The following is a 55,326-nucleotide window of genomic DNA, read 5'->3' as shown; positions in this document are numbered from 1 at the left end:
GCGACGTTGGACGAAGTCGAGCTCGGTGACCACGTCTGCTGGCGGGTGGACCCGGCTGACGCGTTCGCCGAAGCGCGTTCCTATGTGGCCGATGGAGCTCTGTACGGGGACAAGCTCGTGATCGTCGGGTCGCTCGGCACCGTTGCTGTTCAGCGCGACCGCCTCCCCACGACCTCGGTGGTCCTTGATCTTCCGGACCTGGCCGATCCCGACGTGATGCTGGCCGCGGTGCGCCGGGAGGCCAGCGCGGCGGTGCGAGAGGGCTTCCGATCCGTACGTGTCCTTACCGGGCAGACCCCCTTGGCGGAGCCGGGCGGCGCGGAGGAGCTGCTGGCTCGGGAGCTGAAGCTCGAGGAGTTCGCCTCGGAGAGCGGGGCGATCGTGGTGTGCGCGTTCAGGGCCGCGCAGTGGGAGGCGTCCACGCTGGAGCAGGCGGCGTGTGTACATCCGCAGGAGACGGGCACACGGGCTGCGCGTCCGGCTTTCCGGATGTTCAGCACAGGTACCGACAGCTGGGGTGTGGATGGAGTGGTCGACTCGGAGTGCGCGGCGGCTTTCAACGCAGCGGTCCGCGCGGCGATGCGGCGCACGCCCATGGTGAAGCTGAGGTTCGACGCCGTGGAGATGATCGATGCCGCCGGCATGCACGCTCTCGTCGACGCGGCCCGTCACCTGCCGGAGCGTCGGATCGTCGTCGAAGGCGCCAACGAGATCGTGCGGCTGTGCTGGGACCTCGCGGGCTACGCCATCGCAGACGTGCCGGTGGTGATGGCGGCATGACCGAGACCATGCCCTCGACGCCGGCCCGTCCCGACGGAGGCCCGTTCCGCCACGAGCTGTACCCCTACCGCGGGGAGGACCAGTTCCTGACCGGGACCCTGGACTACATCCACGAGGCACTGGAAGCCGACGAGGCAGTGGTCGTCGCGGTCCCCGAGGACAAGACCTCGCTCCTGCGCGGCGAACTCGCCGACGAACCCGCCGTCACCTTCGTCAACGCCACGACGGCCGGCCCGAACCCCGGCCGGCACATCGCCGCCTGGTCGGCATGGATGAACCAGCGCGGCGAAGGCGGCAGGCCCGTACGGGGCATCGGCGAAACCGCCTGGCGCCAAGCGCGCAGCGCCGCGCACCTCTCTGAGCTCCGCTACCACGAATGGCTGATGAACCGGGCCTTCGCGCACAGCTCCACCTGGTCGATGCTGTGCCCCTACGACGCCGCCGACGAGGACCAGAACGCCCTGCGGTCATTGTCCCGCTGCCACCCGCAGATCCGCCGAGACGGCCAGTACGCGCCCAACGAGGACTACCTCATCGGCGGGGAGTACGCCTTCGACGCCCTGGCCGACCCGTGCGACCCGTTCCAGGAGCTGAGCTACACGCACGGCGACCTGGGTGCGATCCGCTCGAAGGTCTCCCAGTGCGCCGCCGACGCCGGAGTCCCCGAGGACCGGCTGCCGAAGCTCGCCGTCTCCGTGACCGAGATCGCCACGAACAGCATCCGCCACGGCGGCGGGCGCGGCACCCTGCGCACCTGGGCCCAGGATGCGACGTTCCTCTGCGAATTCCGCGACGCCGGCTACATCCCCGACGCGATGACGGGTCGCAGCCGCCCCGAAGCGAGCCAGATCGGCGGCCGCGGCCTGTGGCTCGCACACCAGCTCTGCGACCTCGTCGAAATCCGCTCCACCCCTGACCGGGGAACCGTTATCCGCCTGCACATGGACGCCCCTCAGCGGTAGAAGCTGCCATCTGCCATCCTGCCCCGGCGTACACGGGGCGGGCGGGGGCATCAGGCATGCGGGAACCCGCTCTGACATCTGGGCGTTTCCGCAGGTCAGCGGCGTGACGCCGGGGCGGAGGCCTGTGCCGGGCCGCGGGACCTGCCGGAAAGTCCGTCCGGTACGGGCACACCTCGGCGCAGACGCCCATGTCTTCGTCGGGATCCGGTTGCGACGAGTCAGTTTGCGAGACGCTGTTCGATCAGGGTGAGGCCCGAACGCAGGCCCGTCAGACGCCTGGTGCCGGCTTGAGGGACGGAGTTCCAGCCGGGCCCGGCCACCAGCAGTGTGGAGTGGGACCTCGCCCCCCTGACCCCCCACCTCACTCCCTCGACCGCGCTCACCAGTGCCGCCCCAGCGGCGGGACGGGCCTGGGCCCACACCACCACCAGCGAAGGGCCCACCCGTCGTACTGCCTCGATCAAGGCTTCCACCGGAAAGGCCGGACCGAACATCTTCACCGGCAGTCCGCGCTCAGTGAGGGCCGCCCACAGCGCTTCCAGCGGAAGGCTGTGGAGTTCATCCGGCGCGCAGGCCAGTACGATCGGCCGGACCCCCTCGCGGGTGGGCGGCCGAGGCTCGTACCGGCGCCGCAGCGTCGAGGAGACCAGCCAGGACAGCAGGTGCTCGACCTCGATGTAACGTTTGCCGGCAGACGCCCACTTACGTCCGGCCGCGTGGAGCGTCGGGGCGATGATCTCCTCCCACGCCACCACGCAGCCGTGGTCCTCGATCGCCCGGTCCAGGAGGGCCTCCACCGCATCCCCGTCCAGTCTCACCGCCGCCCGTGCGAGACCGCGGCACTCGGCACGGACCGGCCCCAGGGGCAGCGCCGCGGATCCTCCAGGAGCCCGCCCCCCGGTCGCGGGTGCATCGTCCTCGAACCCGAACGCTCCTGCGGCCTTCACCCGGGCAGCTCGCGCGGCCTCCGCGGGGGGTACCCCCTGCCCGGTCAGATGGCACATCTCCTCCAGACGTGCGATGTCTTCCGGGAGCCAGCGCCGATGCTTGCCCGCGACGCGGACAGCGGGCCCGATCGCATAACGCCGCTCCCACGAGCGCAGCGTTCCCGCCGCCACTCCGAGACGCTGCGCCACGGCTCCCGTACTCATGCCGACCACAGGCGGTGTCAGGGGCTGCTCCTCGACCTTCACGGGTTCAGCTGCCAGATGGACGCGTTGAGGACCGTTGCGAAGGCCACCCACAACAGGTACGGGACGAGCAGGAGCGCAGCGGTGCGGCTCAGCCGCCGGAACAGAACGACCGTGGTGGCGAGCGCGGCCAGCAGCAGGACGATGTCCAGAAGGGCGAGCCCGAACTGGCGGGCCCCGAAGAACAGCGGGGTCCAGGCCAGATTGAGGGCGAGCTGCACCGACCACCACATGTGGGCCCGCCGCACGCGCAGACGATCCGGTTGGCGCCCGACCAGCCAGGCCGCGACCGCCATCATCCCGTGCAGCACGGTCCAGACGGGCCCGAACAGCCAGGCGGGCGGGGCCCAGCCGGGCCGGACCAGCGCCGAGTAGACCTCACCCGCATCGGCGGAGGCAAGTGCTCCCAGTGCCGCGACGCCGTAACTCACGGCGAGCAAGCCCGCGAGGGCCCACCACTGCCTCGATCCGTGCGGGCGGGCCGGGGACGGCATCGGTGCTGGTGTCGCGGAATGTGCCACGGCTGTCTCCCGGTGTACTCGATGACTTCTGTCGCGCAGCGCGACCTGGGGTCTGCCGCGGCCCGGCATCTCTTCCGCCCGGACGCAGCTTCGTTGCTGCCTGCCTCTTCTCCCGCCGCGCTGCTGCCGGATGCGCGGGCCGGGCGCATCCGCCCAGCGGCGCGGTGGGGCCTCACCACCCCCGCGTACCCGGCGGGCCCTTGAAAGGCCCGTTGATCTCGGAGGTGATCCAGCCCCCGTAGAAGTCACCCGGCTGCGCGACCACCTCCTCGTCCCCGACTCGGCAGTGATCCACCCGGGACGGGTAGAAGGCAAGGAACCCGGCGATGGCGGCGAATCCGGGGGAGGGGTCCTCGTAGCTCCACGCCACGTCCGGGACCCCGGTCCTGCCTTCGATGCGCAGGTCCCAGTACGTGGCGGCGCCTTTCCACTCGCACCACGTTCGGGTACCGGATTCCCGGAACAGCTCTTGGCGCGTGTCCTGGGGCGGAACGTAGAAGACCGGGGGGTGGCTCGTTTCCAGCATCCGGACCGAGCGGCGGGTGTCGGCTATGCGGACCCCGGCGAAGACGACGACCACGCGACGGCTGTCCGCCTCGAAGCGCGGCGGTCGGGGGTAGTCCCACACGGACTCGGCGGGTCGCCCCGATGTCCCGGTCGCGTTCACGGCCACCTCCCGTGGTCACCGCGCGGCGGGAGCCGCGCCCTCGAGCTGGTCGACCAGGGCCCGTACGGCCGCGGCCGGGTCGCCGCCCCGAGGCAGGGCGGGAGGCCGCCCGGCCACGGGCCGGTCCGAGAAGCCCGTCTCCAGGTGCGGGAGCCGGAAGTCGAACACGCGCAGCCGCCGGGCCGGCCCCTCGCGGGCCACGACACCGAGCCAGCAGCTCAGGGCCGTTTTGGCCGCCGCGTAATCGGCCGTACCCAGCATCGGCCGGTCCACGATGGCTCCCGTCACGGCGGCCAGGAACCCGCCGTCCACCACGCGGGCGACCGCGCCGCGCAGCACTGCGGCCGGACACAGCACATTGACAGCGAACAGATGCTCGACGACCGCATCGGGCACCTCCTCCACCCGCCCGAATCCAGCCACCCCCACCGTCACCAGGACACCGTCCAGACCCCCGAGCTCCCGCACCGCCCACGCGGCGAGGGCTGCACAGTCGTCCAGGTCATACGCATCGAGCCCCCGGACCGGAGCCCCGCCGAGTCCGCCGGCCACGTCGGCCAGCCGGTCCGGATGCCTTCCGGCGAGGGCGACCATGGAGCCGCGGGCCTGCAGCTCATGGGCCGCGAGCCCGCCGAGGACACCGCTGGCTCCCGCGACGAGTACCCGTGCCCCGCTCAGACCCGGACCGGATGCGGTCACACCGTCGTCCATGTCGATCCTCCCCCTACAGGCCGGCGACCCGTGCCACGAAGAAGCCCGCCACGAGGACGGCGCCGACCACGATCAGCCCCAGGAAGAACCACGGGTGCTCCCAGATGCCGCCGTCAGGTCGTTCCTGGTGCGCTTCGGCCGTGGAACCCTCCACCGAGGGGGTTTCCTCCGGCATTACAGGACGGGCGCTCATGGTGCCTCCTCCGCCAGACGAGGTCGTACCTTCTCCTCAACCGTCCGGCGCCGGCCACCCGGCCGCACCTCGCACCGTTCGTGCACCGTTTGAACCCCTCCCCGCGGGTCGGGCCATCAGGGCGGTCAGTCGCTGAGCGGCTCGTCGGGGGCCGTGCAGGCGTACGTGCCGGCGCAGTTCTTCGAGGCCGCGCCCGGGGGCGTCCAGAAGTGCGGAGACCGCCTGGCCTGCCCTCTCGGGGTCCAGCCGGTGCGGGTCGAGGCACAGGCCCGCTCCGGACCTTTCGGCGTCGTGGGCGACGGAGAACTGATCGCTGGAGAAGGGCAGCACGAGGGCGGGCACGCCGGCCGCCAGGCATTCGGTGAAGGAGTTGTTGCCTCCGTGGTGGACCATGGCGTCCACCTGCCGGAGCAGTGCCTGCTGCGGTACGGTCGCGGCCACCGCGACCCGGGGGCCTGCCAGACCCGCCAGTGCCTCGGCCTGGTCCCCGGCGGCGACGATCACCGAAGTGTCGGGGCGCCCGGCGAGAATGCCCCGTGTCACCGACTCCAGCACGTCCCGCCGGGCCGAGAGGCACGTCCCCAGTGCGACCAGCACCAGACACCGGCCGGCCTGGCGCAGGCGGCTCACTTCGGAGTTCCAGAAGGGGCCCGGGTCGAGAGTGCCGGTGGGGGTGAGGTGCCCGGTGAATACGTAGACCGGGCCTTCGGGGCGTGGGGGCAGCCAGTTCAACCGGGGATAGTTCAGCACGACGGCATGCGGAGAGCACAGAGTGAACGCCCGGCTCGGTACGGGTCGGTGTGGCGCGTGGCGGGCGATGAACCGTGCGAACAGCGCGGTGAAGGAGACGTCGTTCGCCTGTGCCTCACCGTGCAACGTCTGCAGGTCCGCGGCGGTCGGCCGCACCGCCTGGGGCCATGCGTAGGGAACTCCGAACAGGGCGCCCGGTGCGGCCGGCAGATAGCTGGGATGCCCTGGACAGAAGGTCACGTACGGCAGGTCCAGGCAGTGCAGGGCCAGTGTCACGGCGTAGCTCAGCTGGTCGACGACATACCAGTCCGCCGGGTGCCGCGCATGCATCGCCCGTAGCTGCGCCAGGACCCGTTCAGGTTCGGCCAGCATGTCTGCCCTGCGGTGCCGAGCCTGGACCAACAGGGCTGGAACGGCGCCGGCCCGAGTCGCCTCCAAGAACTCCTCCAGGCGTCCGGTCTCACCTGCGGCCTGGACCGTGCGCCGCGCGATGCCCGTGTTCGCGTTGCGGCCGACCCTCAACGGTGTGAATTCCACCCCTGCGGTCTCGGCCAGGGGTGCGAAACCTTCCGCGCAGGCGAACGTGACCTCGGCACCCGCCGCACGAAGCTCGCCGGCCAACACGGACAAGGGAGCAGCGTGCGAGTGGAACGGCGGAGCGATCACGGTGACTCGCGGCATGAGGGACCTACTTCCGGCAGACGGCTGTCGGGTCTGCTTCTGCATCGGCCCCCCATGCGGAGGCAGCGGTCGGACGGGCATGTGTCCGCATCCGAAGCCGTGGGCCTGAGGGAACGGGAGGTGACCATCCGCACGAGCGAGAGCAGCGCCCCATGGACGCACACACCCCGCGGGACGGAACCGACCCCTTCGTAGCAGCCCGCCAGAGCTTTTGGGCTCCCGAGGCAGCACCGCGGATTCCCTTCACCCCGGGCATCCTGGCGTCCTTCCTGCACGCCGAGTACCTCCCGGGGCACCACGAGCATCCGGCCCGCCTTCTTGCCGATCCCATCGACCAGAGCATTGCTTCGCTGCGCCGCGACCTGAGGCTCCGAAGGGGGCTTGCACCCGAAGACCTCTTGGCTGCGGCGCTGCGCGGGGACCACCGGCTGCGGAGTACGGTCACGGAGGCTTGGCCCCTGTCGCTTTCCCTCCAGGACACCGAGCGTGTCCGCCGCGGACTGCGTGAGGAGATCCTGCGCTGCACGGATGCCGGGACCATGGCCCACCTGATCGACCTCGCCACCGCGGGGCGCCTGCACGTGCTGGAACCGGCCCAATGGGCCGACCTGGCCCGCAGGCGGCCCCTCAACCTCAGGCCGGCCAGACTCGCCCTGTGGCGTCACCTTGCGGGCCACACGGACCTGCGCCAGATCCTTCCCCGGCCCGACACGGCCGACGACGCTTATGAACGCCTGCTGCTCGCGGCCGCCGGCGGCGGCCGATTGTTCGAATCTCCTGCCTTGCCGAACGAGGGCGGCCAGCTGGTGGTCCAGTCGATGCTGCTCGGCGAAATGGACAGCCCGGGGGAGGGGAGCAGCGGAGGCCTCGGAGTCCTTCTCGCCGGATTGGGCGACGCACTCGCGCGCACGCGGGGCATCGATGCGGTGATCACTCTGGTGACGAAGGACGCGCGGGACCTGGGTGAGGAGCCCGACCTCCTGCGCGGCCGGGGAGCCGGACACTGGACGCTCACCCTGCCGACCGCCCCTCACGACAACGCCACTACCGGGATCCCCGCCGGAACCGCTCTGACCTGGTGGACGAACAGGGTCCTCGCGGGGTTGGGCCGACGGCCCGACCTCGTCCATGTCAGGTACGCGGACGAAGGGTCCCTCGCGGTAGCCGAAGCCGCCCGGCAACTGGGCGCACGCCTGATCTTCACCGCGACGCCCGATCCACACCGCCGCGTCAGCGCACGGCACGCCGGACTCATGGCAGCCAACGAGACCGAAACGGAGGAACTGCGTCAAGACCTCCACCGCGTCTTTGCGGCTGACAGACTCGTCGACCGTGCCGATGAAGTCATCGGCATCCCCGGCCGGGGCGGCACGGGCGAGCTGATCCGCTACTTCCCGCAGCTCGCCGCAGTCAGGGGTGGGAAAGGACCCAGCACGCCTCAGGAGGGGATCACCGCGTACCGGCCCGCCGCCGACGAAGCATTGCGACGGCAGAGCCTCCTGGAGGGTCTGTTCGCCGCCGAACTCCCCTCGGCGCTCGACCCAGCCGCGCGCGGCCTGCCCCTGCTGCTCACCGTGGGGCGTCTCCACCCGCTCAAGCAGCAGCACGTCCTGGTCCGCGCGTGGATCGAATCCGGTCTCCACCTCCGCTCGACGCTCGTTGTGGTGGGCGGGTCCGCCCGGACGGAGGTGAGAGATCCGGCAGAACGGCACGTACGGTCGGCCATCGCGGGTTTGATCGACGAGCACCCGGATGCGGCTGCACGATTGGCACTGGTGCCGGCGATGCCCAACCAGCAGGTCCGGTGCCTGGAGCGCGCGTTGGCCGCCGGCCCGGGAACCAGCGGTCGGGCTCATTACGTCTGCCCCAGCGCGAAGGAGGAGTTCGGCATTGCCGTGCTGGAGGCCATGGACGCGGGCCTGCCGGTCGCGGGTACCGGCCGGGGCGGCATTCCCCACTACGTGCAGGACGCGGTCAACGGAATCCTCCTGGACACCTCGTCGTCCAAAGCCCTGGCCGAAGGGCTGGAGCGGCTGCTGGAACTGGACCCGGTGGTCGTTGACGCCATGGTCCGCCGCGCCCGTGCCACGGTCCGGGCGCGCTATTCCATTGACGCCGCAGCTTCGGCGTTCGCCTCTGTCTACACAAGGCTGCCGCGAACCGGAACGGCGGCACAGCGCACGTGAGCCGGCACCCGGGACGGCCGGGTCGGAGAGCAATCCCCCGTGGGCGTGGACAGCCCGTACGTGTGAAGAACCGAGCGGGAAGCGCTCCGGATCATGGGGCGCTTCCCGAACGATTATCGCGAGGCTTCACCTGCGCTGAGGGAGCTCGTTGGATCCGAAGGTGCGGCGCGCGATGGAGTCGATGGCCCCGCTGGTGAGAGCGGTGCGAGCATGCGCGGACCGGCCCGATGCGTGGCCGAGGTGGCGGCGTTGCCAGTAGGGGTTGTCGTGGGAGAGCTTGCTCGAGACGCGGCCGTACATCCCGAAGGTCATGATGATCAGCCCCATGACGAAGCTGAACATCACGTTGGTCATGCCGAAGCCGAGGACGTTGGCGTCCTTGTCGAGGACGAAGATGTGCGCGAAGCCGCTGAGCAGGAACAGGGCTCCCACGGTGATGTTGAGGGTGGAGGCGAAGTTGCCGCCGATGAAGGCGCCCGCGGCAAGTGCGAGTCCGACGACGACGGAGATGACACTGAGGGTCGTGTTCGTCGTCATCCCCGCGATGGTCTCGCCCCGCGTGTCGAAGGGGCGCAGGGCATCGGCGAAGCCCAGGATTCCGAAGGCGAGCAGGATCAGGCCGCAGAGCAGGGCGCCGTACCGGTATACGGTGGCGAGGTGGTGATCGACGGGTAGCTCGTCACTCAGCTTCATGTCGGTTCCTCCGGGGGATCGTGCCGGTAGGCGGATGAGTCACTGCTCGTAGTTCGCGAGGGCCAGGCCGAGGCCGAAGAACGTGGGCGCCCACTCCCCGACGAAGATGCCCCACCGGTCCGCCCGCTCGACGTCCTCGCGGCTGTTGGAAGCGAGCCACGATGCGAGCGACAGGCCGATGGACAGGGTGGCCGCCAGGTAGGCGTGTTCGCTCTTTACGCCTGCGGCATGCAGCTTCTTGACGATCATGACGAAGTCTCCTTCTGGTCATTCCGGGAGAAGCTCGAGCCTCCGAAGAGGTCTGTGACGAGACGAACCTATTGCCGGATCCACACGGAGGGCGATTCGCACTATTTATGCATCGATTTACTGGTTGATGTGGTTACGGGCATCCTTCGGTCGTACGCGCGAGTGTGCCGGACCGGAGGAAAGCTGCCGGTCCGGCATGCGTCGCAACTCAGCCCTTGGTCAGGGTGCACGTGTAGGGCGAGCTGCCCGACCCCTGGTAGGCGTCGAGCTCCAGGTAGTAGGTGCTGCTTCCCGTGGCGGTCCTGGTGAAGGTCAGGCTCTCGTCGGTACCTGCTCCGTCGTTCACCGAGCGGGCGAGAGTGCTGCCGCTGGAGTCCAGGAGGTAGAGGTCGGCGTCATAGGCTCCGTCGGGAATGGCGCAGAGGATGGTGACGCGCTCACCGGCTGCGAAGGCGACGCGGAAGTAGTCCCGGTCGCTGGTCGACTGCATGCTGCCCGTGAGTGTCGCGGGGTAGGTGAGGGCGGTGGCGTCGTCGGCGGTGGCGCGTGTGTCGTTCGCTTCGGTTTCGGCCAGGGTGGACGTGCCGCCGCTCGGTGAGCAGGTGCTCTGGGGGGTGCCGGTGTACAGGTCGGGGTCGGCGACTCCGTTTGTGACGCTGCGGTGGTAGTAGCCGCAGGTGGGGCGGTTCTTGAAGTCATAGGTCTGTCCGGGGCCCAGGCGCCAGATCTTGTAGTCGGAGAAGGTCATGGGCTTCCCGGACGATGCCTGCTCCGGCTGGTGGTCGCCCAGGACCACGAAGGCCTCTTTTCCGTAGAGGGTGGCTGTTCCGTTCTTGTCGAGGAGCAGCGAGCTGCCTTCCTCGACTCCTACGCCCCAGGCCTTGCCTCCGGAGGTCCGGCCGTCCTTGATGGCGCGGGCGACGAAGGCCATGGTGCGGCCCATCCGGTCGCGGCTGGTGAAGTGGGAGTCGTTGATGACTCCGCTGTAGTTCGCCCAGTCGAACATGCCGGTGGTGAAGGTGATGTGGCTGTCGTACGGGTTCGCGAGGGCTTCGGCGCTGGTGACGCTTCCCTTGCAGGCGTCGTAGACGACGGGGCTGTTGATGTGGTGCCCGGCGCTGCCGCCGCCCGAGCCGCCGCCCTTGGCCGCGACGGACTCGACGGATGCCTCCAGCGCGCTGCCCTTCCAGGCGGTATAGCGGCACTGGTCACCGCCGGCGAAGTAGACGAATTCAGCGTTGCGGATGTCGGAATTGACCTGGCTGTTGTTGCCGTCCGAGGCAGCGGTCAGAGTCCAGGTGGTGCAGGAGTTGACGCCGGGCAGTGCCATGGCGGCGTCGCATTCGGGCGTGGCGCTGCCTGAGGTGGGGGCGGAACCGGCCAGTACGACGACGTCCAGGCTGCCGACCCCGCCGCGTATGGCGTCGATGGCGGCCGACATCGACGCGGGGACGATCTTGCCGTCGCCGTTCATGGTGAAGGCGGGGCCCTGCCATGACGTGCGGCTGACGTCCGAGCTGCTGCCCGAGCGGATCCGCGTGGCGGCCGCCTGCGCGCTGCCGGCCGAAGTGAGCGTGGCGGCAAGTGTGAGCAGTACTACGGCAGTCGAGGCCGGTGAGACATGCCTGAACCGTGTGCCCATGGCTTCTCCAAGGGGTGGGGGAGGAGTGGTGAATCCGCAGGAGGCAGGGCGTGGCAACGCCCTGAGCGGCGCTTGTGGGGAGGTGCGCCGTCCGGTGGGTGGTGTCGTACCGGAACTTACAAGTCACGCCGAATGAGCGGTAGATGTAGAGCGCGAATCGCTCCGCTCTTCTGAGAGAGGGGCGATCTTGTCAGCTCAGTGGCCATCTCACAGCAGCCTCGCGGCCGACGCAGTGGCCGTTACGGTAATGTAACGAGCGATACATCTAGCCATCAGTGTGAGTGTTCTGTAATTTCTGGGTTGCAGTCGACGGCGAACACCCGTCGGCCCGAAGACCGGAGAGGCATACGCCTGATGAACACCCGTCTGTCACGAAACCTGATCACGGCGCTGACGGCCGCGACCGCGCTGGCCACACTCACTTCTTGTTCGGACTCCGCTGCCGAAACCGCCAAGGCCACCGGCGGACAGCCGGCCACCGTCGCGGGGGTAGCGGTCACGAAGGACGCCGCGCTGCACGACGCACTGCCCGACATGATCAAGAAGGCGGGCACCGTGAGAGTGGCCACGGACGTGCCTTACGCGCCGTTCGAGATGTTCGTGGCCGAGGGAAAGCCGGAACTCACCGGCCTCGACTACGACCTGGGTCAGGCGCTGGGGGCCAAGCTGGGTGTGAAGTTCGAGTTCGCACCTCAGAAGTTCGACGGCATCGTGCCGGCCATTCAGGCCGGGAAGTTCGACGCGGCGATGTCGGCGATGACGGACAACAAGGAGCGCCAGGCGGTCGTCGACTTCGTCGACTACTCCGTCTCCGGTTCCGGGATCATGGTGGTCAAGGGCAACCCCGAGAGGATCACCACTCTCGATGACCTGTGCGCCAAGAAGGTCGCGGTGCAGGCGGCCACCAACCAGCTGGACCTCCTCAAGGAACACCAGGCGAAGTGCAAGGCCGCCGGGAAGAGCGAGATCGACATCCAGACGTTCCCCAAGGACTCCGACGCACAGCTCGCCCTGCGCTCCGGCAAGGTCGTCGCCCAGGTGCAGACGAAACCCGCCGCGGGATGGACCGCCAAGACCGCCGACGGTGGCACCGCCTTCCAAGTCGTCGACGATCCGGCTGCCGCAGGCGGCTACGGGGCCTCGCCGAACGGGATCGCGGTCTCCAAGAAGCTGCCCCAGCTCAGCGACGCGATCCACAAGGCCCTGCAGGCTCTGATCGACGACGGAACCGTGACAAAGATCTTCGACAAGTACGGTGTCGCCTCGATCGCCGTCAAGGAGGCCACCAAGAACGCGGCGGTGGACTAGAAATGACCACCACCACAGCTCCCGCGGACCTCGACCGCCCGGCCGCCGAGCAACTCACCGTCGTGCCGCTGCGCCACTACGGCCGTTGGATCGCCGCTGTCGCGGCCATTACCGCACTCGTCGGTGTGGCCGGATCGCTGGCGAAGAACGGCAATCTCCACTGGGAGATCATCGGCCGCTTCCTCTTCGCCGACCTGATCTTCTCCGGACTCGTCACGACCCTGTGGCTCACCGTGGCGGCGATGGCCCTCGGACTCCTTCTGGGCACGCTCGTCGCAGTGATGCGGTTGTCGTCCAACCCGGTTCTCTACGGCATGTCCTCACTGTTCGTGTGGTTCTTCCGCGGGACCCCCTTGCTGGTCCAGATCATCTTCTGGGGATACGCCGCCGCCCTCTACCAGTACGTGAAAATCGGCATCCCCTTCACCAGCGTCACCTTCTTCCAGGTCGAGACGAACTCCCTCCTTACCCCGGCCGTCGCAGCGCTGTTGGCCCTCGGACTCAACGAAGCCGCGTACGCCTCGGAGATCGTCCGGGCCGGCATCCAGTCGGTGGACCCCGGCCAGAGCGAAGCCGCGCATTCCCTCGGCATGCGGCCCGCACAGACGATGCGCAGGATCGTGCTGCCCCAGGCCATGCGGGTGATCATCCCGCCCATGGGCAACGAGACGATCAACATGCTGAAGATGACCGCCCTGGTATCGATCATCTCGGCGCACGACCTGATGTCCAACATCCAGGACGTGTACGCGCAGAACTACCAGGTCATCCCCATGCTCGTCGTCGCCAGCCTCTGGTACCTGGGCCTGGTCACCCTGCTCAGCATCCCGCAGGCATGGCTGGAGCGCCGCTACGGCCGCGGCTCGGACCGCGGCGGCCACATCTCACCGCTCCGCCGCATGCTCACCGGCGCACTGGTCCAGCCCGCGCGCACGAAGAACACCAAGGAGGCGGCAGCGTGAACGTCCCCATGGTCCACGCCCAGGGCGTGCGCAAGCACTTCGGGAAGCTCGAAGTCCTCAAGGGAATCGACCTGACCGTCGAACGGGGACAGGTGTGCTGTCTGCTGGGTCCCTCCGGCTCGGGCAAGTCGACCTTCCTGCGCTGCATCAACCACCTCGACAGGGTCGACGGCGGCAAACTCGCCGTCGACGGCGACCTGGTCGGCTACCGCCAGAACGGATCGCGGCTCCACGAACTGCGCGAGAAGGAAGTCGCCGCGCGACGACGCGACATCGGCATGGTCTTCCAGCGCTTCAACCTCTTCCCTCACATGACCGCACTGGACAACGTCATGGAAGCCCCCGTCAACGTCTGCAAGACCGACAAGTCGCAGGCCAGGGACGAGGCCCGGCACCTGCTGGAACGGGTGGGCCTCGGGGATCGGGCGGGCCACTACCCGGCCCAGCTCTCAGGCGGGCAGCAGCAACGCGTCGCCATCGCGCGAGCCCTGGCGATGAAACCCAAACTCATGCTCTTCGACGAACCCACCTCGGCGCTCGACCCAGAACTGGTCGGAGACGTTCTCGACGTGATGCGCCGGCTCGCGGCGGACGGCATGACGATGGTCGTGGTCACCCACGAGATCGGCTTTGCCCGCGAAGTGGGTGACACCGCCGTCTTCATGGACGACGGCGTCGTCGTCGAATCCGGGGACCCGCGCCAGGTCCTTGTCGAACCCCGGCAGGAACGCACCCGTGCGTTCCTCTCGAAGGTCCTGTGACCGCCCCCTCGCGGGAGCAGCTGCACACCAACGAGCTGCTTCCGTATGCCGAAGCGCGCCTGGAGGGCTACCTCGCCGACCTCGCCGGCCTGGTTGCCATCGACTCGGGCTCCTACAGCCCCGCCGGCGTGAACCGGATGGCCGACTGGACCCAGAGCCGGCTGCTGCGGCTCGGATTCGATGTCGAGCGCTTCGCTCCCGACCCTCCTCACGGGCACCCTGTCGGCGATGTGATCCTCGCCCGCAAACCGGGCGACCTTCCGATCGAGCAGGGCGGACGACGCCTCCTGCTCGTCGCTCATCTCGACACCGTCTTCGAGGACGGAACCGCCGCGGCGAGGCCCTTCCACCTCGACGGCCATATGGCGCGAGGCCCCGGAGTCAGCGATGACAAGGCCGGCCTGCTGGCCGGTATCACCGCTGTGGAGATCCTCGAGGAAGCTCGGGCAGGGCAGTACGCCGAACTCGTCTTCCTCGCCACGCCGGACGAGGAGATCGGCTCACCGGCGAGCCGCCCGGTGACCGAAGCAGCAGCCCGTGGAATCCACTTCGCTCTGGCCCTGGAGTGTGCCCGGGAGAACGGCGACCTGGTCGTCGCCCGGAAGGGTGTCGCCGACTTCCGTGTGAAAGTCACCGGCCGGGCAGCGCACGCCGGCATCGAGCCGGAGCGCGGAGCGAACGCAGCTCTGACCGCCGCCCACCTGGTCGTGGCTCTGCAGTCCCTCAACGGCCACTGGGACGATGTCACCGTCAACGTCGGTGTCGTACGGGCCGGCAGCCGCACCAATATCGTCTGCCCGGAAGCCGAGCTGCGCGTCGAGGTGCGCTCGGCCACCGCCGCCGGGCTCGCAGCGGCCCACCGTGCGATCGAGTCAGCCGTGGCACGACCCGCCGTCTCCGGCACCACGGCGACCGTCGAGCAGCTGGACCTGTGCCCGCCCATGGAGGACACACCCGCTTCGCGCCGCGTGTTCGACCGGGCCAGGCGCATCGCCGCCGGCCTGGGGATCAGCCCGGGAGGCGCGGCCACCGGCGGCGTCGGTGACGCCAACTTCGTCGCGGGCCTCGGCGTGCCCACCCTGGACGGCCTCGGCCCGGTCGGCGGCGCCGACCACACCCCGGAGGAATGGCTGGACACCTCGACCGTCCCGGCCCGTGTCGCGCTCCTGGCGTCACTCATCGCCGATCTCGGCGACAGCCGCACCGGCTGACCTCCCCCAGACGTCCCGTACCGGTTTGATCGCGCCATTGCCCGGTACGGGACCCCACTCCGGCAGCCCCTCCCACCACGCACCGTGCTGCCGGCCCGCGCCGGGGCCGCAGCCGACACCCGCCGCTGCGGTCCCGGCCACCACCCGACCCCACCCACAGGAGGCATCCCGTGCCCGTCCCCACCGGAGCCCGCCGTACCGCACTGACCGGCAGCACCGTCCTCGTCCTCGCCCTCGCCCTCGCCCCGGCCGCCCAAGCGAGCGGCGCCACGACCGGCAGCCGCGGCTCGCTCGTCTTGATCGGCGGCGGCCTGAAAGCCGACAACGCGCAGGTCTACGGCGAGATCATCAAGCGTGCAGGTGGATCGAAAGCGCGCATCGGCGTCCTCACGGCCGCCTCCGTCCCCGCCAGCCAGGATCCCGACGCAGGCGACCCGGAGAAATGCAGCAACTCCGCCTGCAACGGCGCCTACTACGCCGGACTCTTCGAGCAGCACGGCGCAGCCGACGCCCAGTGGATCCCCATCGACCTCGACCACATCACCAACGCCGACTCCGACGACGTCGTGCGGCAGGTCAACTCCATGACCGGCTTCTTCTTCGGCGGCGGCGACCAGTACCGCTACGTCACCACCTTGCTCCACGGCACCGCCCACACCGACTCCAAGGTTCTCGCCGCCATCCGGGCCAAGCTCGCCGCCGGGTCAGTCGTATCCGGATCCAGCGCCGGAGCGCAGATCACGGCCGGAGCCGACATGATCACCGGAGGCGACTCCTACGAAGGACTGCGCGACGGCAGCAGCCCGGGCTACTTCGACGACGCCTCTCGGCTCGGGTACCTCCCCGAAGGCGGCTTCGGCTTCCTCCGCTCAGGACTGATCGACACCCACACCGGCACGAACGGACGCGAAGGCAGGGCCCTGCGACTCGCCGCCGACACGGGACACGACCGCGTGTACGCACTGGAAGAGAACACCGCGCTCGTCGTCGACGATCCCAACACCCCCCGCGAGAGACTGCGCGTCCTCGGCCCGCAAGGCGTCGCCATCCTCGACCTCCGGCAAGCTCGAACCAGCAAGGGCCCACAGGCCGGATGGGCCCTGACCGGCGCCCGCTACAACTACCTCTCCAACGGCGACCGCTACGACCCCAACCGCTGGCAGATCCGGCCCGCCAGCGGCAAGCGGCCCCTGATCCCCCTGTCAGCCTCACCCATACCCGCCAACTCCGACGTCTTCCACTCCCCGGCCAACCCCGCAGGCGTCCCCTACTCCTTCCTGAACACCGCCCGTGCCCTGGCCGCCGGCACCCAGCGCACCACCACGGCCGACACCTTCGAGAGCGGCCCCCGGTTCACCGTCACCTTCAGCAAGCAACCCGGATTCACCGCCTGGACCAGCGACGACGCCACCGCGCACACCGTCACCGCACTGCGGATAGCCGTCGCCCCGGAGTGACTCTGCCCTGACACACTCCGGGCGACAGGGCCGGCCGGAATCCATGGGGTTCCGGCGGGCCTCGCCCACCCACGATCGACACTAAGCTCGACCTTGGAACCGCCCCCGGCCCCCACGCATACGAAGGAAGACCCAGCGCATGGCCCCTGGCACGCTCGCCGACGAGATTCGCCTCAAGCTGGGCGACGCCAGCCCGGCCGAACGCAAGGTCGCCCGCGTGCTCCTCGCCGGCTACCCCTCAGCCGGGTTCGAAACCATGGCCGTCCTCGCGGAACGCGCCGCCGTCAGCACCCCGACCGTCCTGCGCTTCATCAACCGGATCGGCTACCGCGGCTTCCCCGACTTCCAGGCCGCGCTCCGCACAGAGCTCGACGAACGCAACGCGTCCCCCCTGTCCCTCTACGAGGCAACCGACTACGGCCGCAGCCACGAAGGAGTCGAGGACCTTTCCCTCCTCCAGCGCGGCAGCAACCTCTTCAGCGCCGCGGTGGCCCAGACCCTCGCCGAACTACCCCCGCACGATCTCGAACACGCGATCGCACTGCTCTCCGACGGCAAACGCCGCATCACCCTGGCCGGCGGCCGGTTCACGAACCTCTTCGCCCAATACCTCGGCCTGCACCTCATGCAGGTACGCGACGACGTACGGTTCCTGCCGGACCGGGACGTCGAACGGACCGCGCAGCTCGCAGCGGTGAACCGGCGTGACGTCTTCGTATTGTTCGACTACCGGCGCTACGAGCCGGACAAGGTCGCCATGGCCGAACTCGTACAGGAACTGGGCGGCAAGGTCATCCTCTTCACCGATGTGTGGCTTTCACCCGCGGCCGCGCACGCGCAGGTGGTCCTGCCGAGCCAGGTCGCCGCACCCTCCCCCTACGACAGCCTCGTTCCCACCCTCGCGATCATCGAAACTGTTGTTGCCGGAGTGCTGACCGCACTCGGCGAAGGGGCCCACCAGCGGATGAAACACGGTGAGGAAACGGCCCGCCGCATGGGCCTCTACTGACTTCCACAACCCTCCGGCCGGCTCCCCGCAGCGACACTGCCCTCCGATGTCGTGCGCGGCATCGCATGCCGGCGAAATCCAGGACCCGCCCGGAGGGCCGCGGCGCCAGAGCCTCCGTCCGGTCTTCCGGTCAGCGCGAGTCCTGAAATGCCGGGGGACAGCTGACCGGACCTACGAACCGTTGTAGGCTCCGACCAACGCCCTTGACCCGCACCACGCGGGCAGGGAGCAGACAATCCGGGAGTCTTCCGATGCTTCGTACCATGTTCAAGTCCAAGATCCACCGGGCCACCGTCACCCAGGCCGACCTGCACTACGTCGGCTCCGTGACCGTGGACGCCGATCTGCTGGACGCGGCCGACCTGCTGCCCGGTGAGCTCGTCCACATCGTGGACATCACCAACGGGGCCCGGCTGGAGACCTACGTCATCGAGGGGGAGCGCGGGTCCGGGGTCATCGGGATCAACGGCGCCGCCGCGCACTTGGTGCACCCCGGGGACCTGGTCATCCTCATCAGCTACGCGCAGGTCGAGGACGCCGAGGCCCGGGTGCTGAAGCCGCGCGTCGTGCACGTGGACGGCGACAACCGGATCGTCGAGCTGGGTACGGACGCCTCCGCCCCGGTGCCGGGTACGGATCAGCAGCGCAGCCCGCACGCCGTGGCTGTCTGAGGGGAGTCGGGGAACATGGCGATCGAGTACAAGGACGACCGCGAGGCCGGACGGCTGCTCGCCGTGGAGGACGGGGCGGTGGTCGGCCACATCGCGTACTTCGTGCTCGCCGACGCGCCGCACGCCCTGGTCGCGGTGCACACCGTCGTCGAGCAGGGCCACGAGGGCCGCGGCATCGCGGGCGGACTGGTGAAGACCTTCTACGGGATCGCGGCCGCCGAGGGGGTGCCCGTGGTGCCGCTCTGCCCGTACGCGGCGAGCTGGGCCGCCAAGCACCCCGACGAGGCGCCCGAGCCGGCCGCCGAGGTCGTGCTGGCGGCCAAGGTGCAGCTGGCCTCGGACACCCGCCTCGGGTGACCGATCTGCTCCTGCTGCACACCTCGCCCGTGCACGTCCCGGTCTTCGACGCCCTGCGCGACCGCAACCATCCGGGAGCCGTCCTACGGCACCTGGTCGCGCCGGAGCTGCTGGACCGGGCCCGCACGGCAGGGCCGGAGTCGGTGATTCCGGCCCTGCGCCGACTGCTCACCGAAGCCGGGCCCGGAGCCGTGCTGGTGACGTGTTCCACCATCGGGGCCGCCGCGGAGTCCCTGGCTCCGGCGCTCGGCGTCCCGGTGCTGCGGGTGGACCGGCCGATGGCGGCCGCCGCGGTGCGCGCGGGCCGGCGGATCGCCGTACTGGCCGCCCTGGAGTCGACGCTCGCCCCGACCCGGGAGCTGCTGGCCGAGGAGGCGGGCGAGCGGCCGGTGTCGATCCGTACCCACGTGGTCGCCGGGGCCTGGGAGCGCTTCGAGGCGGGTGACACCGCCGGCTACCTCGCCCGGGTGGCCGAGGCCGCCGGCTCCGTCACCGGCGCGGACGTCATCGTGCTGGCCCAGGCCTCCATGGCCGGGGCCGCCGACCTGGTCACGGGCCCGGTGCCGGTGCTCTCCAGCCCGGCTCCGGGCCTGGCCGCGGGCCTGGCGATGCGTTCGGCCCCGTAGCGCAGGCATACCCCTCGCAATCGCGGGAAAGTGGGCCCTATGGTGCGAAAGCGAGACGCAGAAGAGACGCAACCGCCCGTCCCGGGCCCCGACCCCGTTCCGGACCCGAGCCCGTTCCCCGACCCCGAGCCCATGCCGCGGCCCGCGCCGCCCGTGCCCGGCCCGGTACCCGAGCCGGACCCGATCCCGCCGCCGCCGGGACCCGCGCCGATTCCGCAGCCCGGGCCCCTGAGCTGAGGGGCAAGGCGCCGCCTAGGAGCGGACCTCGGAGCGGTCGCCGCTCCAGAGGGTGTGGAACGAGCCCTCCCGGTCGGTCCGCCGGTAGGTGTGCGCCCCGAAGAAGTCCCGCTGCCCCTGGGTGAGGGCCGCGGGGAGCCGCTCCGCGCGCAGCGCGTCGTAGTAGGCCAGTGAGGCCGAGAACGCCGGCACCGGCATGCCCTGGCGCACCGCCTCCACCAGCACGGATCGCCAGCCCTCCTGGTCCGCCGCGATCTCCTCGGCGAAGCGCTCGTCGGCCAGCAGGCTCGGCAGGTCGGGCCGGGCGTCGTAGGCCTCCCGGATCCGGTCCAGGAACGCGGCCCGGATGATGCAGCCGCCGCGCCACAGGGAGGCCACCGCGCCCAGGTCCACGTTCCAGCCGTACTCCTCGCTGCCGGCCCGGATCTGGTGGAATCCCTGGGTGTACGAGACGATCTTCGACGCGTACAGCGCCTGCTCCACCTGGGCGGCGAAGGCTTCCGCCGCCTCCGGCGCGAGCGCGGCGGCCGTCGGCCCCGCGAGCCCGCGCGCGGCCTTGCGCAGGTCCGCGTGCCCGGAGACCGCGCGGGCGAAGACGGCCTCGGCGATCCCCGACACCGGTACGCCGAGGTCGAGGGCGATCTGCACGGTCCAGCGGCCGGTGCCCTTCTGCTCGGCGGCGTCGGCCACGACGTCGACGAACGGCCGGCCGGTCTCGGCGTCCGTGTGCGCGAGCACCTCCGCCGTGATCTCGATCAGGTACGAGTCCAGGCGCCCGCGGTTCCACTCCCGGAAGGTGTCCGCGATCCGCGCGGGGGAGTAGCCCGCGACCTCGCGCAGCAGGTGGTAGGCCTCGGCGATGAGCTGCATGTCGGCGTACTCGATGCCGTTGTGCACCATTTTGACGAAGTGTCCGGCGCCGTCGGGGCCGACATGCGAGACGCACGGAGTGCCGTCCTTCGCCTTCGCCGCGATCTTCTCCAGCATCGGGCCGAGGGAGGCGTACGACTCGGCGGAGCCGCCCGGCATGATGCTCGGGCCGAGCAGCGCGCCCTCCTCGCCGCCCGAGATGCCCGCGCCCACGAAGTGGATGCCCTGCTCGCGCAGTTCCCGCTCGCGCCGCCGGGTGTCCTCGAAGTGCGCGTTGCCGCCGTCGATGATGACGTCGCCCTCCTCCAGGAGCGGGGCGAACTCGTGGATGACGGCATCGGTCGGCTCGCCGGCCTTCACCATGATGACGATGCGGCGGGGGCGCTCCAGCGCGTCGACGAACTCCTTCGCCGACTCGGCCGCCACGAAGGTGCCCTCGTGCCCGAATTCCTCCACCAGCGCCGTGGTCTTGGCGGCGGTGCGGTTGTGGACGGCCACGGTGAATCCGTTGCGGGCGAAGTTGCGGGCGAGGTTGCTGCCCATCACCGCGAGTCCGGTGACGCCGATCTGGGCTGTGCTGGTGCTCATCGTTGCGCTCCTGCGTGCTTCGGTGTGCCTTCGGTGGGCGGGGAACACCGACGCTACCCCCACGCGGACCGGAACGGATCTCCCGGCCGTCGAGACACGGTCAAGTTCCCTTGGCATGCGCCCCGTTGCGCCTCTTGTCATGCCCTGATCGCGCCGTTAAGTTGTGCGGTTCCTGATGTCTTCAATGGGGGCACCCATGGGTGTACGGGGCCGGCACCGCCGGTATCAGCCGAGCAGCATCAACCGGGCCTCGCTGGCCGTCACGGCCGGAGGCGCCGGGATCGCGCTCCCGCTCATGGGTGCCGGAGTCGCTCAGGCGGCGTCCGTCGACACCTGGAACAAGGTCGCGGCCTGCGAGTCGACGAACAACTGGCGCATCAACACCGGAAACGGCTACTACGGCGGCCTCCAGTTCAGCCAGAGCACCTGGCGGGCCTTCGGCGGTGCCGCCTACGCCCCGCGCGCCGACCTGGCCACGAAGGACCAGCAGATAGCGGTGGCGGAGAAGGTCCTCAAGGGGCAGGGGCCCGGCGCCTGGCCCAACTGCGGCAAGCAGGCCGGGCTCACGCGCAGCGGACCGGCTCCGGCCGTCGCCCCGCAGGGCCGGGCGCCCTCGCAGCCCGCGGCGCAGGTACAGACCCAGAGCCAGCCGCAGACCCAGAGCCGGCCGCAGGTACCGGCGCAGGGCAGCGGTCCCCGCCCGACGGGCACCTCCGTCCTGCCGAACCCGTACGTCGTCGCGCCGGGCGACTCGCTCTCCGCGATCGCCACCGACCAGCGCGTCGAGGGCGGCTGGCAGGCGCTGTACGAGACCAACCGGAGCACCGTCGGCGACAACCCGAACCTGATCTTCCCCGGCCAGCGGCTCACCCTGCGCGTCACCAGCGCGCCGGCCACGCCACCTCCGCCCCGCCAGGACCCCGAGAAGCCGCCGCGCACCGCCGACCCGGTCAAGCCCGTGGAGCCGGCCGCCGAGAAGCCGGCCGCGAAGCCCGCGCCGAAGCCGGTCGAGAAGCCCGCCGAGAAGCCGGTGGAAAAGCCGGCGCCGGAGCCGGCCTCAGCGCAGCAGAAGCCGGCTGCGGGCGGATTCTCCGCCCCCGTCGACGCCGCCCTCGGCACCGCGTACCGCGTCTCGGGATCCTCCTGGTCCAGCGGCTACCACACGGGCGTCGACTTCCCCGTGGCGACGGGGACCACCGTCAAGTCGGTCGGACCCGGCCAGGTCGTCTCCGCCGGCTGGGCCGGGGCGTACGGCTACCAGGTCGTCATCCGGCACACCGACGGCCGGTACTCCCAGTACGCGCACCTCTCCGCCCTCGGGGTCAAGGCCGGCCAGCAGGTCTCCGGCGGGCAGCGCATCGGCCGTTCCGGCTCGACCGGCAACAGCACCGGGCCGCACCTGCACTTCGAGATGCGCACGGGACCCGGTTACGGCTCCGACATCGACCCGCTGAAGTACCTCCGCAGCCACGGGGTCCGCATCTGACCCGCGCACGTGCGAGGGCACGACGGTGAGCAGGATCAGGCCGGCCGCCGCGAGTGCGGCGCTGGCCACGGCCGCTGTCGCGCCCGCGGCCCCGTACCGGAAGCCCTCGTCGAACAGCGTGATGCCGACCGTCGCCGCCACCACCGGGTTGACCACCGTCACGGTGGCCAGCGGCGCGGTCAGGCCCGCGCCTCGGTAGGCGGCCTGCGACAGCAGCAGGCCGCCCGCCGCCAGCACCGCGATCGCCGCGAGATCGGGCCACAGGCCGGGCAGCGCGCCCGGCCCGAAGGCCTCCGCCACCGATTTGGTGAACACCGAAGCCATGCCGAAGGCCGTACCGGCCGCCGCGGCCAGCAGCACACTGTGCAGCACCGCGCGGTGCATCCGGTGCGCCGCCAGGAACAGCACGAGCACCGCCCCGGCGGTCACCACGAGCAGCACGCTCCGCTCGTCCCCCGCCAGCGCCTGCTCCGCCCGTCCGCTCCCGCCGGTCAGCGCGAGCAGCCCGGCGAGGCCGACCGTGGCCAGCACCGCCCCGCGCCAGGCGGCCGCGCCCGCCCGGCGCCGTACGAACACGGCGGCCATGGGCAGGGCGAAGACGATGGTGAGCGCGCCGAGCGGCTGGACCAGGCTCAGCGGCCCGTACGCGAGGGCCACCACGTGCAGCAGCGCACCGAGTCCGTTCAGCCCCACCGCCACCCACCAGACGCCCCGGCGCAGCGGGGCGTACCGCCGGTCCGGCGTGCTCGCCGCGACCCGTTCCTGGACGATCGCGCCACCCGCGTACGCCAAGGCGGACACGAGGCACAGCAGGACCGACAGCGCCAGTGCACTCATAAGGTCCACAATGCCCGACCCATCTGCGCTATTCCTCCGCCCACAGGTGGTGATCAGTCATACTCCCGACGTAGTACGGGAGTACGCAGCGTGGCTCGGACCGCAGCGGAAAGCGACCCCTACGGTGCCCCACAGTCACCGGACCGCCCCGTACGGTGACGTCCTGCTCGCGGTCAGTGAGGGCCCCGGGATCGGGTTTGGCTCCGGGCGCGTGGGATCCGTACAGTTTCCCTTTTGAGGACTTCCGCAGCAGGCGGATGCGGACGAGTGATCAAGGAACGGCAGCGGCCATGACGGTGACCGAAGACAGTCAGGACTACGGGCACGCCTACGGGCCCGGCATCGACCCCGACCGGCTGGCCCTCTGCCTCAGCGTGCTCGACGAGCTGGACAAGCTCGACGTCGACCACCCGGACGCCATCACCGTACGCCGCGCCACCGCCGGCCTCTACCGCACGGTCAAGCAGCGCCGCCGCCAGGAGCGCCGCGCCGCCAAGACCGCCAACGACAAGGCCGTCACCGAGGCCACCGCCACCGGCTCCGCCGAGCGCATCGACGACGAGACCGAGGGCATCCTGCCCTCCTCGGTCACCGAGGCCGGCCGGATCGCCGGGATACTCCAGCGCCCGCGCTCCTGCTACGTCTGCAAGACGCGGTACGTCGAGGTCGACTACTTCTACCACCAGCTCTGCCCGACGTGCGCCGCCGAGAACCGGGCCCGGCGCGAGGCCCGCGCCGACCTGACCGGCAAGCGCGCGCTGCTCACCGGCGGCCGGGCCAAGATCGGCATGTACATCGCGCTGCGGCTGCTGCGCGACGGCGCCCACACCACGATCACCACGCGCTTCCCCAAGGACGCCATCCGCCGCTTCAAGGCGATGGAGGACTCCGCGGACTGGATGCACCGCCTGGAGGTCGTCGGCATCGACCTGCGCGACCCGGCCCAGGCCGTGGCCCTCGCCGACCAGGTGGCCGCCTCCGGCCCCCTCGACATCCTGATCAACAACGCGACGCAGACCGTGCGCCGCCTGCCCAGCGCCTACGCGGCGCTGGTCGAGGGCGAGGCCGCCCCGCTGCCCGCCGGTGAGCTCCCCGCCCACCAGGTCATCGGCGCCTTCAACTCCGGCGCGGTCGACGGCCTGGCGGCGCTGCCCGTCGGCGTGAGCGGGCTCGAGGCGCAGAAGGTCGCCGACCTCGCCCTGGTCGCGGGCAACGCCAGCCTGGAACGCCACCTCGCCGGCACCGCCATCGACGCGGGCGGTCTGCTGCCCGACGTCGTCGACAGCAACACCTGGGTGCAGACCATCGACCAGATCTCCCCGGTGGAGCTGCTCGAGACCCAGCTGTGCAACTACACGTCGCCGTTCATCCTGATCAGCGCGCTGCGGCCGGCCATGGCGGAGGCCGCCCGCAAGGCGGCCAACGGACGGGCGTACATCGTCAACGTATCGGCGATGGAGGGCGTCTTCGGCCGCGGCTACAAGGGCGCGGGGCACCCGAACACCAATGCCGCCAAGGCAGCGATGAACATGGTGACGCGGACCAGCGGCCAGGAGATGTTCCAGACCGACCGCATCCTGATGACCTCGGTCGACACCGGCTGGATCACCGACGAGCGCCCGCACTTCGACAAGCTGCGCCTCGCCGAGGAGGGCTTCCACGCCCCGCTCGACCTGGTCGACGGCGCCGCCCGGGTCTACGACCCGATCGTCCGCGGCGAGGCCGGCGAGGACCTGTTCGGCGTCTTCCTCAAGGACTACGCCCCGGGGAACTGGTAGCCCCGGAGCCTCCCCTCGTCACGGGAGGCCCCTGACCGGCCTGCTCGACCCCCTCGGCGAACCGAGGGGGTCGAGTGCGTTCCGGGCGGGCCCGACCCGGCAGGCCCCGGCGGCGACCAGCTCCAGCAGCGGCCGCCAGTCCTCCAGCACGCCCGCGTCCAGGTCGGCCGCGCCGGCCGAATCCCGGGCGTGACACAGGGTGGCCACCGCCTCGGCCTCGGCTCCGGCCCCGGCTCCGGTGTCGAAGGGGGCGGCCGAGAGCCGTACCAGCCGGGCCACCCGCTCACCGAGCAGGGGGCGGACCGCCTCCGCGGCGACCCCCACGGTAACCGTCCCGTCACTCAGACGGAGCAGCCGGCCGATGTCGTGGAGCAAGCCTGCGAGCTGCAGTTCCTTGTCGAAGGGGTGTGAGCGGCGCAGCAGGGCCGCGGTCCGCAGACGCCGCTCGTCGGGGCTGCCGCGCAGGAGCTCCATCAGCTCCAGCACGCTTGTGACGTACGGCACTTGAGCTTCGGGCACCCCGGGCTTCGCCACCGCCGACCCCCTCCGTCACACCCTGCGCGTCCGGGGTCGAGCAGATCACCCGTCATGTACCCGCAGCCCCACGACTTGCTGAACTAGGAGCGAAAGTAAGAGGGCGCAGCGGATTTTGCCTTCCTATCGAGCGGAGGTCCGCTCATATGTGTACTCTGGGGCATCAAGACGGCCCCCATCCGGGCCGCGCTCCACTAAGGCGCCACCGCGTCCGGAAACCCTTTATCCCTTGCCCGGCTCGCGGTCGCCTGCCGGGTTACGCGACACAAAGGAGTGCGCGGTGACTGAGAAGACCAAGCCCGAACCGACGGCCATGGAGCGGACGGGAACGAGGGCCAAGCCCCGAACCGACGAACTCGGAAGCCTCGAGGTCTGGGCCCGATCCGCCCCGATCCGGCTGGCCGGCTACGAGGACGACCTGGCGGAAGCGCACATCCTGCCCGGAATCGACTAGCCCGCAGAGCAGTGCCGAGCGCCCCCGCGTGCCACGTGCACCGGGGGCGCTGCCCTGCCCGCCGCAGCCCGTGCGAAGCCGCCTGAAGCCGCGGTCCGGCCCCGGTTCCCCGACCGGCTACGCCCTGAGCGTCATCGCCGAGGGCGATCACCGCTTCCGCCGCCCCTCCCGCCCCGGCAGGCTGACGTGCATGAAACTGCTGATGCTGGGTGGTACCGAATTCGTCGGACGCGCAATCACCGAGGACGCCCTGACCCGGGGCTGGGAGGTGACCGTCTTCCACCGCGGGCACCACGCGCCCCCGCCGGGCACCTCCGCCCTGCACGGGGACCGCACCGCTCCCGGCGGCCTGGCCGCCCTGGAGACGGGGGAGTGGGACCTCGTCGTCGACACCTGGGGCGGCGCCCCCACCGCGGTCCGTGACAGCAGCCGGCTGCTGCGCGACCGGGTCGGCCGGTACGCGTACATCTCCAGCCGCTCGGTGTACGCCTACCCCGCCCCGGCCGGCCTCACCGAGGACGGCCCCGTCGTCGAGGGCTCCCCGGACGCCGGGCCGACCGCCTACGCCGAGGACAAGCGGGGCGGCGAACTGGCCGCCCTGGACGCCTTCGGGGACCGCGCCCTGCTGGTGCGCGCGGGGCTGATCCTCGGCCCGTACGAGAACGTCGGCCGGCTCCCGTGGTGGCTGAACCGCACCGCCCGCGGCGGTCCCGTGCTCGCCCCCGGGCCGCGCGAACTCCCGCTCCAGTACATCGACGTACGCGACCTCGCGGCCTGGACCCTGGACGCCTCCGCGGCGGGGCGCGGGGGCGCGTACAACCTGGTCTCCCCGCCCGGACACGCCACGACGGGAAGTCTCCTCGACGCCTGCGCCGCCACCACCGCGGGCGGCGCCGAGCTCCGCTGGACCGACCCGGCCCGGATCCTGGAGGCGGGTGTGGAGCCCTGGACCGAGCTCCCGATCTGGGTGCCCGAGGGGGAGGGGTACGACCACATGCACCACGGGGACGTCTCCAAGGCGCTGGCCGCCGGCCTGAAGTGCCGGCCGGTCGAGGAGACCGTGGCCGACACCTGGGCCTGGCTGCGCACCCTCGGCGGAGTCGCCCCGCAGCGGCCCGACCGGCCGTCCAAGGGCATCTCCGCGGAGCGGGAGGCCGCCCTACTCGGGCTCTGAGCGCCGCGCGTCCGCGAGGCGGGTCGGCGGGAGGTACTCGCGCACCAGCGTGCGGTGCCACCACGCCCCCGTCTCGCGCAGCTCCCGCCAGGTCGTGAACCGGTAGCGGTACAGCAGGGCCCGGACGTGGACGGGCGGCGCGTCCGGGAACGGGTTGTCGCGCAGCAGCCGCAGCGTGTCCCGGTCGCCCGCCAGCAGCCGCTCCACGAACGGCCCGAACCAGTCCCGCGCGTAGTCGGGGGAGATCGCCGCGAACCACATCAGCCAGTCCAGCCGCAGGTGGTACGGGGCGAACTGACGCGGGATCCGCCGGGGTTCGCCCGGTTTGCCCTTGAAGCCGTACGCGCGCCAGTCCCCGTCCGCGCGCGGCACCCGGTCCGCGGTGCCCTCCACCACCACCTCCATCCGGACCCGGCCGACCGAGCCGAAGGCCCCGTAGGTGTTCACCAGGTGCAGGGCGTCGAACGAGCGGTTCATCACCTGGCGGCGCGAGATCATGTTGAGCACCGGGCGGCGGCTGAGGAACAGCACGAGGGCCGTCACGGCGCACACCAGGACCACGAACCACAGCGGAGCCGGGCGCGAGGCGGCCGCCGGGGGAGGGCCCGCGATCCCGGTGAAGTCCACGGCCGAGACGGCCAGGGTGATCGTCAGCCAGTTCAGCCAGGCGAAGTTGCCCGACAGCACCAGCCACAGCTGCGTGGCGATGATGATCCCGGCGGCGTACGAGGCCACCGGCTGCGGGGTGAACAGCATGATCGGCACGACCAGTTGGGTCACGTGGTTGGCCGCGCACTCCACCCGGTGCAGCGGCTTCGGCAGGTGGTGGAAGAACCAGCTCAGCGGCCCCGCCATCGGCTGCGTCTCGTGGTGGAAGTACAGGCAGGTCAGCTTGCGCCAGCAGGGGTCCCCGCGCAGTTTGATCAGACCGGCGCCGAATTCCACGCGGAAGAGCACCCACCGCAGCAGCCACAGCACCAGCACCGGGGGTCCGGCCCGGGCGTTGCCGAGGAACACGGCGAGGAAGCCCACCTCCAGCAGCAGCGACTCCCAGCCGAAGGAGTACCAGGTCTGCCCCACGTTCACGATCGAGAGGTAGAGCAGCCACAGCGCTGCCCACATGGCCATGGCCGCGGGCAGCGGTACCTCGTCCCCGGCCCCAGCGGCCAGCGCCGCGGCCAGCGCGGCCCCGCCCCAGGCGCAGCCGGCGAAGAGCCGGTCGGAGTAGCGCAGTTGGAACAGGCTCGGGGCGTGCCGGAAGGGCACGTACCGTACGTAGCGCGGCACGGGCAGCATGCCGTGCGCCCCGATCAGGGCCCGGAACTGCAGGGCGGCCCCGACGAAGGCGACGAGGTAGATCCCGGCCAGGGCCCGCTGGAAGACCAGCCGGGCGAGCCAGTATCCGGGCGCCGTGAACCAGTCCATCGCCTCCAGTATCGGGCCGGTCAGCCGGTGGCGGCCAGCCTGCGCAGCCGGTGGCCCAGCAGGCGCGCGTAGCGCAGCTGGAGGAAGGGGACCACCGGGCCGGCGAGGCGGGTGTACCAGGTGTTCGGGCGGCTGAAGGCGGTGACCGTGAACCACACCGTGCCGTCCGGGTCCATGTCCACGACGAAGGACTCCTCGCCGCACTCGGGGTGCCCGGCCAGCGTTCCGTAGGCGAAGCCGATCCGGGCGGGCTCGTACGCGGTCCAGATGACCTGGCACGGAGCCTCGATCCGCAGCGGCCCGAGCCCGATCCCGACCACCACCTTGCTGCCGGGCCGGGCCGCGCCGGCATCGGCCCGTACGCGCATCCCCGAGGTCCGGTGGGCGTGGAAGGTGGTGACGGCGGTCCCGGCCCGCTCGAAGACGGCCCGGCCGTGCCCGAGGCGGGTGCGGTGGCGCAGGTGGTGGTATCCGACGGGCAGCGGCCGGTGCGCCGTCGCGCCCCTGTCGGGGTAGTTGACGGTGTCCCGGCCGGCGCTGATGAGGCGGGTCATGGCGAGGTCTCCAGTCGGTCGGCGGTGGTGCGTTCGGCGGTGGTGGTGCCTTGGGCGGCGCTGGTGCGGCCCGCGGTGGCGGTGCGGCCCGTGGTGGCGGTGCGGCCGGGGGCGTCGGCGGCCAGCCGGCGCCAGGCGAGCAGCGAGCACACGGCGAACCCGAGGGCGTTCCCGAGGCCGTGCGTGGCGGCCATCCAGGTCAGGGTGGGGTGCGGGATCCCGGTGGCCTCGCCGAGCGCCCACCACAGGGCGAGCAGCATGGTGGCCACGAGCACGGCGGCCGAGCAGGCGAGCAGGATCCGTGTGGTGCGGGCCCCGGCGGCGGGCCGGATCTCCCGCCAGGTCAGCAGGGCCACGGCCCACATCCCGCCGGTCAGGACCACCGCGCCCAGCAGCTCGGCCCAGTCGTCGACGAAGTAGCCGAGGAGGACGAGGAGGGTGCCCGCCGGGACGCTGTACGCCGCCCCGTGCGCGAGCCGGCCGGTTCCGGCGCGGCCGCCGAGGGTGCGGCACACCAGCCCGGCGACCAGGGCGGCGGCGAATCCGGCGAAGTGGAAGTGGGGCACGGTCAGCGCCAGGATGTCGAGGTCGAAGCCCAGGAGCCGGTACCCGGCGCGCTCGGCGACCAGCGCGGTGTCGGCGATCGACGGCGAGACCAGGGCGGTGGCGACGGCGATCGCGGGCGGGTCGAGGGGGCGCCCCGTCCGGCGGACCCCCGGGGCGCGGGCCGCGAGCGCCAGGCAGGCCACCGCATACAGCGCGGCGAGAGCGGTGGCGGGCGTTCCGCGCGGCAGCCACAGGCTCAGGGCTCCGGGAGCGGCCGCGAGGGGCCAGAGCCGGGCCGTCCGCAGGAGCCGCTCCGGATCGATGAGCCGCAGTCCGGCCGGAACGACGTACAGCATGCCCAGGGTGACGATCACGTTCACCAGTACCGTCACCCTGGACTCCCCCCAATACGCTGCGGCCGAACGCCTTGAACGCGTTCAACTCGCGGTGATGAGCCTACGGCGTTCCTTGAACATGTTCAAGCTCCGCTCCGGTTGCGGCTCCCGCGCGGATACGGCAGACAAGAGGAAGCAATCGGGGCGAAAAGGGAGAATCAAGTGAACGGACCGTCACTTCCGACACCTCGTCAGGCGTCGCGTCGTCATGCACCCGCAGGCGCCGCCCTCTTCGCCCTCCTCGGCCTCCTCGCCGCGGCCTGCGGCAGCCCGGAGGAGCCGAAGGGCGCCGCCGGAGCGGAGAGCCAGGAGGTCTACCTCCAGCCCGTCGCCTCCGCCGGCCCCGACCCCTTCACCCCCTCCTCGGCCACCGCCGAGTCCGCCCCCGTCCAGCCCCCGCTCCCCAACGCGACCGGCCAGGGCATCCGCACCGTCAACGCGGCCACCCCCGGCCTGTACGGCGGCACCCAGCGGCTCGGCAGCTGCGACGTGGAACAGCAGGTGCGCTTCCTGACCGGCGACGACGCCAAGGCCCGCGCCTTCGCCGAAGCCTCGAACATCGAAGCCGACAAGATCCCCGACTTCCTGCGCGGTCTCACCCCCGTCGTCCTGCGCGCCGACACCCGGGTCACCAACCACGCCTTCCGCGACGGCGGCGCCGACGACTTCCAGTCCGTCCTCCAGGCCGGCACCGCCGTCCTCGTGGACGAGCACGGCATGCCCCGGGTGCGCTGCGGCTGCGGAAACCCGCTGGCCTCGCCGCGCGCCCCCAAGGGCTCCCCGGTGCACAAGGGCGACCCGTGGAGCGGCTACCAGGCCAACCAGGTCGTGGTCATCGAACCCACCACGCACATCATCAACAACCTGGTCATCGTCAACATCGCCGACAACACCTGGATCGAGCGCAAGCGGGGGGACGACGGCGCCCAGGACCGGCCGCCGAAGGCCCTGCCCGCCTTCGACCCGGCCTCCGGCATCCCCGACGGCCCCCTCGCCCCGCCCGGGACCACGACCGGCGACCCCTGCCGGAACCAGGCCGCCGCGCCGGCCTCGCCGAACGCGGCGACAGGGCCCGCCCCCGGGGCGACGGACTGCCCGGCGGATCCGCAGGCCCCGCCGAGCTCATCCGGCCAGACCCGGCCGCAGAACCCGGAAGTGCCCTCGAACCCGGCCACCCGGCCGCAGCAGCAGCCGCCGTCCGGCACCTCGCCGTCGGAGACCCTCCCCTCGGACCCCCAGTCCGGCATGCCGCCGCTGGACCCGGGCGAGTCGGGGTACCCGCTGGAGTCCGACGGAACGACTCCGCTCCCGAACGATTCGGTGGATCCCTACAACCCGGACGTCCCCGCCACCCCGGACATGCCGTCCGACCCGTCCGCCCCCTACAACCCGTCCGACCCGTTCGTGGACCCGGACCTGCAACCGCAGTCCTCGGACGAGGGATATCCGCTGGAGAGCGCCTGACCGGCCCGTGTGTCATGGTGGATCGGTGCCGACCACCGTATCGCTGCCGGACGACTGGCCCGCACACCCGGACCGGTCGCTGTCGCTGAACCGCATGGGCAGTTTCGACTGGGACCTGGTCACCGGTCTCATGCACATGGACGAAGCCGCCCTCGACGTCTTCGACACGACCCCCGACGAGTACGACGGCCGGCCGGCATCGCTCACCCAGCGCGTCCCCTCCGCCGAGGGACACCGCCTCGACGCCCTCGTCGCCTCCGCCCTCAAGAGCGGCGAGGACAGCTACGGCGCCTACTTCCGCATCCGCTGCCACGACGGGCGCCTGCGCTGGACGCACACCCAGGGCCGCGTCATGCGCGGCCCCGACGGCCGCCCGTACCGCATCATCGGCATCGTCCGGGACGCCACCGACGAGCTCAGCCACTCGGCGGAGCGGCTCGGCCTGGACGAGGAGCGGCGCCGCCAGACATCGGTGGTCGAGTCCACCACCGCCGCCCTCGCGCACGCCCGCACCGTGCGGGACGTCATCGACGTCATCGGCGACGCCCACGGCCTGGAACGGCTCGGCTCGATGGGCATGGTGATGGGCCTCGTCGAGGCCGGCCGGATCCACCTGGTCGCCGAGGGCCCGGAGGACAGCTTCGTACCCGGCACCCGCTACACCCGCATCGACGAGCAGTACCCGATGAGCGAGGTCGTCCGCTCGCTGGAGCCGCGCTTCCTGAACTCGGCGCAGGAGTTCGCCCGGGACTACCCCGGGCTCTGGGCGAAGATCTCGTACATGCGGATCTCGGCCGCCGCCTACCTGCCGCTCATCGCCCAGGCCCGCCCGATCGGCGCGATCGGACTGCTCTACCAGGACAAGGACGGCTTCACCCAGGAGGAGCGCAACCTGCTCGTCGCCCTGGGCAGCAGCATCGCGCAGAGCCTCCAGCGGGCCATGCTGCTGGAGCAGGAGCACGACCTGGCCGAGAGCCTCCAGCAGGCCATGCTGCCGCGGCGGATCCCGTCGGTGTCCGGCGGGGAGATCGCCGTACGCTACCGCTCCGCCCGGATGGGCCGGGACATCGGCGGCGACTGGTACGACGTCATCCCGCTCCCCGGCGGCCGGGTCGGCGCGGTCATCGGCGACGTCCAGGGCCACGACACGCACGCGGCGGCGGTCATGGGCCAGCTGCGGATCGTGCTGCGCGCGTACGCCGCCGAGGGGCACTCGCCGGGCACGGTCATGGCCCGGGCCTCGGTCTTCCTGCACGAGCTGGACACCGACCGGTTCGCGACGTGCACCTACGTGGAGGCCGACCTCTCGACGGGCGTGCTCCAGGTGGTGCGGGCCGGCCACATCGACCCGCTGCTGCGGACCCGCGACGGGGACTGCCACCGGCTGCCGGTGAGCGGCGGGATGCCGCTCGGCCTCTCGGCGGAGTTCGGCCGCCTGGAGTACCCGGTGACCACGGTGGAGCTGGACCCGGGAGAAACGCTCCTGCTGTGCACGGACGGCCTGGTGGAACAGCCCGGCGCCGACCTCGACGACGGGATCCGGCTCCTCAGCTCCCACATCCGCGGCGGACCGGCCGACCTGCAACGCCTGGCGGACCTGCTGTGCGAGATCGCCGACGAACGCGGCGGCGACGACGACATGGCGCTGCTCCTGCTGCGCCGCCAGGTCGTGGCCGCCCCGGAAGGCGGCGGCCGCCTCCAGCAGCACGTCGCCCCGGGTGATCCGGAGGCCCTGGTGGCCGCCCGCCACATGATCGGGGCGGCGGTGCGCGCGTGGGGCGCGCGGGAACGGGCCGACGAGATCGAACTCGTCGCCGACGAACTGATCGTGAACGCCCTCATGCACACGGACGGCCCGGCGATCGTGACCCTCCGCGTCCTCGCGGGCCCGCAGCGCCGACTCCGGGTGGAGGTCGAGGACCGCTCCAGCGCCCTGCCGCGCCGCCGCGAGGCGGGCGAATCGGGCGTCTCGGGCCGCGGCCTGATGCTGGTGGACCGCCTGGCGGACGTCTGGGGCGTGGAGCCCCGGGGCGGCGGCAAATGCGTCTGGTGCGAATTCATCATGACCTGACCCCCCGCACTTGCGACCCCGGCCCGCGGCCACCCCCCGACCTGCAGCCCGGCCCCGGCCTGCGGCCACCGGCCTCGGCGGGGCGGGTGTCGGTTCCCGCGTCCCCAGCCTTGGGGCGTTGCGCCTGAGCTGCGCGCGCGGCCGCCGCCTGCGGCCGCTGGTTGGCCTGCTCGACGTCGGAGGCGGTACCGGGGCCGGGCACCGGGTGACCGGGGTGGACCTGGCGCCCCGAATGGTGGAGCGGGCCCGGGCGAAACTGGCCGCCGCGGGCCTCGAGGGGCGGTTCCTCGTCGGCGACGCCGCGGCCCCGCCGACCGGTACCACGTCGGGCTCTGCCGGCACCTGCTGTGGACCCTGCCCGACCCCGCGGCCGCGCGGCGCGAGGTCGGCGACAGCGGCGCACCGTACGTCGACGGAGCCGGGCCGCTGATCACCGCCGTGGGACTGGGCGCCGCCGGTCGGCTCCTGGTGTCCGTCCTGCACATCGAACCACTCGGCGCGGACGCCGGGTTGTGGGGCGAACCCGTCACCGACGAGCGGTACGCGCTGATTGCCCGTACCTGACCCCCGTGGCGGCTTTTCGTCCCCGATCGGCCGAAGAGCCGCTGGCCCCTACACGCAACCGCCGGGTGGAATGGCGGTGCGCCGCCCGACAGGGCGCCACGCACCGTCGCTCAGCCCCGCGGCCGCCCAGCGGCGCCGCGGCCGACGACCAGGAGCCAGGACTTGCACCGCACCTCTCGCCTCCGCACCTCCCTCCTCTCCCTCGCCGCCGCACTGGCCGCCGCCATGACGGCAACCGCCCCGGCATCCGCAGCGCCGGCATCCGCCGCGCCCGCCGCCGCCCCGGCATCCGCCGCCAACGTCGGACCCGTCGTGGTCCACCTCACCGGCATGGGCAGCGGCCCCCAGAACATCGCCGCGGCCGCCGCCCAGGACCACCTCGCCCGGCAGGCCGCCGAGCTCGGCTTCAACGGCTCGCAGTGCCGGGTGACGGAAGGGCCGGTCTTCCAGCACGTGACCGGCATTTACTACAACGCCATGATCAAGGCGACCTGCAACGGTGACCCCGCGGTGAGCACCCCCACCCGCACCCTCAACCGCCTGATCGGCCCGAACGGCGAGCACATCAGCACCGTCTGGAACGTTCCCCCGGGCTACCGCGTCGAGGGCAGCCTCGGCCAGCTCTACACGAGCCCCCGCGAGGGGACGGTGCCGCTCTACCACTGCGTCGTCCGCAGGGACAACTTCCTCTCCGGCGACGTGAACTGCGAGGGCCAGACCTACGTCTCCCGGCTCGGCTGGTTCTACCCGGGCCAGCCCGCCGACGCGGCCAGCGCACCGCTGATGCGCTGCATGGTCGGCAAGCAGCGGGAGTTCTTCGAGTCCAACGCGACGAACTGCGAGGGCCAGGCCTCCGGCGGCCAGCTCGGCTGGATCTTCACCGGCTGACCCGGCTGACCCGGCTGACCCGGCTGACCCGTCTGACCCGTCTGACCCGGCTGGTCCGGTTGTTCCGATCACGACGCCCCGCCGCCCGCCGCCCGGCTCGCGTTTCGCCCGGGGCGGCGGCAGGCTGGGACCATGCCGGAACTGCCCGAGGTCGAGGCCCTGCGGGAGTACCTCGACGAGCACCTCACCGGGCGGGTGGTCGAGCGCGTCCTCCCGCTCGCCGTCAGCGTGCTCAAGACCTACGACCCGCCGCTCACCGCCCTCGAAGGGCAGCCGGCCGGGACCACCGCCCGGTACGGCAAGTTCCTGGCCGTACCGGTCGGCGAGCTCCACCTCGTCACGCACCTGGCCCGGGCCGGCTGGCTGCGCTGGCAGGACACCCTGCCCGCGCAGCCGCCGCGCCCCGGCAAGGGGCCCCTCGCGCTGCGCGTCTCCCTCGAGGGCGGCGGAGGCTTCGACCTCACCGAGGCCGGGACGCAGAAGCGCCTCGCCGTGTACGTGGTCCACGACCCGCAGGAGGTGCCCGGCATCGCCCGTCTCGGCCCGGATCCGCTCGCCGAGGGCTTCGACCGGGACGCCTTCGCCGCGCTGCTCGCGGGGGAGCGGCGCCAGATCAAGGGCGTGCTGCGGGACCAGAGCGTGATCGCCGGCATCGGCAACGCCTACAGCGACGAGATCCTGCACGCGGCCAAGGTCTCGCCGTTCAAGCTCGCCGCGTCCTTCACCGAGGAACAGCTCACCCAGCTCCACGAGGCCGTCCAGACCACCCTGCGAGAGGCGGTCGACCGGGCCCACGGGGTGGCCGCGGGAAAACTCAAGGCGGAGAAGAAGAGCGGACTGCGGGTGCACGGCCGGGCCGGGGAGCCGTGTCCGGTGTGCGGGGACACCGTCCGCTCGGTGTCCTTCGCGGACTCCTCGCTCCAGTACTGCCCCACCTGCCAGACCGGCGGCAAGCCGCTCGCCGACCGCAGGCTCTCGCGCCTCCTCAAATAGGCGGGTGCTGCGTAGACTCCGGCACCATGGCCGAGGAGCAGCAGCAGTCGCCGCCCCGGCGCGAGATCGTCACCGGGGTCCCCCGGGGCACCCGTCGCCGGGCGCCCGCGCACACCCCCGCCCGTTCGGAGATCTCCGAGCAGACCACCCTCGGCGCCACCTACGTACGGGCCCTCATGCGCAGCCAGCTGCGCGCGGCGCTGTGGGCGCTGGCCGCGCTCGTGCTGCTGGTGGGGTCGCTGCCGCTGGTGTTCGCGCTGTCGCACGACGCGTCGGGGCCGCTGATCTGGGTGGCGCTCGGCCTGCTGGTCTACCCGGTGATGTGGATCGTCGCCCGCTGGTACGTCACCCGCGCGGAGCGCAACGAGGCCGCCTTCACCGGCCTGGTGATGGATCCCGCCGACCGGGCGTGACACCGACCGGGCGTGACACCGGCCGGGACCCGCAGGTGCGGTGCGCCCCCGGTCAGAACAGGTGCATCGCCAAGTGGCCCAATGGCAGCCCGAGTTGCCAGGCGGGCGTCCATACGCGCGCGTTCTCGTCCAGCCCGGGCGGCAGGTCGGTGCGGTCGGGCCGGCCGGGGTCGAGGTTGGTGGCGAACAGCTCGGTGCCGTCCAGCCAGCGCCACGCCGCCCGGGCCAGTTCCAGGTCGGGGTCCTCGCCGTCGCCGCGTTCGCGGGCCTCCTCGCCGAGCGCGAGGAACCGGGTGTGCACCCAGTCGCGCCAGGGGTGTCCGTACGCCGTGAGCGACAGCCATTCGTCGAGCTGCGAGACCACCCGGATCCCGGAGAGCTCGCCGGCCGCGTCCGAGAGGTAGATCGTCAGGGCGAGCGTGTCCCGTCCGGCCCGGAACTCCAGGGTGCTGACCGGGATCAGCCGGCCCGTGCGCAGCAGTTCGTCCGCGATGTATTCGGCGTACAGCCAGGCCATGGGCACCGCGAGCCCGCCGTCACTGGTGCCGTTACTACCCTCGGGCTGCACCGTTCCACCTTCTCCCGTGCGTCGAGCGTCCCGTCGTCAACCCTGAGCCTTCACCGAGCGGCTCGCGGAGCGGGGGATGTTTACTCAACTTGCACGCTCTCATGCCGAAAACGACGCGTTTTATGTCCGATCCGCGTCTATTCACGGCGTTACCCGCCCTTCCCCGGGGTCGGAGGGGGGTCAGGCGCCGAGATCGTACCCGTACCCGTGGAGCCCCTTCCGCAGGGCGCGGAGGGCGTAGTAGGTGCGGGACTTGACGGTGCCCGCCGGGATGCCGAGCTCCGCGGCGGCCTCCGCCACCGACCGGTCGCGGAAGTAGACCTGCATCAGCACCTCGCGGTGCTCCGGCCCCAGGGATCCCACGGCCCGCCGGACGTCGATCGCCGTGACCGACCCGGCGACCGCGTCCTGGGGTTCGGGTGCCTGCTCCAGTCCCTCCGGATCCACCTCCAGCGGCCGTGACAGCCGGGCCCGCCGGGCATCGATCGCGAGCCGCCGGGCCACCGTGAACAGCCAGGGCCGCATGGAGTCGTGCCCGCTGGCCAGGGCCTCCGGGTGTTGCCAGACCCGTACGAGGGTCTCCTGTACGAGGTCCTCCGCGCGCTGGGCGTCTCCGGCGGTGAGGCCGACCAGGAATCCGAACAGGGCCCGCCCGTGGTCGCGCTGGAGTTCGGCCAGTGCCTCGGGATCCGTACGCGGGAGGGTGGGGGAGAGCGGCACGAGGGGCTCCTTCCGGGGTGCGTGGGGGGCCATGGGGGCGGTGTCACGTCCACCCTGACCTGCACGGAGCCGACCCGGAACCGTCCTGCCCCGGCGTTGCGCCCAAGCACCCGGGTCGGCCGCCGGGCGGCCGTGCGGGTCGGTGAACGGTCGAACGGCGCGGCGAACGGCAGGCGCCCGGCACCGCCGCCCACCGCCGGGCGGCCGCTCCTCGCGGTCATGTCCGCCGTTCGGGTGGGCCCGTGCCGGTGCAGCGGATCCGCTCCTTGACTTACGGCGTGTAGTTATATGGATTGCTTGTGATCACACGTCAGATAATCGTATTAATGGGAGTCGGGCACATGACCACGCGAATCCGGCCGCAGGTGCTCGCCCTCCTGACGGCCGTACTGCTGTCCGCCGCCGCGGGATGCTCGGCCGGCGGGAGCTCCGCACCGGCCCGCCTCGGGGAATCCGGCGCACCGGCCACCCCCTCCAGCGCCGCCGGATCACCCGCCGGCAAGGGCTTCACCCTGGTCGCGAGCGGCGACGTACTGCCGCACACCTCCGTCATCCAGCGCGCGGCGAACGACGCCGAGGGCGACGGGTACGACTTCAGGCCCATGTTCTCCGGCGTCAAGGCCGTGGTCTCCGGCGCCGACCTCGCCCTCTGCCACATGGAGACCATCTACGGCGAGGAGGGCGGCCCCTTCTCCGGCTACCCGGCCTTCACCTCCCCGCCGCAGGTCGCCGACGGCCTCAAGGACGCCGGGTACGACGGCTGCTCCACGGCCTCGAACCACACCCTCGACGACGGGGCCGCGGGGCTGCGCCGCACGCTCGACCGCTTCGACAAGGTCGGTCTGAAGCACGCCGGTTCGGCCCGCACGGCCGCCGAGGCGGCCACGGTCACCCTGTACACCGCGGGCTCCGCCAAGGTCGCCCACCTCGCGTACACCTACGACACCAACGGCTATCCGCTGCCCGAGGGTCAGCCGTGGGCGGTCAACCTGATGAAGCAGGACAAGATCATTGCGGATGCGCGGGCCGCCCGGAAGGCGGGCGCGGACGTGGTCCTGGTGAGCGTGCACTGGGGCACGGAGTGGGAGACCGATCCGGACGAGACCCAGCTCTCCCTCGGCAGGGCCCTGACCGCCTCGCAGACCGGGGGCCGCCCCGACATCGACATGATCCTCGGGACCCACGCGCACATCCCGCAGCCCTACGAGAAGGTCAACGGCACCTGGATCGTCTACGGCATGGGCGACCAGGTCGCGGGCGAGATGTTCAACTACACCGGCGCGCGCGACATGCGGGGCAACTACGGGTCGATCGGCCGGTTCACCTTCGCCCCGCCGGCCACCGCCGGGCAGCGCTGGCAGGTCACCAAGGCCGAGTTCGTGCCGCAGATGATGGACCTGTCCGTGGGCCGCGTCGTCCACCTGCCCGACGCGCTCGCCAAGGACCCTGGTCGCGACGACTACGAGCGCGCCCGGGACGCCATCAGCGAGGCCGTGCTCGGCCGCGGCGCCGCCAAGGACGGCCTGACCATGGGCAGGTAGGACCGGCGCCCCGGAAGGCCCCCGGAAGGCCCCCGGACGACTCCCGGACGACTTCCGGAAGGATCCCGGAGGGTTAGGGAACCACGGTGACGGGCCAGCGGCCCGCCTTGACCAGGCGGATCGCCACCGACCCCACGATGCGGTGGCCGGCCTGCTCGGAGGCGCCGACCACCACCGCGTCCGCCATCAGCTCGTCCGCCGCGCTCACCAGACCGGCGTACGGGTCGCCGCGGAAGGTGTGGAACTCCCAGCGCACCTCGTAGATGCCCTTGAGCCGCTCCGCCGACGCCCGGATCTCGGCCACCAGGCCCTCCGCGATCTCCCCGGTGGTGTCCGCGACCGGCGCGCCCAGCGCAGCCCCGGCCGCGATCACCGGCTGGACGTACACCAGCGCCAGCAGGGCGTTCTGCCGCCGGGCCAGCCCCGCCGCGTAGGCCGCGGCCCGCAGCGAGGACTCCGATCCGTCCACCCCGGCCAGGATCACCTTCGGGCCGTCGGTACCGCGTTCGAATGCCGTGTTCACGTGCTCCGTCACCCTGCCGAGGATAGGCGGCTCGCCGCGCGCGCCGACGCCGCCCTCCCTACAGTGCGAACCATGAGCGCCATCAGTGCCACCGTGGAGGAGAAGCACGGGACCCGGAACCGCTTCCTGAACCGGGTGCCCGACGGATTCGGCGCGTTCTTCGGCGCGCTCGGTCTGCTGTGCGCCCTGCTCGCGCTCTCGCCCACGCTGCGGCGGCTCCTGCGGCACATCGTGCGCTTCCTCGACCTGATCGTGGTCCCGGTCAGCGCGAACCTCGCCTACGCCGTCTTCCTCTTCCTCCTGGCCGCCGCCCTCGGCACCCGCAAGAAGGTCGCCTGGTGGATCGTCATCACCTATCTGGCCCTGCTGATCGTCGACGACGTGCTGGAGATGGCCGTCGGCGAGTACTGGATCGGCGTCCCCTCCATGATCATCGCGGTTGCCGCGCTGGTCGTGCTGATCGCCGCCCGTGACGAGTTCTATGCCGCGTCCCGCCCCGGGGCGCTGTGGCACGCCCTGTTCGTCCTCGGTCTCGGCCTGCTCGCCGCCGTACTCGTGGGCTGGGCGCTCGTCGCCGTCTTCCCCGGCACCCTGCCCAAGGGGCAGTGGCTGGACTGGGCCGCCAAGGAGGTCTTCGGCGGTCTCTTCTCGGCCCGGGAGTTCGACGGCCGCCCGCCCCGCCCGCTCTCCTTCCTGCTCGGCCTCTTCGGCGCCGTCGCCCTGCTGAACGCGGCCATGACCCTCTTCCGCTCCCAGCGCCTGACCGCCGCCCTGCACGGGGACGAGGAACCCCGGATCCGCGCCCTCCTCGGCGCCTACGGACGCAACGACTCCCTCGGCTACTTCGCCACCCGGCGCGACAAGGCCGTCGTCTTCGCCCCCAACGGCAAGGCCGGCGTCACCTACCGCGTCGAGGCCGGCGTCTGCCTCGCCAGCGGGGACCCGGTGGGCGACCCCGCCGCCTGGACCGCCGCCATCGACGCCTGGCTGGCCGTGGCCCGCCGCTACGGCTGGCAGCCCGCCGTCATGGGCGCCTCCGAGGACGGCGCCACCGCCTACGCCCGCTCCGGACTCGGCGCCCTGCAACTCGGCGACGAGGCCATCCTGCACGTGGCCCACTTCGACCTCGACGGCCGCGACATGCGCGTCACCCGCCAGGCCGTCAACCGGGTCAGGCGCACCGGGGCCACCACCGTCATCCGCCGCCACTCCGCCCTCTCCGAGGACGAGATGCAGATGATCGTGGAGAGCGCCGACAAATGGCGCGACACCGAGACCGAACGCGGCTTCTCCATGGCCCTGGACCGGCTCGGCGACCGCGCCGACGGGGACTGCCTGCTGGTCGAGGCCTTCGACGACAAGGGCGAGCTGATCGCCCTGCTCTCCTTCGTCCCCTGGGGCAAGGACGGCATCTCCCTCGACCTGATGCGCCGTGACCGCACCGCCCCCAACGGGGTCATGGAGTTCATGGTGGCCCAGCTCTGCGCCGCCGCCCCCGGCCTCGGCGTGCACCGGATCTCCCTCAACTTCGCCGTCTTCCGCTCCGCCTTCGAGGAGGGCGGCCGGATCGGCGCCGGGCCCGTGCTGAAGCTGTGGCGCAAGCTCCTGCTGTTCTTCTCCCGCTGGTGGCAGCTGGAGGCGCTGTACCGCTCGAACGTCAAGTACAACCCCGAGTGGTACCCGCGGTTCCTCTGCTACCAGGACGCCGGCTCGCTCGCCCGGGTCAGCCTCGCCTCCGGCATCGCCGAGGGCTTCGTCTCCGTACCCAGCCTGCGCACCCTGTGGGGCAACGGCCATCCCAAGGGCCTCACCGCCATCGCCTCCACCGAGGGACTGCCCTCGATCGAATCCCTCGGCCTGGACGCCGTGGAGCAGGACACCGCGGGGTCCCCGGCCGAGCGGCTGCCCGAACAGGTCCGCGTCCGCCACGCCAAACTGGACCGCATCCGGGCCGCGGGCACCGACCCCTACCCGGTGGGCATCCGCCCGCGCACGCACACCGTCGCGGAGCTGAAGGCGGCCCACCCCGGCCATGAGCCCGGCGCCCGGACCGGCGCGCAGGCCACGCTCGCCGGGCGCGTGATGCTCGTACGCGACCTCGGCGGCGTGGTCTTCGCCGTCCTGCGGGACTGGTCCGGCGACATCCAGCTGATGCTGACCCGCGACGAGGCCGGGGCCGACGTACTGGACTCGTTCACCTCCCAGGTCGACTTCGGCGACCACGTGCTCGCCAGCGGCGAGGTCGGCGCCAGCAGGGCCGGCGAGCTGTCCCTCGTGGTCCGCTCCTGGCAGCTCACCGGCAAGTGCCTGCGCCCCCTCCCCGACAAGCGCAAGGGCCTCGCCGACCCCGAGGCCCGGGTCCGGCGCCGCTACCTCGACCTCGTCGCGAGCCCCGAGGCGCGCGACGTCGTACGGGCCCGCTCCAGCGCGGTCCAGGCCCTGCGCCAGGGACTCCTCGACCGCGGCTACCTGGAGGTCGAGACCCCGATGCTCCAGCAGATCCACGGCGGCGCCAACGCCCGGCCCTTCCGCACCCACATCAACGCCTACGACCTCGACCTGTACCTGCGCATCGCCCCCGAGCTCTACCTCAAGCGGCTCTGCGTCGGCGGCATGGAGAAGGTCTTCGAGATGGGCCGCACCTTCCGCAACGAGGGCGTCTCCTACAAGCACAACCCCGAATTCACCATGCTGGAGGCCTACCAGGCCTTCGCCGACTACGACGTGATGCTGGACCTCACCCGCGAGCTGATCCAGGGCGCCGCGATCGCCGCCTTCGGCTCGCCCATCGCGCACAAGGCGGGGCCGGACGGGAAGCTCGTCGTCCACGACATCTCCGGAACCTGGCCGGTCAAGACCATGTACGGGGCCATCGGCGAGGCCCTCGGCGAAGAGGTGGACGCCGACACCGAGGAACACGTCCTGCGCAGGCTGTGCGACCGCGCGTCCGTCCCGCACGCCCCCGAGGACACCCGCGGCGACGTGGTGCTGGAGATGTACGAGCGCCTCGTCGAGGAACGCACCAAGCTGCCCACCTTCTACAAGGACTTCCCCACCGACGTCTCCCCGCTCACCCGCCAGCACCGCCGGGACCCCCGGCTCGCCGAGCGCTGGGACCTGGTGGCCTTCGGCACCGAACTGGGCACCGCCTACTCGGAGCTCACCGACCCGGTGGAACAGCGCCGCCGCCTCACCGCCCAGTCCCTGCTCGCGGCGGGCGGCGACCCGGAGGCCATGGAACTCGACAACGACTTCCTGGACGCCCTGGAGTACGCGATGCCGCCCACCGGCGGCCTCGGCATCGGCGTGGACCGCCTCGTCATGTTCCTCACGGGCCTGACGATCCGCGAGACGCTCCCCTTCCCCCTGGTCCGCCGCGGCTGACCGGGCGCCCGGTCAGCCCCGGGCCGTCGCCCCGGGCCGCGGACGATCGCGTCGCGTGGGCCGACCGGGTGAGGGGGAGAGGGCGCTTCCGCGCCTCTCGACAACTTCGGCGATGTCGTTGATACGTAGTAATAATGAAAAATGACGAGCCGACAGTAGGGCGGCGCACGGTCCTGCGTACCGCCGTCTTCCTCGGAGTCGCCGCCGCCTCCGGACTCCTCACCGTGGGCACCGAGGACGGCGCACCCGGTGCCGGACCGGGCGGCGGGAGCGGGCCCCAGGCCGGGCCGGGCGCGCAGCCCGCGGCCGGTGCGCCGGGGCTGCGGGCGCAGGCGCTGCCCGAGAAGTCGTACCGGCTGCGCCCCATGACCGCCGAGGAGCCGATGCGGCCGGCCGCCGTGAAACCGGCCGTACGGACCCGGCCCATCCTGGAACTCCCGGCCGAAGCCGCCGCGTCGGGCGGCATGGTGCTCACCTTCGACGACGGCCCGGACCCCCGCTACACCCCCGCCATCCTCGACACCCTCGCCCGGCACGGCGTACGCGCCATGTTCTTCGTCTGCGGGGAGATGGCCACCGAGAACCGGGACCTGCTGCGCCGGATGGTCGCCGAGGGCCACGTCATCGGCAACCACACCTGGACCCACCCGCTCATTCCGGGGCTCAGCCGGCCCGCCCTCGTCTCCGAGATCGGCCGCACGAGCGAGGTCGTGCAGCAGACCGTCGGCGAGGCGCCGCTGTGGTTCCGGGCGCCTTACGGGGCCTGGAACCGCGCCGCCTTCGAGATCGGGGCCGAGCTGGGCATGGAGCCCCTCGCCTGGACCGTGGACACCCTGGACTGGAAGGAACCGGGCACCCCGACGATCATCTCCAGGGTCCTGGGCGGCGCCGCCCCCGGCGTGATCGTCCTCTCGCACGACGCGGGCGGCAACCGGTCGCAGAGCGTCCAGGCCATCTCCTCGTACCTGCCCCAACTGCTCGCGCGGGGCTACCGGATGACCCTCCCGACGCTGCCGCCCCGCTGAACCGGGGCGGCCCGGCGGATACTCACCCGCTCAGCGGGTCGCCACCATGCGGGCGAAGACGACCACGTTGCCGTCGTAGCCGCGGGCCTTGGAGTATCCGCCGCCGCAGGTGATCACCCGGAGTTCGGGGTGCCCGGTGTCCCCGTACACCCGGGCTCCGGGGAAGGCCTCCTTGGAGAACACCTCCACGCCGTACACCTCGAACACCGCCGTACGGCCGTCGTACCGCTCCACCTCGATCTGGTTGCCCGGCTTGACCGACCCCAGGCCGTAGAAGACCGCGGGGCCCTGCGCGTTGTCCACGTGGCCCACGATCACCGCCGAGCCCCGCTGGCCCGGCGAGATGCCGTTGAGGTACCAGCCGGCGAGATTGCGGTCCTGCGGGGGCGGGGCGTCGATCCAGCCCTCCGCGTCCAGCCCGACCGTCATCACCGGCGCGTCCACGTTGATCGTGGGGATCCGGATGCGCTGCACCGACGAGTGCTCCAGCACCTCCATGTCCGCCGGCGGCGTCGGTGGATTCGCCGGCAACTGGTCCGCCGTCACCGCGACGGCCGAGGCCGCGGTGGGCTGGGGCGGCCCGTCGCCGACGTTCACACCGTTTCGCACCATGGCGAGGCCGGCGAGCATGACCAGGGCGAGCACGCCCCACGGTGAGCGTTTGCGTGACTGCCCGGTCTCGTCCTCGCCCATCGTTCTCCCTTCCCGACGCGGGGGTCCCGACCCGCGTTCCTGTCCCGCCCCTGTACGCCCTACTCCACGCACGCTAAGGCGGAGTCGGCAGGACGGCGAGGGGGGAGGGGGCGAACGGGTGGCCGCCACCCGGAGGGAGCCGGACGGGGTGCGGCCATCCAGGTAATCGTCACATAAATGCCTGACGGGTCGTGACCTGCGGATCCGTCAGTTGCATTTCCCGCCCTTCGGCGTGTCGCTCAACCGGGCGGCCCAAAGCCGGAAATGCGGAGATTGCGGGTCCGCCCGAGGGTTCGACGTGGGAGGCGTTCTCGTCGATCATCCGGGGCCGACGCTCCGGGGCGCTTCCCGCTGGAGGTTCCACCATGCGTGTCTTGCGCGCTCTTACCGTGACGGCGGCAGCCTGCGCCGCGATCGGACTCAGTGCCCCACTCGCCTCCGCGAACCAGGACCCCGGGGGCCGGGGTGGGAACGGGGGTGGGAACGGCCCCAGCAACATCTCCGTCAACCCGTACTCCGTGCACCAGGGCTCCACGATGCAGGTGAGCGCAGCGGGCTGCGGTCACGGCGGTACCGTCACCTCGCACGGAAACTTTCCGCCGGCCAACCTGTCCGCGGGCTCGATCGGCTTCGCGACCGTCCGGATCTTCAACCACGCCTCTCCGGGCCACCACACGCTGTCGGTCAAGTGCAACGACAGCAACCTGGTCGCCACGCACCGCTTCACGATCCTGGAGGGCAACCCCTCGCAGGGCGGCATCGGCGGGTCCATCGGCCCGTCCACCGCCGAGACCGCCATCGGCGCGGGCCTCGTCGGCGCCGCGGCCCTCGGCGCGGGTGCCCACGTGCTGCGCCGTCGCCGTCCGCTCCGCAGCCGGGCCTGATCGGCCGCCCCGGACGCAGGTCCCCCGCTACCGCCGGTTGCCCCGAGTCCTCGTCAGGACTCGGGGCAACCGGCGGTAGCGGGGGATGTCCGGCGCTTTCAATGGCTACGGTCCGACCCCCTGCGGCGCAGTACGTACACGGCCCCGCCCGCGGCGGTGAGGAACAGGCCGGCGCCGGCGCCGAACTCCACGGGATCCATGCCCGCCACGCTGCCGCCCAGCCCGCCGCGGACACCGAGGGCGGAGGACGGGGTGGGGAGGGCGGCCGCGCCGGTGGCGGTCCGCGTGGAGCTCGTGGTCGGCGTGGTGGTGCCGCCGGCGATGGTCAGGTCGGCCGAGCCCGTCTCGCCGTTGCAGGTGAAGGAGACGGAGTAGACGGCCCCGCGCCGCGCGTCGCGGTCCACGGTGACCCGTACGGTCTGGCCGCGCGCGATGCTCACGGTGTCGAAGACCCCGGAGGAGGCGGTGGCGTAGGCGGCGTTGCAGCGACTGACCGCGAGGACCGTCTGCCCCCCGGGGGCGACGGTCGAAGGTGTGAGGGTGAAGCCGAACGAGGTGATCGTGGGCCGGGCCTCGGCCGCGGTCGCGGCGGCCGGGCCGAGGGCGCCGAGCGCGAGTACGGCGCCCGTGGCGCCGGCGCTGAGCAGGGCGGTGGCGGAGGTACGTATCGCACCCATGGTTGATTCTCCGGATCCCCGAGGAGCAGCCGCGGAACGGTTTCCGCACGTGGGGGGTCGTGCGCCTCGATGTCCGACACGCTAGGTCCGGGTGCGGTGACCCGCGATCAGGAACGGGCGAATGGGGCACGGTCGTAGGCCGAACCGGGGACGGGAGGCCCGTCCCCGGTTTGCGGGCGGCCCTCAGCCGCCGAGGTCGAGGTGGGGGAACTGGGCGAGGAACGGTTCGGCGGTGGCCGAGATGCCCCGCCCGAACGGCGCGTCGAAGTCCCAGATCAGGAACAGCAGGAAGGCGATGAGGGCGCTGAACAGGCCCGCCAGCAGCATCTCCCGGAACGAGCGCCTGATCTGCAGGGTGAAGATCAGCCCGACGGTCACCAGGGCGCCGGTGATCAGGCCGAACCACACCACCCCCGGCATGGTGGCACCGGCACTGGAACCGCGGGCGCTGCGGGCGTCGTCGGCCACCGCGACCTGGTCGACCAGCGGCTGGTACGCCTGCCCCTCGTGGTCGGTCTGCGGCTCGTAGTCGGTGACGTCCCGGCGGATACGTTCCAGCAGCTGCCCGCCCTGCTCGGTGAGCTCGCCGTGGTCGGCCATCCGCTTCCACTCCGTGTCCACGACGTGGGTCACGTACGCGTCGACATCGGCGCGGATCCTCTTGCGCACCTCGGCCGGGTAGACCTCGGAGCGGACGCTGATCTCGTGCAGGGCCTGCGCCTCCTGGCGCACGTATTCCTGGGCGGCCCCGCGGCCCTCCCAGACGCCGGCGATCGCCAGGCCCAGCACGATCGCGTAGATCACCCCGATCATCATCGTCATGTACTCGATGACGTCCGGGGTCTCGTTCGGATCGTCGTCCTCGCCGATCCTGCGGTGGTTGAAGAAGGCGATGGACAGCACCACGGCACACGCCGCGGCCATCGCGAGGGACAGGACGAGCCATTCCGACAAGATGACTCCCATATCGGTTACTGGTGAGGCGGAAGAAGGTCTAGCGGGGGCGCAGGGCGACGATCGCCAGCACCGCGGGAGCGGCGGTCATCAGGGTGAATGTCACCGGTGAGATGTGGTGCTCGGCGGGTTTGCGGGTCGCGGCGCGATAGGCGGGACGGGCCACCGGTTTCGGCGGTGCGGGTTTCACCTCCGGGGCGGGTGGTGGCGGTGGTGCAGGTGGTGCGGGTGGTGGCGGAGCGGGGGCCCTGACCACGCGGGGCGGAGGGGGAGCCGGCTTCGGCGGGGGAGGCGCGGGCAGGACCGGCTTCGGTACCGGCTTCGGCGGCGGCGGTGGCGGCGGAGGGGTGGGCTTCGGGGGAGGCGTGGGCTCGGGTGGAGGCGGCGGGGGAGTCGGCTTCGGCGGTGGCGTGGGCTTGGGCGGCGGCTTCGGCGGGCAGGGCGGCGGGGGTGGCGGCGGTGGGCAGTGCGGGTGGCCGTGATGGCCCCCGCCGTGGCCGCCCCCGCGGCGTTTCCCGTGGTCGGAGCCCTGGTCGTCACCGTGATGTCCGCCACGCGGGCCGCGTCCTTCGTCGCTGCCGCCGGCCACCGCGGCCACCACGGCGCGGGCCGGGCCGTCGCCGGAGTCGGTCGTCGCGTAGGCGCGGCTATCAGCCACGGCCGGCGTGACGGACAAGGCCGCCCACAGCAGGACCGGGACCGCCAGCAGGCGCCTGGCACAGGCTCTGTTCACCCCGGGAGCATGGGCCCGCGCGCGCCCGGGCACGCGAGGCTCAGCCCCGGTTCGCCTGAACGGGTGGACTGAGGACCAGAGAGGTTTGAGCCAGTTTCCTGACGGTCGTGCGGCCGGTACGATCGCTCAGCGGCCAATTCCCATAAGGGACTTGTCGGTATCGGTCATTCCCTCACCCGGCGCGGTGGCGCCTTTGGTGTGTGACGAAGAACGGATCGCCAATTTCCGCTTTTGCTCGCCCTGTTGGGAAATGATCAGTACATTCGGCTCGGACAGGAGTCCGACCTCGCGCGGACGACCGCAGGACCAACGCTTGGAGACCCCGATGGAGCGCCCCGCCTGGGCCCCGCCAGGCATCGACATATCGGTGCCGAGCGTGTCCCGCATCTATGATTACTACCTGGGCGGGTCCCACAATTTCGAGGTCGACCGCCAGACGGCTCGCCGCGCCATGGAATTCATGCCGGGACTGCCCAAGATCATGCAGGCCAACCGGGCATTCATGCGCCGAGCCGTCCGCCACGCCGTCGACGAGGGCGTCACCCAGTTCCTCGACATCGGCTCCGGCATCCCCACCTTCGGCAACGTCCACGAGATCGCCCAGGCCGCCACGGCGCAGGCGCGCGTCGTCTACGTCGACCACGACCCCGTGGCCGTCGCGCACAGCCGCGCCGTCCTCACCGGGGACGAGCACACCGACATCGTCGCCGCCGACCTGCGCAGGCCCAAGGAGATCCTGGCCGCCCCCGAGGTGGGCCGGCTGCTCGACCTCGGCCGCCCCGTCGCCCTGCTGCTCGTCGCCGTCCTGCACTTCCTGGAGGACGCGGACGACCCGTACGCCGCCGTCGCCGAGCTGCGCGACGCCCTGGCCCCGGGCAGCCTGCTGATCCTCACGCACGCCTCGTACGAGGGGATCCCGCTCCCCGAGGAGGTCGCGGGCGGCACCGTGAGCGTCTACCGGGACATCCGCAACCCCCTCGTCATGCGCACCGGCGAACAGGTCCGCGGCTTCTTCGACGGGTTCGAGCTGCTGGAACCGGGCCTCGTGTCCATGCCCGACTGGCGGCCCGACCGCGCCGAGGACGGCGCGGACGCGGAGTCGCCGGAAGACCCCTACGCCTTCTCGGGCTTCGGCGGCGTGGGACGCAAGGCGTGAGACTTCCGGCACAGACGGCGGGTGCGCCGAAAGCCGCCGCGGCGCCCACCGCGGCACCGGTCACCGGGGCGTCGTCGGCCCTGCACGGTGGTATCGAGGACCGGATCGGCCGTTTCGCGACGATCTGGGGGCGGGCGATCTTCCCGGTCACGGCGACCTCGCTGACCCGCACCGAGTTCGAACGGCACCTCCTGCCGCTCACCCGCACGCTCACCGAGGCCCTGCGCGCCCGGCCCTTCGACGCCTCGGTCGCCCAGCAGGTGGGGGCGGAACTCGTCGCCGTGCACTGCACCGACCCCGAGGCACTGGCCGGCACCCTCGGCGTGATCGAGTCGTACCTGGTGCTGTACTGCGGCCCGGACGGACCCGAGGGCTCCGGCATCGAGGGAACCGAGGAGTACCGCTCCCGCTGCGCCCGGCTCCAGCACGGCATCGCGGCCGGCTACGCCCGGGCCCTGCGCGAGCGCACCCTCCGGGAGCAGGAAGCCATCGCGCGCTCCGCGCAGACCGCCCGCACCGACGCGCAGCAGGCCCTGCACGCGAGCGAGGAGCGCTTCCGGGCGGTCTTCGAGGGCGCGGCCGTCGGGATCGGCATCGCCGACCTCGACGGGAACGTCCTGGAGGTCAACGACACCCTGCTGCAGATGTTCGGCGGTCTGGAGGGGCACGTCCGCAGCCGCAACGTCAGCGAGTGGGGGCACCCCGACGACACCCCGCACGTGTGGCGGATGTACGGCGAGCTGGTGCGCGGCGAGCGCGAGAGCTACCGCGTGGAGAAGCCCTACTACCGGCATGACGGGACCGTGCTCTGGACCAACCTGACGGTGTCCCTGCTGCGCGACGCCGACGGGACGCCGCAGTACCAGCTGGCGCTGATGGAGGACACCACCGAACGTCGGCTGCTGAACCTGCGCCTGCGCTACGAGGCCACGCACGACGCCCTCACCGGCCTGCCCAACCGGACGCTGTTCTTCGAGCGGCTGGAGAAGGCCCTCGGCGGCGCCGGCGGCGACCGCTACGGCCTGTGCTACCTGGACCTCGACGGCTTCAAGGCGGTCAACGACAGCCTCGGGCACTCGGCGGGGGACCGGCTGCTGGTGGAGGTCGCCGACCGGCTGCAGAGCTGCGCCACCGGTCCCGGCGAGGTGGTGGCCCGGCTCGGCGGCGACGAGTTCGTCGCCCTGACCACCGGCTCGGACACCGAGCAGAAGGTCACCGACCTCGCGGTCCGCATCCTGACCGCCCTGTCCACGCCCATCCGGCTGGAGGGCCGGGAACTGACGGTCCGGGGCAGCATCGGCATCGTCGAGGGCCGCGCCAAGGAACGCACCCCGGCGGAGGTCCTGCGCAGCGCCGACATCACGATGTACCGGGCCAAGGCGGCGGGCGGCAACCGCTTCGAATTCGCCGACGCCGAGGCCGATGCCCGCGCGATCACCCGCCACGGCCTCACCAACGCCCTGCCGGCGGCGCTGGAACGCGGCGAGTTCTTCATCGAGTACCAGCCGCTGGTCCACATGCGCGACGGCAGCGTGCACGGCGCCGAGGCCCTGGTGCGCTGGTCGCACCCGCAGTACGGGGTGCTCGGCCCGGACCGCTTCATCCCGCTCGCCGAACGGACCGGGCTGATCGTGCCGCTCGGCCGCTGGGTCCTGGAGGAGGCGGTCCGCCAGGCCCGTATCTGGCAGCGCCAGCACGGCGGGGCGTCCCTGCGGATCAACGTCAACCTCTCGCCGACCCAGCTGCACCACCCGGGCCTGGTCGCCGACACCGTGGCGGTGCTGGAGAAGTCCGGCCTCGCCCCGGGCGCGCTGTGCCTGGAGGTCACCGAGTCGGCCCTGATAGGAGCCGACGACGAACTCCTGGAACCGCTGCGCCGGCTCGCCGCCCTCGGTGTGGACATCGCCCTCGACGACTTCGGCACCGGCTACTCGAACCTGGCCAACCTCCGGCGGCTGCCGGTCAGCGTCCTCAAGCTCGACCGCTCCTTCACCCAGGGGATGCAGCAGCAGCCCGCCAACCCGGTCGACGTCAAGATCGTGGAGGGGATCGTGGCCCTGGCCCACAGCCTCGAACTCGCCGTCACCGTCGAGGGTGTGGAGACCGGAGCCCAGGCCGCCCAGCTGCGCGCCCTCGGCTGCGACACCGCGCAGGGCTGGTACTACGCCCGACCCGGCGCCCCCGACCGCATCCACACCCTCTCCCTCTCGGACGCCGTGCCCACGCCCTCCTGACATCCACCCCGCGGGAGGGCGGGGACCGTCGGGACCTGGCGGGACGTGGCGGCGCACGGGCTGACGGGCGGGCGGGACCCCCGGCGCCTGGAGTCCGGGCCGGGGGCCAGCCGGGGCTGCCTCACGCTCCCGCGGGAGGCTCGGCCCGGTTCATGCCGACCTCCGTACCGCGGCCGGGGGTCCGGACGGCCTCAAGGACCCGCTCGTACCGCTCCGCCGTGTCGGCCAGGACGTCGGCGACCACCGGCAGCCGCTCCGCCTCGTACGCCTGGAGCACCTCCTCACCGCCGGGCCCCGTGAGTGCGGTGGCCAGCGTCCGGCCGAGGGCGGCCGCGTCCTGGATGCCCGTGTTCATGCCCAGCCCGCCGGCTATGGGCTGCACGTGCGCGGCGTCCCCGGCGAGGAAGACCCGGCCCTCCCGCATCCGCGTGGCCATCCGGACGTTGACCCGCCAGGCCGAGATCCAGGTGGCATCGACGAGCCGGATCCCGGGCACTCGGGCATGGCGGTCGAAGAGCCGCTGGAAGCTCTCCAGCGAGGGGGGCACCGGCTCGCCCCGCTCGTCCCGCTCGGGAGAGGCCTGCAGCTGGAAGCTGTCCGTCCCCGGCATCGGGCAGAGCAGCATGCCGCCGCCGTCCGAGGTGAACCACTGGTGCCAGGCGTCCCGGCCGAGCCCGGGTGCCCGGACGTCCCCGATGACCATCGCGGGCTCCTCCTGGCCGTTCCCCTCGAAGGGGATGCCGAGCAGCTTGCGGGTGGTGCTGCGCCCGCCGTCGCACCCGGCGAGATAGCGGGCTCCGATCACGGTGCCGTCCGCCAGCTCCGCGCGCACCCCGGACTCGTCCTGGCTGATGCCGGCGAGCTCCGATCCGTACTCGACCCGCACCCCCAGTCCGGCGAGCCGGTCGCGCAGGGCCGCCTCGATCTGCCACTGCCCGAGCAGCAGACCGCCTTCGGCGGAAGTGTCGTTGATGTGCCGGCCGTCGAAGTACTTGCGCAGGACCACCTTCTTGCTGCCGGTGGCTTCGAGGGCCTCGAGCACGCCGAGCCGCCGGAAGACATCGAGGCTGCCCGGCAGCAGTCCCTTGCCCCGGGACTCGTGGTGCGGTTCGGTGCGCCGGTCGATGACGCGCACGGCGAATCCGCCGAGTGCGAGATCGCAGGCGAGCGTCAGCCCGGTGGGACCGCATCCGGCGATCAGTACGTCAGTCATGGGATGTCCTCTCCTCGTCGATGTCTCAAGGAAAGCGGCTCCCGACCGAAAAAGCAACCCGGTTACAAAAATAACTCGGTCACGAATCTGTGCTAGGCTGTGCGCATGGAGAACACGACGGGTCTGCGCGAGAACAAGAAGCTCCGTACGCGTCAGCGGCTGGCGGCGACGGCGCTGGAGCTCTTCCTGGAACGGGGCTTCGACGCCGTGTCGGTGGCGGACGTCGCGGCCGCGGCCGAGGTCTCCAAGCCCACCCTCTTCCGGTACTTCCCGAGCAAGGAGGACCTGCTGCTCGACCGGTTCGCCGACCATCAGGACGAGGTGGCGCGCATCGTGCGCGAGCGGCCCGCCGGCCGCACGCCGGTGGGTGCGGTGCACGCGCACTTCCTGACGGCCCTGGCCGAGCGGGACCCGATCACCGGACTGTGCGACCACCCGAATGTGATGGCCTTCCAGCAGCTGGTCTACAGCACCGCCGGCCTGAAGAGCCGGCTGGCCCGCTACACCGACCGAGAGGTGGAGCTGCTCGCCGAAGCGCTGGAGGCCGAAGCGGTGCCCCCGCTCGCCGCCCACTTGGCGGCGATGCATCTGGTGGCCGTCCGCCACGAGTTGGGCCGGCTGAACTGGCGGCGGATCGAATCCGGGCAGAGCGCCGACGGCGCTCACGCGGCCGCGGTGGCCGATGCCGATCAGGCCTTCGGCATGCTCGCCGAAGGCCTCGACCAGGCCCTGCCGACAGCCCCGGACGGCGCCCCGGCCCCCGCCCCGGCTTCCGCTCAAGCCCCGGCCCAGGCCCCGGAATGACCGCCGCTCCGCCCCCGGCCGCGCCCCCGACTCCGCCGACGCCGCCGCGGCGGAATCAGCCGGTCAGGATGCGCTGCAGCTCACGGGCCGCCCGCGGGGGAGCCACATCGGTGCGGTGGGCCAGGGCGATCGTGCGGTGCAGCGGGGAGCCGGCCAAGGGGGTCACCCGCAGGCTCGGCCCGGCACGGTCCGCCACCATCGCCGGGACCACCGCGATACCGAGCCCGGCCCGGACGAAGCCAAGGACCGCGTCCATCTCCCCGCCCTCCACGGTGAAGACCGGCTCGAAGCCCTCCGCGCGGCAGGCCGCCACCGTGAGCTCCCTCAGGTCGTAGCCGTGCCGGAACATCACCATCGGCTCCTCCCGCAGCCCCCTGATGGTCAGCTCGCCGCCCCCGCCGGGCGCCGGACGGTCCGCCGACGAGACCACCACGAGGTCTTCCGTCAGGAGCTCGACCGTCGTCAGGGCCGGGGCCGAAGGCGGGAGCGGCAGTGCGATGAGGGCCAGGTCCAGGGCCCCGCGCGCGAGCTCCCGTACGAGGTCGAGCGAGCCGCTCTCCTCGATCAGCAGCTCGATCCCCGGATGCGCGTCATGGAAGGCGCGCAGTACGTCCGGCAGCAAGCCCGTGCAGATGCTGGGCGTGGCGCCCAGCCGGACGCGGCCCCGGCGCAGCTGCGCCAGTTCCTGCACCTCCAGCCGTGCGGTGTCCGCGTCCGCCAGCATCCGCCGGGCCAGCGGCAGCAGCGTCTCGCCCGCATCGGTGAGCGTGATGTTGCCCCGCGCCCGGCTGAACAGCTCGGCCCCCAGTTCCCGTTCGAGCGCCTTGATCTGCTGGGAGAGCGAGGGCTGGGCCACGTGCACCCGTTCCGCGGCCCGGGTGAAATGCCGGGTCTCCGCGACCGCCACGAAGTACAGGAGCTGCTGGAACTGCATCGGCCCAGGCTACCGCCCTCGATAGTCGTTCTCTATCGATATCAGCTCCATCATGTCTTGGACCTTTCGGGACCTTCGTCCTTACCGTCGAGGACATGGCTCTGGGAACCCGGACGGATCGACGGCCGTCCACCACGCGCACCATCTGGGACTCCTCCGTCGGCAAGAAGTCCGTGATGGCCGTCTCCGGCCTGGTGATGCTCGGCTACCTCGTCGTGCACATGCTCGGAAACCTCAAGATCTTCTTCGGGGCGGACGAGTTCAACGGCTACGCCCACTGGCTGCGCACCCTCGGCTCGCCCTTCCTGCACCACGAGTGGGCCCTGTGGATCGTGCGCGTGGGGCTGCTCGCCGCCGTCGTCGCCCACGCCGTGTCCGCGTACCAGCTCAGCCGCCGCGACATCGGAGCGCGCCCGGTGAAGTAC

53 protein-coding genes and 2 pseudogenes (1 of these 55 only partly in view) are annotated in these 55,326 nt (G+C 71.7%); 30 read left to right on the top strand and 25 right to left on the bottom strand.

The genetic code is table 11. The features are described 5' to 3' along the window. The first annotated feature begins 6 nt into the window (after positions 1-6). Both B6R96_RS05540 and B6R96_RS05535 read left to right on the top strand, forming a co-directional pair. Complete coding sequence (locus tag B6R96_RS05540) at positions 7-780, top strand: MEDS domain-containing protein (RefSeq protein ID WP_384738966.1); 774 nt, start codon at positions 7-9, stop codon at positions 778-780. Continuing rightward, a complete protein-coding gene (locus B6R96_RS05535; protein WP_053169768.1) occupies positions 777-1,742 on the top strand; it encodes a sensor histidine kinase in 966 nt (321 codons plus the stop codon). The genes B6R96_RS05540 and B6R96_RS05535 overlap by 4 nt, the downstream gene beginning before the upstream one ends. A gap of 218 nt (positions 1,743-1,960) precedes the next feature. Here B6R96_RS05535 and B6R96_RS05530 read toward each other — a convergent pair whose 3' ends face one another. The 6 genes from B6R96_RS05530 to B6R96_RS05505 all read right to left on the bottom strand — a co-directional run bounded on the left by B6R96_RS05530 (position 1,961) and on the right by B6R96_RS05505 (position 6,146). Then, complete coding sequence (locus B6R96_RS05530) at positions 1,961-2,893, bottom strand: MerR family transcriptional regulator (protein WP_053169841.1); 933 nt, start codon at positions 2,891-2,893, stop codon at positions 1,961-1,963. Between the two features lie 38 nt (positions 2,894-2,931). After that, complete coding sequence (locus tag B6R96_RS05525) at positions 2,932-3,453, bottom strand: TspO/MBR family protein (RefSeq protein WP_237291333.1); 522 nt, start codon at positions 3,451-3,453, stop codon at positions 2,932-2,934. A 172-nt stretch (positions 3,454-3,625) separates the two neighbouring features. Further along, positions 3,626-4,120, bottom strand: a complete 495-nt coding sequence (locus B6R96_RS05520; RefSeq protein WP_237291332.1) for a DUF427 domain-containing protein — start codon at positions 4,118-4,120, stop codon at positions 3,626-3,628. A 15-nt stretch (positions 4,121-4,135) separates the two neighbouring features. Beyond that, a complete protein-coding gene (locus B6R96_RS05515) occupies positions 4,136-4,831 on the bottom strand; it encodes an SDR family NAD(P)-dependent oxidoreductase (RefSeq protein ID WP_081521797.1) in 696 nt (231 codons plus the stop codon). A 13-nt stretch (positions 4,832-4,844) separates the two neighbouring features. Further along, complete coding sequence (locus B6R96_RS05510) at positions 4,845-5,024, bottom strand: DUF6480 family protein (protein ID WP_081521796.1); 180 nt, start codon at positions 5,022-5,024, stop codon at positions 4,845-4,847. A 36-nt stretch (positions 5,025-5,060) separates the two neighbouring features. Continuing rightward, positions 5,061-6,146 carry a glycosyltransferase gene (locus B6R96_RS05505; RefSeq protein WP_237291331.1) on the bottom strand — a complete coding sequence of 362 codons (1,086 nt, stop codon included), beginning with the start codon at positions 6,144-6,146 and terminating at the stop codon, positions 5,061-5,063. Positions 6,147-6,607: 461 nt separating this feature from the next. Here B6R96_RS05505 and B6R96_RS05500 point away from each other — a divergent pair, with 461 nt between their 5' ends. After that, the gene (locus B6R96_RS05500; protein WP_107475469.1) at positions 6,608-8,641 is read left to right on the top strand and encodes a glycosyltransferase family 4 protein; all 2,034 of its coding nucleotides are present in this window, start codon (positions 6,608-6,610) and stop codon (positions 8,639-8,641) included. Between the two features lie 126 nt (positions 8,642-8,767). On the opposite strand, the gene B6R96_RS05495 is transcribed toward B6R96_RS05500, so the two are convergent. From B6R96_RS05495 to B6R96_RS05485, 3 genes are all read right to left on the bottom strand, one after another. Beyond that, a complete protein-coding gene (locus B6R96_RS05495) occupies positions 8,768-9,334 on the bottom strand; it encodes a DUF4383 domain-containing protein (RefSeq protein WP_081521793.1) in 567 nt (188 codons plus the stop codon). Between the two features lie 39 nt (positions 9,335-9,373). Then, positions 9,374-9,583: a hypothetical protein gene (locus tag B6R96_RS05490; RefSeq protein WP_053169788.1), complete on the bottom strand. Its 210-nt coding sequence runs from the start codon at positions 9,581-9,583 to the stop codon at positions 9,374-9,376. Between the two features lie 208 nt (positions 9,584-9,791). Next, a complete protein-coding gene (locus B6R96_RS05485; RefSeq protein WP_237291330.1) occupies positions 9,792-11,225 on the bottom strand; it encodes a pre-peptidase C-terminal domain-containing protein in 1,434 nt (477 codons plus the stop codon). A gap of 354 nt (positions 11,226-11,579) precedes the next feature. Here B6R96_RS05485 and B6R96_RS05480 point away from each other — a divergent pair, with 354 nt between their 5' ends. The 9 genes from B6R96_RS05480 (at position 11,580) to B6R96_RS05440 (ending at position 19,587) form a co-directional block, all read left to right on the top strand. Next, on the top strand, positions 11,580-12,533 hold the full coding sequence (locus B6R96_RS05480) for an ABC transporter substrate-binding protein (RefSeq protein WP_081521792.1): 954 nt from the start codon (positions 11,580-11,582) through the stop codon (positions 12,531-12,533). Between the two features lie 2 nt (positions 12,534-12,535). Further along, complete coding sequence (locus B6R96_RS05475; protein ID WP_081521791.1) at positions 12,536-13,495, top strand: amino acid ABC transporter permease; 960 nt, start codon at positions 12,536-12,538, stop codon at positions 13,493-13,495. Positions 13,496-13,503: 8 nt separating this feature from the next. Further along, complete coding sequence (locus B6R96_RS05470; RefSeq protein WP_031147084.1) at positions 13,504-14,256, top strand: amino acid ABC transporter ATP-binding protein; 753 nt, start codon at positions 13,504-13,506, stop codon at positions 14,254-14,256. Beyond that, entirely contained in the window at positions 14,253-15,467 is a 1,215-nt protein-coding gene (locus B6R96_RS05465; RefSeq protein WP_081521790.1) for a M20 family metallopeptidase, read from the top strand. The genes B6R96_RS05470 and B6R96_RS05465 overlap by 4 nt, the downstream gene beginning before the upstream one ends. 170 nt (positions 15,468-15,637) lie before the next feature. Next, positions 15,638-16,924: a cyanophycinase gene (locus tag B6R96_RS05460; RefSeq protein ID WP_081521789.1), complete on the top strand. Its 1,287-nt coding sequence runs from the start codon at positions 15,638-15,640 to the stop codon at positions 16,922-16,924. A gap of 139 nt (positions 16,925-17,063) precedes the next feature. Beyond that, positions 17,064-17,933, top strand: coding sequence for a MurR/RpiR family transcriptional regulator (locus B6R96_RS05455; RefSeq protein ID WP_081521788.1), 870 nt, complete (start codon positions 17,064-17,066; stop codon positions 17,931-17,933). A gap of 251 nt (positions 17,934-18,184) precedes the next feature. Further along, positions 18,185-18,604, top strand: a complete 420-nt coding sequence (panD, locus tag B6R96_RS05450) for an aspartate 1-decarboxylase (RefSeq protein WP_037861192.1) — start codon at positions 18,185-18,187, stop codon at positions 18,602-18,604. Positions 18,605-18,619: 15 nt separating this feature from the next. After that, positions 18,620-18,961: a GNAT family N-acetyltransferase gene (locus B6R96_RS05445; RefSeq protein ID WP_053169801.1), complete on the top strand. Its 342-nt coding sequence runs from the start codon at positions 18,620-18,622 to the stop codon at positions 18,959-18,961. Continuing rightward, a complete protein-coding gene (locus tag B6R96_RS05440) occupies positions 18,958-19,587 on the top strand; it encodes an aspartate/glutamate racemase family protein (protein ID WP_237291329.1) in 630 nt (209 codons plus the stop codon). The genes B6R96_RS05445 and B6R96_RS05440 overlap by 4 nt, the downstream gene beginning before the upstream one ends. A gap of 252 nt (positions 19,588-19,839) precedes the next feature. Here B6R96_RS05440 and gndA read toward each other — a convergent pair whose 3' ends face one another. Further along, a complete protein-coding gene (gene gndA, locus B6R96_RS05430) occupies positions 19,840-21,282 on the bottom strand; it encodes an NADP-dependent phosphogluconate dehydrogenase (RefSeq protein ID WP_081521787.1) in 1,443 nt (480 codons plus the stop codon). Positions 21,283-21,478: 196 nt separating this feature from the next. Between gndA and B6R96_RS05425 the strand changes: the two genes are divergently transcribed. After that, a complete protein-coding gene (locus B6R96_RS05425; protein ID WP_081521786.1) occupies positions 21,479-22,768 on the top strand; it encodes a transglycosylase family protein in 1,290 nt (429 codons plus the stop codon). A 102-nt stretch (positions 22,769-22,870) separates the two neighbouring features. Here the strand turns inward: B6R96_RS05425 and B6R96_RS37635 are convergent. Further along, a pseudogene (locus B6R96_RS37635) lies at positions 22,871-23,605 on the bottom strand (DMT family transporter); the annotation flags it as partial. Positions 23,606-23,895: 290 nt separating this feature from the next. Between B6R96_RS37635 and B6R96_RS05415 the strand changes: the two are divergent. Beyond that, positions 23,896-25,383, top strand: a complete 1,488-nt coding sequence (locus B6R96_RS05415; protein WP_053169810.1) for an SDR family NAD(P)-dependent oxidoreductase — start codon at positions 23,896-23,898, stop codon at positions 25,381-25,383. An 18-nt stretch (positions 25,384-25,401) separates the two neighbouring features. Here the strand turns inward: B6R96_RS05415 and B6R96_RS05410 are convergent, their stop codons facing one another. Beyond that, entirely contained in the window at positions 25,402-25,887 is a 486-nt protein-coding gene (locus tag B6R96_RS05410; RefSeq protein ID WP_203351592.1) for a hypothetical protein, read from the bottom strand. Positions 25,888-26,197: 310 nt separating this feature from the next. Between B6R96_RS05410 and B6R96_RS36650 the strand changes: the two genes are divergently transcribed. Both B6R96_RS36650 and B6R96_RS05405 read left to right on the top strand, forming a co-directional pair. Further along, positions 26,198-26,371, top strand: a complete 174-nt coding sequence (locus B6R96_RS36650) for a hypothetical protein (RefSeq protein WP_162498480.1) — start codon at positions 26,198-26,200, stop codon at positions 26,369-26,371. Between the two features lie 190 nt (positions 26,372-26,561). Beyond that, the gene (locus B6R96_RS05405; RefSeq protein ID WP_081524991.1) at positions 26,562-27,545 is read left to right on the top strand and encodes an NAD-dependent epimerase/dehydratase family protein; all 984 of its coding nucleotides are present in this window, start codon (positions 26,562-26,564) and stop codon (positions 27,543-27,545) included. Here B6R96_RS05405 and B6R96_RS05400 read toward each other — a convergent pair. The 3 genes from B6R96_RS05400 to B6R96_RS05390 are packed head-to-tail and all read right to left on the bottom strand — an operon-like array spanning position 27,531 to position 30,462. Beyond that, positions 27,531-28,970, bottom strand: coding sequence for a lipase maturation factor family protein (locus B6R96_RS05400; RefSeq protein WP_081521785.1), 1,440 nt, complete (start codon positions 28,968-28,970; stop codon positions 27,531-27,533). The two genes, B6R96_RS05405 and B6R96_RS05400, sit on opposite strands and share 15 nt — an antisense overlap. Positions 28,971-28,990: 20 nt before the next feature. Then, on the bottom strand, positions 28,991-29,524 hold the full coding sequence (locus B6R96_RS05395; RefSeq protein ID WP_081521784.1) for a DUF1990 family protein: 534 nt from the start codon (positions 29,522-29,524) through the stop codon (positions 28,991-28,993). Next, complete coding sequence (locus tag B6R96_RS05390; protein WP_081521783.1) at positions 29,521-30,462, bottom strand: YndJ family protein; 942 nt, start codon at positions 30,460-30,462, stop codon at positions 29,521-29,523. Before B6R96_RS05390 ends, B6R96_RS05395 begins: the two co-directional genes overlap by 4 nt. Before the next feature lie 165 nt (positions 30,463-30,627). On the opposite strand from B6R96_RS05390, the gene B6R96_RS05385 reads away from it, so the two are divergent. The 6 genes and pseudogenes from B6R96_RS05385 to B6R96_RS05360 all read left to right on the top strand — a co-directional run bounded on the left by B6R96_RS05385 (position 30,628) and on the right by B6R96_RS05360 (position 36,858). Then, on the top strand, positions 30,628-31,929 hold the full coding sequence (locus B6R96_RS05385; protein WP_107475468.1) for a DUF6777 domain-containing protein: 1,302 nt from the start codon (positions 30,628-30,630) through the stop codon (positions 31,927-31,929). Between the two features lie 7 nt (positions 31,930-31,936). Then, positions 31,937-34,000, top strand: a complete 2,064-nt coding sequence (locus tag B6R96_RS05380; RefSeq protein WP_053169823.1) for a SpoIIE family protein phosphatase — start codon at positions 31,937-31,939, stop codon at positions 33,998-34,000. Positions 34,001-34,160: 160 nt separating this feature from the next. Beyond that, positions 34,161-34,564: pseudogene (locus B6R96_RS38950) on the top strand (class I SAM-dependent methyltransferase); the annotation flags it as partial. Positions 34,565-34,726: 162 nt separating this feature from the next. Beyond that, a complete protein-coding gene (locus B6R96_RS36645) occupies positions 34,727-35,452 on the top strand; it encodes a hypothetical protein (protein ID WP_107475467.1) in 726 nt (241 codons plus the stop codon). Positions 35,453-35,584: 132 nt separating this feature from the next. Further along, positions 35,585-36,445: an Fpg/Nei family DNA glycosylase gene (locus B6R96_RS05365; RefSeq protein WP_030389006.1), complete on the top strand. Its 861-nt coding sequence runs from the start codon at positions 35,585-35,587 to the stop codon at positions 36,443-36,445. Between the two features lie 26 nt (positions 36,446-36,471). Beyond that, positions 36,472-36,858 (top strand): hypothetical protein, encoded by a 387-nt coding sequence (locus tag B6R96_RS05360; RefSeq protein ID WP_030389007.1) that lies wholly within the window; start codon positions 36,472-36,474, stop codon positions 36,856-36,858. Positions 36,859-36,910: 52 nt separating this feature from the next. Here B6R96_RS05360 and B6R96_RS05355 read toward each other — a convergent pair whose 3' ends face one another. Beyond that, entirely contained in the window at positions 36,911-37,375 is a 465-nt protein-coding gene (locus B6R96_RS05355) for a hypothetical protein (protein WP_051779659.1), read from the bottom strand. 231 nt (positions 37,376-37,606) lie between these two features. Next, positions 37,607-38,179, bottom strand: a complete 573-nt coding sequence (locus tag B6R96_RS05350; protein ID WP_051779660.1) for a sigma-70 family RNA polymerase sigma factor — start codon at positions 38,177-38,179, stop codon at positions 37,607-37,609. 308 nt (positions 38,180-38,487) lie between these two features. Here B6R96_RS05350 and B6R96_RS05345 point away from each other — a divergent pair, with 308 nt between their 5' ends. After that, positions 38,488-39,687: a CapA family protein gene (locus B6R96_RS05345; RefSeq protein ID WP_081524990.1), complete on the top strand. Its 1,200-nt coding sequence runs from the start codon at positions 38,488-38,490 to the stop codon at positions 39,685-39,687. Between the two features lie 73 nt (positions 39,688-39,760). Here the strand turns inward: B6R96_RS05345 and B6R96_RS05340 are convergent, their stop codons facing one another. Then, positions 39,761-40,222 carry a universal stress protein gene (locus B6R96_RS05340; RefSeq protein ID WP_030389011.1) on the bottom strand — a complete coding sequence of 154 codons (462 nt, stop codon included), beginning with the start codon at positions 40,220-40,222 and terminating at the stop codon, positions 39,761-39,763. A gap of 60 nt (positions 40,223-40,282) precedes the next feature. Between B6R96_RS05340 and lysX the strand changes: the two genes are divergently transcribed. Then, entirely contained in the window at positions 40,283-43,594 is a 3,312-nt protein-coding gene (gene lysX / locus B6R96_RS05335) for a bifunctional lysylphosphatidylglycerol synthetase/lysine--tRNA ligase LysX (protein WP_237291327.1), read from the top strand. Between the two features lie 134 nt (positions 43,595-43,728). Then, positions 43,729-44,619, top strand: coding sequence for a polysaccharide deacetylase family protein (locus B6R96_RS05330; protein ID WP_053705377.1), 891 nt, complete (start codon positions 43,729-43,731; stop codon positions 44,617-44,619). Between the two features lie 30 nt (positions 44,620-44,649). Here the strand turns inward: B6R96_RS05330 and B6R96_RS05325 are convergent, their stop codons facing one another. Beyond that, positions 44,650-45,312 carry a class F sortase gene (locus tag B6R96_RS05325; protein ID WP_030389014.1) on the bottom strand — a complete coding sequence of 221 codons (663 nt, stop codon included), beginning with the start codon at positions 45,310-45,312 and terminating at the stop codon, positions 44,650-44,652. A 365-nt stretch (positions 45,313-45,677) separates the two neighbouring features. On the opposite strand from B6R96_RS05325, the gene B6R96_RS05320 reads away from it, so the two are divergent. Beyond that, positions 45,678-46,196, top strand: a complete 519-nt coding sequence (locus B6R96_RS05320) for a hypothetical protein (protein ID WP_030389015.1) — start codon at positions 45,678-45,680, stop codon at positions 46,194-46,196. A 98-nt stretch (positions 46,197-46,294) separates the two neighbouring features. On the opposite strand, the gene B6R96_RS05315 is transcribed toward B6R96_RS05320, so the two are convergent. The 4 genes from B6R96_RS05315 to B6R96_RS37555 form a co-directional block, all read right to left on the bottom strand. Beyond that, complete coding sequence (locus B6R96_RS05315) at positions 46,295-46,873, bottom strand: hypothetical protein (RefSeq protein WP_081521781.1); 579 nt, start codon at positions 46,871-46,873, stop codon at positions 46,295-46,297. Between the two features lie 183 nt (positions 46,874-47,056). Then, positions 47,057-47,827, bottom strand: coding sequence for a bestrophin-like domain (locus tag B6R96_RS05310; RefSeq protein WP_053169838.1), 771 nt, complete (start codon positions 47,825-47,827; stop codon positions 47,057-47,059). Between the two features lie 40 nt (positions 47,828-47,867). Then, positions 47,868-48,017, bottom strand: coding sequence for a hypothetical protein (locus B6R96_RS37185; RefSeq protein WP_159396287.1), 150 nt, complete (start codon positions 48,015-48,017; stop codon positions 47,868-47,870). A 669-nt stretch (positions 48,018-48,686) separates the two neighbouring features. Then, entirely contained in the window at positions 48,687-48,947 is a 261-nt protein-coding gene (locus tag B6R96_RS37555; protein WP_162498479.1) for a hypothetical protein, read from the bottom strand. On the opposite strand from B6R96_RS37555, the gene B6R96_RS05300 reads away from it, so the two are divergent. Next, entirely contained in the window at positions 48,886-49,716 is an 831-nt protein-coding gene (locus B6R96_RS05300; protein WP_081524988.1) for an SAM-dependent methyltransferase, read from the top strand. The genes B6R96_RS37555 and B6R96_RS05300 overlap by 62 nt on opposite strands. Beyond that, positions 49,713-51,950: a putative bifunctional diguanylate cyclase/phosphodiesterase gene (locus tag B6R96_RS05295; RefSeq protein WP_081521780.1), complete on the top strand. Its 2,238-nt coding sequence runs from the start codon at positions 49,713-49,715 to the stop codon at positions 51,948-51,950. The genes B6R96_RS05300 and B6R96_RS05295 overlap by 4 nt, the downstream gene beginning before the upstream one ends. Positions 51,951-52,071: 121 nt before the next feature. Here B6R96_RS05295 and B6R96_RS05290 read toward each other — a convergent pair whose 3' ends face one another. Then, positions 52,072-53,163, bottom strand: a complete 1,092-nt coding sequence (locus tag B6R96_RS05290) for an FAD-dependent monooxygenase (RefSeq protein WP_081521779.1) — start codon at positions 53,161-53,163, stop codon at positions 52,072-52,074. Positions 53,164-53,268: 105 nt separating this feature from the next. Between B6R96_RS05290 and B6R96_RS05285 the strand changes: the two genes are divergently transcribed. Beyond that, positions 53,269-53,967, top strand: coding sequence for a TetR/AcrR family transcriptional regulator (locus B6R96_RS05285; RefSeq protein WP_081521778.1), 699 nt, complete (start codon positions 53,269-53,271; stop codon positions 53,965-53,967). A gap of 55 nt (positions 53,968-54,022) precedes the next feature. On the opposite strand, the gene B6R96_RS05280 is transcribed toward B6R96_RS05285, so the two are convergent. Then, a complete protein-coding gene (locus B6R96_RS05280; protein ID WP_081521777.1) occupies positions 54,023-54,901 on the bottom strand; it encodes a LysR family transcriptional regulator in 879 nt (292 codons plus the stop codon). Between the two features lie 95 nt (positions 54,902-54,996). Between B6R96_RS05280 and B6R96_RS05275 the strand changes: the two genes are divergently transcribed. After that, on the top strand, positions 54,997-55,326 hold the 5' end (the start) of the coding sequence (locus B6R96_RS05275; RefSeq protein WP_081521776.1) for a succinate dehydrogenase. The gene runs 375 nt beyond the window's last position; only the first 330 of its 705 coding nucleotides appear in the window; the start codon lies at positions 54,997-54,999; the stop codon falls past the right edge of the window.

The sequence above is a fragment of the Streptomyces sp. Sge12 genome (assembly GCF_002080455.1).
Classification (GTDB): domain Bacteria; phylum Actinomycetota; class Actinomycetes; order Streptomycetales; family Streptomycetaceae; genus Streptomyces.
Note: the sequence above shows the minus strand (reverse complement) of the source record. Positions and strands in the feature narration are given on the sequence as shown.

What these genes read in the sequence shown, in the direction of transcription:
- B6R96_RS05515 (WP_081521797.1), bottom strand. Translation starts at nt 4,831, where the DNA reads ATGGACGACGGTGTGACCGCATCCGGTCCGGGTCTGAGCGGGGCACGG.
- B6R96_RS05315 (WP_081521781.1), bottom strand. Translation starts at nt 46,873, where the DNA reads ATGGGTGCGATACGTACCTCCGCCACCGCCCTGCTCAGCGCCGGCGCC.
- B6R96_RS05290 (WP_081521779.1), bottom strand. Translation starts at nt 53,163, where the DNA reads ATGACTGACGTACTGATCGCCGGATGCGGTCCCACCGGGCTGACGCTC.
- B6R96_RS05510 (WP_081521796.1), bottom strand. Translation starts at nt 5,024, where the DNA reads ATGAGCGCCCGTCCTGTAATGCCGGAGGAAACCCCCTCGGTGGAGGGT.
- B6R96_RS05470 (WP_031147084.1), top strand. Translation starts at nt 13,504, where the DNA reads ATGGTCCACGCCCAGGGCGTGCGCAAGCACTTCGGGAAGCTCGAAGTC.
- B6R96_RS05360 (WP_030389007.1), top strand. Translation starts at nt 36,472, where the DNA reads ATGGCCGAGGAGCAGCAGCAGTCGCCGCCCCGGCGCGAGATCGTCACC.
- B6R96_RS05445 (WP_053169801.1), top strand. Translation starts at nt 18,620, where the DNA reads ATGGCGATCGAGTACAAGGACGACCGCGAGGCCGGACGGCTGCTCGCC.
- B6R96_RS05495 (WP_081521793.1), bottom strand. Translation starts at nt 9,334, where the DNA reads ATGAAGCTGAGTGACGAGCTACCCGTCGATCACCACCTCGCCACCGTA.
- B6R96_RS05395 (WP_081521784.1), bottom strand. Translation starts at nt 29,524, where the DNA reads ATGACCCGCCTCATCAGCGCCGGCCGGGACACCGTCAACTACCCCGAC.
- B6R96_RS05505 (WP_237291331.1), bottom strand. Translation starts at nt 6,146, where the DNA reads ATGCTGGCCGAACCTGAACGGGTCCTGGCGCAGCTACGGGCGATGCAT.
- B6R96_RS05300 (WP_081524988.1), top strand. Translation starts at nt 48,886, where the DNA reads ATGGAGCGCCCCGCCTGGGCCCCGCCAGGCATCGACATATCGGTGCCG.
- B6R96_RS05330 (WP_053705377.1), top strand. Translation starts at nt 43,729, where the DNA reads ATGAAAAATGACGAGCCGACAGTAGGGCGGCGCACGGTCCTGCGTACC.
- B6R96_RS05490 (WP_053169788.1), bottom strand. Translation starts at nt 9,583, where the DNA reads ATGATCGTCAAGAAGCTGCATGCCGCAGGCGTAAAGAGCGAACACGCC.
- B6R96_RS05485 (WP_237291330.1), bottom strand. Translation starts at nt 11,225, where the DNA reads ATGGGCACACGGTTCAGGCATGTCTCACCGGCCTCGACTGCCGTAGTA.
- B6R96_RS05345 (WP_081524990.1), top strand. Translation starts at nt 38,488, where the DNA reads ATGACCACGCGAATCCGGCCGCAGGTGCTCGCCCTCCTGACGGCCGTA.
- B6R96_RS05325 (WP_030389014.1), bottom strand. Translation starts at nt 45,312, where the DNA reads ATGGGCGAGGACGAGACCGGGCAGTCACGCAAACGCTCACCGTGGGGC.
- B6R96_RS05285 (WP_081521778.1), top strand. Translation starts at nt 53,269, where the DNA reads ATGGAGAACACGACGGGTCTGCGCGAGAACAAGAAGCTCCGTACGCGT.
- B6R96_RS05480 (WP_081521792.1), top strand. Translation starts at nt 11,580, where the DNA reads ATGAACACCCGTCTGTCACGAAACCTGATCACGGCGCTGACGGCCGCG.
- B6R96_RS05415 (WP_053169810.1), top strand. Translation starts at nt 23,896, where the DNA reads ATGACGGTGACCGAAGACAGTCAGGACTACGGGCACGCCTACGGGCCC.
- B6R96_RS05500 (WP_107475469.1), top strand. Translation starts at nt 6,608, where the DNA reads ATGGACGCACACACCCCGCGGGACGGAACCGACCCCTTCGTAGCAGCC.
- B6R96_RS05405 (WP_081524991.1), top strand. Translation starts at nt 26,562, where the DNA reads ATGAAACTGCTGATGCTGGGTGGTACCGAATTCGTCGGACGCGCAATC.
- gndA (WP_081521787.1), bottom strand. Translation starts at nt 21,282, where the DNA reads ATGAGCACCAGCACAGCCCAGATCGGCGTCACCGGACTCGCGGTGATG.
- B6R96_RS05350 (WP_051779660.1), bottom strand. Translation starts at nt 38,179, where the DNA reads ATGGCCCCCCACGCACCCCGGAAGGAGCCCCTCGTGCCGCTCTCCCCC.
- B6R96_RS05320 (WP_030389015.1), top strand. Translation starts at nt 45,678, where the DNA reads ATGCGTGTCTTGCGCGCTCTTACCGTGACGGCGGCAGCCTGCGCCGCG.
- B6R96_RS05530 (WP_053169841.1), bottom strand. Translation starts at nt 2,893, where the DNA reads ATGAGTACGGGAGCCGTGGCGCAGCGTCTCGGAGTGGCGGCGGGAACG.
- B6R96_RS05535 (WP_053169768.1), top strand. Translation starts at nt 777, where the DNA reads ATGACCGAGACCATGCCCTCGACGCCGGCCCGTCCCGACGGAGGCCCG.
- B6R96_RS05455 (WP_081521788.1), top strand. Translation starts at nt 17,064, where the DNA reads ATGGCCCCTGGCACGCTCGCCGACGAGATTCGCCTCAAGCTGGGCGAC.
- B6R96_RS37555 (WP_162498479.1), bottom strand. Translation starts at nt 48,947, where the DNA reads ATGCGGGACACGCTCGGCACCGATATGTCGATGCCTGGCGGGGCCCAG.
- B6R96_RS05400 (WP_081521785.1), bottom strand. Translation starts at nt 28,970, where the DNA reads ATGGACTGGTTCACGGCGCCCGGATACTGGCTCGCCCGGCTGGTCTTC.
- B6R96_RS05475 (WP_081521791.1), top strand. Translation starts at nt 12,536, where the DNA reads ATGACCACCACCACAGCTCCCGCGGACCTCGACCGCCCGGCCGCCGAG.
- B6R96_RS05355 (WP_051779659.1), bottom strand. Translation starts at nt 37,375, where the DNA reads ATGGCCTGGCTGTACGCCGAATACATCGCGGACGAACTGCTGCGCACG.
- B6R96_RS05280 (WP_081521777.1), bottom strand. Translation starts at nt 54,901, where the DNA reads ATGCAGTTCCAGCAGCTCCTGTACTTCGTGGCGGTCGCGGAGACCCGG.
- panD (WP_037861192.1), top strand. Translation starts at nt 18,185, where the DNA reads ATGCTTCGTACCATGTTCAAGTCCAAGATCCACCGGGCCACCGTCACC.
- B6R96_RS05365 (WP_030389006.1), top strand. Translation starts at nt 35,585, where the DNA reads ATGCCGGAACTGCCCGAGGTCGAGGCCCTGCGGGAGTACCTCGACGAG.
- lysX (WP_237291327.1), top strand. Translation starts at nt 40,283, where the DNA reads ATGAGCGCCATCAGTGCCACCGTGGAGGAGAAGCACGGGACCCGGAAC.
- B6R96_RS05425 (WP_081521786.1), top strand. Translation starts at nt 21,479, where the DNA reads ATGGGTGTACGGGGCCGGCACCGCCGGTATCAGCCGAGCAGCATCAAC.